The sequence below is a fragment of the Mesobacillus boroniphilus JCM 21738 genome, from assembly GCF_000517385.1.
Lineage (GTDB): Bacteria > Bacillota > Bacilli > Bacillales > Cytobacillaceae > Mesobacillus > Mesobacillus boroniphilus.
Window position 1 is genome coordinate 1 of record NZ_BAUW01000011.1, and the last position, 57,671, is coordinate 57,671.

General features: G+C 41.1%; 56 protein-coding genes and 12 pseudogenes. 41 read left to right on the top strand and 27 right to left on the bottom strand.

The features are described 5' to 3' along the window. Positions 1–226 precede the first annotated feature (226 nt). Entirely contained in the window at positions 227–1,057 is an 831-nt protein-coding gene (locus JCM21738_RS05340; RefSeq protein ID WP_023614135.1) for an SDR family oxidoreductase, read from the bottom strand. Between the two features lie 134 nt (positions 1,058–1,191). On the opposite strand from JCM21738_RS05340, the gene JCM21738_RS05345 reads away from it, so the two are divergent. The 4 genes and pseudogenes from JCM21738_RS05345 to JCM21738_RS05360 all read left to right on the top strand — a co-directional run bounded on the left by JCM21738_RS05345 (position 1,192) and on the right by JCM21738_RS05360 (position 4,683). Continuing rightward, positions 1,192–1,467, top strand: coding sequence for a replicative helicase loader/inhibitor (locus tag JCM21738_RS05345; RefSeq protein ID WP_035209011.1), 276 nt, complete (start codon positions 1,192–1,194; stop codon positions 1,465–1,467). 327 nt (positions 1,468–1,794) lie between these two features. Then, positions 1,795–2,826: pseudogene (gene desA / locus JCM21738_RS26615) on the top strand (Delta(5) desaturase DesA). A gap of 121 nt (positions 2,827–2,947) precedes the next feature. After that, complete coding sequence (locus tag JCM21738_RS05355; RefSeq protein WP_023614138.1) at positions 2,948–4,087, top strand: sensor histidine kinase; 1,140 nt, start codon at positions 2,948–2,950, stop codon at positions 4,085–4,087. Then, entirely contained in the window at positions 4,084–4,683 is a 600-nt protein-coding gene (locus JCM21738_RS05360) for a response regulator transcription factor (protein WP_023614139.1), read from the top strand. The genes JCM21738_RS05355 and JCM21738_RS05360 overlap by 4 nt, the downstream gene beginning before the upstream one ends. Positions 4,684–4,711: 28 nt before the next feature. Here the strand turns inward: JCM21738_RS05360 and JCM21738_RS05365 are convergent, their stop codons facing one another. Then, entirely contained in the window at positions 4,712–5,086 is a 375-nt protein-coding gene (locus JCM21738_RS05365) for a nucleotide excision repair endonuclease (RefSeq protein WP_023614140.1), read from the bottom strand. Between the two features lie 210 nt (positions 5,087–5,296). On the opposite strand from JCM21738_RS05365, the gene JCM21738_RS05370 reads away from it, so the two are divergent. Next, the gene (locus JCM21738_RS05370; RefSeq protein ID WP_369385648.1) at positions 5,297–6,322 is read left to right on the top strand and encodes a DEAD/DEAH box helicase; all 1,026 of its coding nucleotides are present in this window, start codon (positions 5,297–5,299) and stop codon (positions 6,320–6,322) included. A 29-nt stretch (positions 6,323–6,351) separates the two neighbouring features. Further along, complete coding sequence (locus tag JCM21738_RS27120) at positions 6,352–6,861, top strand: hypothetical protein (protein WP_369385649.1); 510 nt, start codon at positions 6,352–6,354, stop codon at positions 6,859–6,861. An 89-nt stretch (positions 6,862–6,950) separates the two neighbouring features. On the opposite strand, the gene JCM21738_RS05375 is transcribed toward JCM21738_RS27120, so the two are convergent. Beyond that, positions 6,951–7,070, bottom strand: a complete 120-nt coding sequence (locus tag JCM21738_RS05375) for a DUF4023 domain-containing protein (protein ID WP_023614142.1) — start codon at positions 7,068–7,070, stop codon at positions 6,951–6,953. A gap of 127 nt (positions 7,071–7,197) precedes the next feature. On the opposite strand from JCM21738_RS05375, the gene JCM21738_RS05380 reads away from it, so the two are divergent. Further along, complete coding sequence (locus JCM21738_RS05380; RefSeq protein WP_023614143.1) at positions 7,198–7,761, top strand: GNAT family N-acetyltransferase; 564 nt, start codon at positions 7,198–7,200, stop codon at positions 7,759–7,761. Positions 7,762–7,767: 6 nt separating this feature from the next. Here JCM21738_RS05380 and JCM21738_RS05385 read toward each other — a convergent pair whose 3' ends face one another. Further along, entirely contained in the window at positions 7,768–8,307 is a 540-nt protein-coding gene (locus tag JCM21738_RS05385) for a histidine phosphatase family protein (RefSeq protein ID WP_023614144.1), read from the bottom strand. A gap of 123 nt (positions 8,308–8,430) precedes the next feature. Between JCM21738_RS05385 and JCM21738_RS24715 the strand changes: the two genes are divergently transcribed. The 3 genes and pseudogenes from JCM21738_RS24715 to JCM21738_RS05400 all read left to right on the top strand — a co-directional run bounded on the left by JCM21738_RS24715 (position 8,431) and on the right by JCM21738_RS05400 (position 11,637). After that, positions 8,431–8,595: a hypothetical protein gene (locus tag JCM21738_RS24715; RefSeq protein WP_035209017.1), complete on the top strand. Its 165-nt coding sequence runs from the start codon at positions 8,431–8,433 to the stop codon at positions 8,593–8,595. Between the two features lie 154 nt (positions 8,596–8,749). After that, the gene (locus JCM21738_RS05395) at positions 8,750–9,763 is read left to right on the top strand and encodes a LacI family DNA-binding transcriptional regulator (protein ID WP_023614146.1); all 1,014 of its coding nucleotides are present in this window, start codon (positions 8,750–8,752) and stop codon (positions 9,761–9,763) included. 192 nt (positions 9,764–9,955) lie between these two features. After that, positions 9,956–11,637: pseudogene (locus JCM21738_RS05400) on the top strand (glycoside hydrolase family 13 protein). A 69-nt stretch (positions 11,638–11,706) separates the two neighbouring features. On the opposite strand, the gene JCM21738_RS05405 reads toward JCM21738_RS05400, so the two are convergent. Continuing rightward, positions 11,707–11,925: a hypothetical protein gene (locus JCM21738_RS05405; RefSeq protein ID WP_023614148.1), complete on the bottom strand. Its 219-nt coding sequence runs from the start codon at positions 11,923–11,925 to the stop codon at positions 11,707–11,709. 179 nt (positions 11,926–12,104) lie between these two features. On the opposite strand from JCM21738_RS05405, the gene JCM21738_RS05410 reads away from it, so the two are divergent. Continuing rightward, positions 12,105–12,560, top strand: coding sequence for an SDR family NAD(P)-dependent oxidoreductase (locus tag JCM21738_RS05410; protein ID WP_023614149.1), 456 nt, complete (start codon positions 12,105–12,107; stop codon positions 12,558–12,560). Positions 12,561–12,710: 150 nt separating this feature from the next. Here the strand turns inward: JCM21738_RS05410 and JCM21738_RS05415 are convergent, their stop codons facing one another. Then, positions 12,711–13,061: a DUF2062 domain-containing protein gene (locus JCM21738_RS05415; protein WP_052019567.1), complete on the bottom strand. Its 351-nt coding sequence runs from the start codon at positions 13,059–13,061 to the stop codon at positions 12,711–12,713. Positions 13,062–13,319: 258 nt separating this feature from the next. Between JCM21738_RS05415 and pssA the strand changes: the two genes are divergently transcribed. Next, the gene (pssA, locus tag JCM21738_RS05420; RefSeq protein WP_023614151.1) at positions 13,320–14,015 is read left to right on the top strand and encodes a CDP-diacylglycerol--serine O-phosphatidyltransferase; all 696 of its coding nucleotides are present in this window, start codon (positions 13,320–13,322) and stop codon (positions 14,013–14,015) included. A 269-nt stretch (positions 14,016–14,284) separates the two neighbouring features. Here pssA and JCM21738_RS05425 read toward each other — a convergent pair whose 3' ends face one another. After that, positions 14,285–14,479, bottom strand: coding sequence for a CsbD family protein (locus JCM21738_RS05425; protein ID WP_023614152.1), 195 nt, complete (start codon positions 14,477–14,479; stop codon positions 14,285–14,287). Between the two features lie 94 nt (positions 14,480–14,573). Here JCM21738_RS05425 and JCM21738_RS26620 point away from each other — a divergent pair, with 94 nt between their 5' ends. Together JCM21738_RS26620 and JCM21738_RS23035 are read left to right on the top strand one after the other, a co-directional pair. Beyond that, complete coding sequence (locus JCM21738_RS26620) at positions 14,574–14,810, top strand: DNA polymerase beta superfamily protein (protein ID WP_052019568.1); 237 nt, start codon at positions 14,574–14,576, stop codon at positions 14,808–14,810. Beyond that, positions 14,792–15,361: a DNA polymerase beta superfamily protein gene (locus JCM21738_RS23035; RefSeq protein ID WP_256360176.1), complete on the top strand. Its 570-nt coding sequence runs from the start codon at positions 14,792–14,794 to the stop codon at positions 15,359–15,361. Before JCM21738_RS26620 ends, JCM21738_RS23035 begins: the two co-directional genes overlap by 19 nt. 78 nt (positions 15,362–15,439) lie before the next feature. Here JCM21738_RS23035 and JCM21738_RS23040 read toward each other — a convergent pair. After that, positions 15,440–15,692, bottom strand: a pseudogene (locus JCM21738_RS23040) (PduL/EutD family phosphate acyltransferase); the annotation flags it as partial. Between the two features lie 527 nt (positions 15,693–16,219). Here JCM21738_RS23040 and JCM21738_RS05440 point away from each other — a divergent pair. Continuing rightward, positions 16,220–17,227 (top strand): DUF3231 family protein, encoded by a 1,008-nt coding sequence (locus tag JCM21738_RS05440; RefSeq protein ID WP_023614155.1) that lies wholly within the window; start codon positions 16,220–16,222, stop codon positions 17,225–17,227. An 87-nt stretch (positions 17,228–17,314) separates the two neighbouring features. On the opposite strand, the gene JCM21738_RS05445 is transcribed toward JCM21738_RS05440, so the two are convergent. The 3 genes from JCM21738_RS05445 to JCM21738_RS25380 form a co-directional block, all read right to left on the bottom strand. Next, positions 17,315–17,680 (bottom strand): hypothetical protein, encoded by a 366-nt coding sequence (locus tag JCM21738_RS05445; protein WP_023614156.1) that lies wholly within the window; start codon positions 17,678–17,680, stop codon positions 17,315–17,317. A gap of 54 nt (positions 17,681–17,734) precedes the next feature. Further along, entirely contained in the window at positions 17,735–18,079 is a 345-nt protein-coding gene (locus JCM21738_RS25375; protein ID WP_023614157.1) for an AbrB family transcriptional regulator, read from the bottom strand. Positions 18,080–18,149: 70 nt separating this feature from the next. After that, positions 18,150–18,560, bottom strand: coding sequence for an AbrB family transcriptional regulator (locus JCM21738_RS25380; RefSeq protein ID WP_243462899.1), 411 nt, complete (start codon positions 18,558–18,560; stop codon positions 18,150–18,152). 152 nt (positions 18,561–18,712) lie between these two features. Here JCM21738_RS25380 and JCM21738_RS05455 point away from each other — a divergent pair, with 152 nt between their 5' ends. Continuing rightward, entirely contained in the window at positions 18,713–19,333 is a 621-nt protein-coding gene (locus JCM21738_RS05455) for a pyridoxamine 5'-phosphate oxidase family protein (protein WP_023614159.1), read from the top strand. Between the two features lie 173 nt (positions 19,334–19,506). Here JCM21738_RS05455 and JCM21738_RS05460 read toward each other — a convergent pair whose 3' ends face one another. Then, on the bottom strand, positions 19,507–20,403 hold the full coding sequence (locus JCM21738_RS05460) for a glycerophosphodiester phosphodiesterase (RefSeq protein ID WP_023614160.1): 897 nt from the start codon (positions 20,401–20,403) through the stop codon (positions 19,507–19,509). Positions 20,404–20,795: 392 nt separating this feature from the next. Continuing rightward, positions 20,796–21,770, bottom strand: a complete 975-nt coding sequence (locus JCM21738_RS05465) for a MerR family transcriptional regulator (protein ID WP_052019572.1) — start codon at positions 21,768–21,770, stop codon at positions 20,796–20,798. A 332-nt stretch (positions 21,771–22,102) separates the two neighbouring features. Between JCM21738_RS05465 and aspA the strand changes: the two are divergent. After that, positions 22,103–23,526 (top strand): annotated as a pseudogene (gene aspA, locus JCM21738_RS05470) (aspartate ammonia-lyase). 173 nt (positions 23,527–23,699) lie between these two features. Further along, the gene (locus tag JCM21738_RS05475; RefSeq protein ID WP_023614163.1) at positions 23,700–24,539 is read left to right on the top strand and encodes a formate/nitrite transporter family protein; all 840 of its coding nucleotides are present in this window, start codon (positions 23,700–23,702) and stop codon (positions 24,537–24,539) included. Positions 24,540–24,583: 44 nt separating this feature from the next. Here JCM21738_RS05475 and JCM21738_RS27125 read toward each other — a convergent pair whose 3' ends face one another. Next, positions 24,584–24,850, bottom strand: a complete 267-nt coding sequence (locus JCM21738_RS27125) for an HAD family hydrolase (RefSeq protein WP_369385650.1) — start codon at positions 24,848–24,850, stop codon at positions 24,584–24,586. A gap of 11 nt (positions 24,851–24,861) precedes the next feature. After that, positions 24,862–25,370 (bottom strand): annotated as a pseudogene (locus JCM21738_RS27130) (HAD-IIB family hydrolase). A 162-nt stretch (positions 25,371–25,532) separates the two neighbouring features. Between JCM21738_RS27130 and JCM21738_RS23790 the strand changes: the two are divergent. From JCM21738_RS23790 to JCM21738_RS22250, 13 genes and pseudogenes are all read left to right on the top strand, one after another. After that, positions 25,533–25,679: a lmo0937 family membrane protein gene (locus JCM21738_RS23790; RefSeq protein WP_023614165.1), complete on the top strand. Its 147-nt coding sequence runs from the start codon at positions 25,533–25,535 to the stop codon at positions 25,677–25,679. A 365-nt stretch (positions 25,680–26,044) separates the two neighbouring features. Further along, a pseudogene (locus JCM21738_RS05485) lies at positions 26,045–26,673 on the top strand (NUDIX hydrolase). Between the two features lie 286 nt (positions 26,674–26,959). Further along, positions 26,960–27,784, top strand: coding sequence for a D-aminopeptidase DppA (gene dppA / locus JCM21738_RS05490; RefSeq protein ID WP_023614167.1), 825 nt, complete (start codon positions 26,960–26,962; stop codon positions 27,782–27,784). 55 nt (positions 27,785–27,839) lie between these two features. Then, positions 27,840–28,770 (top strand): annotated as a pseudogene (locus JCM21738_RS05495) (ABC transporter permease). Further along, positions 28,770–29,723 carry an ABC transporter permease gene (locus tag JCM21738_RS05500; RefSeq protein ID WP_023614169.1) on the top strand — a complete coding sequence of 318 codons (954 nt, stop codon included), beginning with the start codon at positions 28,770–28,772 and terminating at the stop codon, positions 29,721–29,723. Before JCM21738_RS05495 ends, JCM21738_RS05500 begins: the two are co-directional and overlap by 1 nt. A gap of 5 nt (positions 29,724–29,728) precedes the next feature. Continuing rightward, positions 29,729–30,723, top strand: a pseudogene (locus JCM21738_RS05505) (ABC transporter ATP-binding protein). A gap of 60 nt (positions 30,724–30,783) precedes the next feature. Further along, positions 30,784–32,408 (top strand): annotated as a pseudogene (locus JCM21738_RS05510) (peptide ABC transporter substrate-binding protein). Between the two features lie 375 nt (positions 32,409–32,783). Continuing rightward, on the top strand, positions 32,784–33,704 hold the full coding sequence (locus tag JCM21738_RS05515; RefSeq protein WP_023614172.1) for a S66 peptidase family protein: 921 nt from the start codon (positions 32,784–32,786) through the stop codon (positions 33,702–33,704). A gap of 19 nt (positions 33,705–33,723) precedes the next feature. Beyond that, positions 33,724–34,830: a mandelate racemase/muconate lactonizing enzyme family protein gene (locus JCM21738_RS05520; RefSeq protein WP_023614173.1), complete on the top strand. Its 1,107-nt coding sequence runs from the start codon at positions 33,724–33,726 to the stop codon at positions 34,828–34,830. Next, a complete protein-coding gene (locus tag JCM21738_RS05525) occupies positions 34,817–35,746 on the top strand; it encodes a C40 family peptidase (protein WP_023614174.1) in 930 nt (309 codons plus the stop codon). The genes JCM21738_RS05520 and JCM21738_RS05525 overlap by 14 nt, the downstream gene beginning before the upstream one ends. A 2-nt stretch (positions 35,747–35,748) precedes the next feature. Further along, positions 35,749–36,758 (top strand): annotated as a pseudogene (locus JCM21738_RS05530) (ABC transporter ATP-binding protein). 14 nt (positions 36,759–36,772) lie between these two features. Next, a complete protein-coding gene (locus tag JCM21738_RS05535) occupies positions 36,773–37,576 on the top strand; it encodes a serine hydrolase (RefSeq protein ID WP_023614176.1) in 804 nt (267 codons plus the stop codon). 170 nt (positions 37,577–37,746) lie between these two features. Further along, positions 37,747–39,789 (top strand): sensor domain-containing diguanylate cyclase, encoded by a 2,043-nt coding sequence (locus JCM21738_RS22250; RefSeq protein WP_023614177.1) that lies wholly within the window; start codon positions 37,747–37,749, stop codon positions 39,787–39,789. A 49-nt stretch (positions 39,790–39,838) separates the two neighbouring features. Here the strand turns inward: JCM21738_RS22250 and JCM21738_RS22255 are convergent, their stop codons facing one another. Genes JCM21738_RS22255 through JCM21738_RS22265 form a run of 3 tightly spaced genes read right to left on the bottom strand, consistent with a single transcriptional unit; the run spans position 39,839 to position 41,065 of the window. Continuing rightward, a complete protein-coding gene (locus JCM21738_RS22255; RefSeq protein ID WP_148296061.1) occupies positions 39,839–40,120 on the bottom strand; it encodes a hypothetical protein in 282 nt (93 codons plus the stop codon). 50 nt (positions 40,121–40,170) lie between these two features. After that, entirely contained in the window at positions 40,171–40,476 is a 306-nt protein-coding gene (locus JCM21738_RS22260) for a hypothetical protein (RefSeq protein ID WP_052019574.1), read from the bottom strand. 19 nt (positions 40,477–40,495) lie between these two features. Continuing rightward, positions 40,496–41,065 (bottom strand): MFS transporter, encoded by a 570-nt coding sequence (locus JCM21738_RS22265; protein WP_023614179.1) that lies wholly within the window; start codon positions 41,063–41,065, stop codon positions 40,496–40,498. Positions 41,066–41,301: 236 nt separating this feature from the next. On the opposite strand from JCM21738_RS22265, the gene JCM21738_RS05550 reads away from it, so the two are divergent. The 3 genes from JCM21738_RS05550 to JCM21738_RS05560 all read left to right on the top strand — a co-directional run bounded on the left by JCM21738_RS05550 (position 41,302) and on the right by JCM21738_RS05560 (position 43,729). Further along, positions 41,302–42,174 carry a carbon-nitrogen hydrolase family protein gene (locus JCM21738_RS05550; protein WP_023614180.1) on the top strand — a complete coding sequence of 291 codons (873 nt, stop codon included), beginning with the start codon at positions 41,302–41,304 and terminating at the stop codon, positions 42,172–42,174. A gap of 20 nt (positions 42,175–42,194) precedes the next feature. Further along, on the top strand, positions 42,195–42,866 hold the full coding sequence (locus JCM21738_RS05555) for a hypothetical protein (RefSeq protein ID WP_023614181.1): 672 nt from the start codon (positions 42,195–42,197) through the stop codon (positions 42,864–42,866). Positions 42,867–43,012: 146 nt separating this feature from the next. Continuing rightward, positions 43,013–43,729, top strand: a complete 717-nt coding sequence (locus JCM21738_RS05560) for a 3-ketoacyl-ACP reductase (RefSeq protein WP_023614182.1) — start codon at positions 43,013–43,015, stop codon at positions 43,727–43,729. A 242-nt stretch (positions 43,730–43,971) separates the two neighbouring features. On the opposite strand, the gene JCM21738_RS05565 is transcribed toward JCM21738_RS05560, so the two are convergent. Further along, positions 43,972–44,295, bottom strand: a complete 324-nt coding sequence (locus JCM21738_RS05565) for a hypothetical protein (protein ID WP_148296063.1) — start codon at positions 44,293–44,295, stop codon at positions 43,972–43,974. Positions 44,296–44,604: 309 nt separating this feature from the next. On the opposite strand from JCM21738_RS05565, the gene JCM21738_RS22270 reads away from it, so the two are divergent. The 3 genes from JCM21738_RS22270 to JCM21738_RS05575 all read left to right on the top strand — a co-directional run bounded on the left by JCM21738_RS22270 (position 44,605) and on the right by JCM21738_RS05575 (position 48,780). After that, complete coding sequence (locus tag JCM21738_RS22270) at positions 44,605–46,038, top strand: hypothetical protein (protein WP_052019575.1); 1,434 nt, start codon at positions 44,605–44,607, stop codon at positions 46,036–46,038. Further along, positions 45,999–48,089, top strand: a complete 2,091-nt coding sequence (locus tag JCM21738_RS22275; RefSeq protein ID WP_052019576.1) for an SCO7613 C-terminal domain-containing membrane protein — start codon at positions 45,999–46,001, stop codon at positions 48,087–48,089. Before JCM21738_RS22270 ends, JCM21738_RS22275 begins: the two co-directional genes overlap by 40 nt. Before the next feature lie 142 nt (positions 48,090–48,231). After that, a complete protein-coding gene (locus JCM21738_RS05575; protein WP_023614185.1) occupies positions 48,232–48,780 on the top strand; it encodes an HD domain-containing protein in 549 nt (182 codons plus the stop codon). 61 nt (positions 48,781–48,841) lie between these two features. Here the strand turns inward: JCM21738_RS05575 and JCM21738_RS05580 are convergent, their stop codons facing one another. After that, a complete protein-coding gene (locus JCM21738_RS05580; protein ID WP_023614186.1) occupies positions 48,842–49,345 on the bottom strand; it encodes a YhcN/YlaJ family sporulation lipoprotein in 504 nt (167 codons plus the stop codon). A 217-nt stretch (positions 49,346–49,562) separates the two neighbouring features. Between JCM21738_RS05580 and JCM21738_RS25385 the strand changes: the two genes are divergently transcribed. Together JCM21738_RS25385 and JCM21738_RS23050 are read left to right on the top strand one after the other, a co-directional pair. Beyond that, on the top strand, positions 49,563–49,838 hold the full coding sequence (locus tag JCM21738_RS25385) for a hypothetical protein (protein ID WP_243462900.1): 276 nt from the start codon (positions 49,563–49,565) through the stop codon (positions 49,836–49,838). Continuing rightward, on the top strand, positions 49,775–50,290 hold the full coding sequence (locus JCM21738_RS23050; protein ID WP_243462906.1) for a lipase family alpha/beta hydrolase: 516 nt from the start codon (positions 49,775–49,777) through the stop codon (positions 50,288–50,290). Before JCM21738_RS25385 ends, JCM21738_RS23050 begins: the two co-directional genes overlap by 64 nt. 43 nt (positions 50,291–50,333) lie before the next feature. Here the strand turns inward: JCM21738_RS23050 and JCM21738_RS05590 are convergent, their stop codons facing one another. Then, a complete protein-coding gene (locus tag JCM21738_RS05590; RefSeq protein WP_369385652.1) occupies positions 50,334–51,455 on the bottom strand; it encodes an AI-2E family transporter in 1,122 nt (373 codons plus the stop codon). A gap of 177 nt (positions 51,456–51,632) precedes the next feature. On the opposite strand from JCM21738_RS05590, the gene JCM21738_RS24720 reads away from it, so the two are divergent. Further along, positions 51,633–51,779 carry a hypothetical protein gene (locus JCM21738_RS24720; protein ID WP_023614189.1) on the top strand — a complete coding sequence of 49 codons (147 nt, stop codon included), beginning with the start codon at positions 51,633–51,635 and terminating at the stop codon, positions 51,777–51,779. Positions 51,780–52,149: 370 nt separating this feature from the next. Beyond that, on the top strand, positions 52,150–52,572 hold the full coding sequence (locus JCM21738_RS05600; RefSeq protein ID WP_023614191.1) for a hypothetical protein: 423 nt from the start codon (positions 52,150–52,152) through the stop codon (positions 52,570–52,572). Positions 52,573–52,600: 28 nt separating this feature from the next. Here JCM21738_RS05600 and JCM21738_RS25390 read toward each other — a convergent pair whose 3' ends face one another. From JCM21738_RS25390 to JCM21738_RS05625, 6 genes and pseudogenes are all read right to left on the bottom strand, one after another. Continuing rightward, the gene (locus tag JCM21738_RS25390) at positions 52,601–53,182 is read right to left on the bottom strand and encodes a PhnE/PtxC family ABC transporter permease (protein ID WP_243462901.1); all 582 of its coding nucleotides are present in this window, start codon (positions 53,180–53,182) and stop codon (positions 52,601–52,603) included. Between the two features lie 250 nt (positions 53,183–53,432). After that, on the bottom strand, positions 53,433–53,876 hold the full coding sequence (locus JCM21738_RS25395) for a PhnE/PtxC family ABC transporter permease (RefSeq protein ID WP_243462902.1): 444 nt from the start codon (positions 53,874–53,876) through the stop codon (positions 53,433–53,435). Further along, a complete protein-coding gene (locus JCM21738_RS25400) occupies positions 53,873–54,232 on the bottom strand; it encodes a hypothetical protein (protein WP_243462903.1) in 360 nt (119 codons plus the stop codon). Before JCM21738_RS25400 ends, JCM21738_RS25395 begins: the two co-directional genes overlap by 4 nt. A gap of 1 nt (position 54,233) precedes the next feature. Continuing rightward, a pseudogene (locus JCM21738_RS27135) lies at positions 54,234–54,979 on the bottom strand (phosphonate ABC transporter ATP-binding protein). 9 nt (positions 54,980–54,988) lie between these two features. Then, a pseudogene (locus JCM21738_RS27140) lies at positions 54,989–55,860 on the bottom strand (putative selenate ABC transporter substrate-binding protein). Positions 55,861–56,062: 202 nt separating this feature from the next. Next, positions 56,063–57,616, bottom strand: coding sequence for an ABC-F family ATP-binding cassette domain-containing protein (locus JCM21738_RS05625; RefSeq protein ID WP_023614196.1), 1,554 nt, complete (start codon positions 57,614–57,616; stop codon positions 56,063–56,065). Between the last annotated feature and the right edge of the window lie 55 nt (positions 57,617–57,671).

The following is a 57,671-nucleotide window of genomic DNA, read 5'->3' on the forward strand; positions in this document are numbered from 1 at the left end:
AATTAGGGAGGAATCGTACCCTTATGCAGGGTGACCGGTCCCTATAAGGGTACAATTAGAGTGGAATCGTACCCTTATGCAGGGTGACCGGTCCCTATAAGGGTACAATTAGGGAAGAATCGTACCCTTATGCGCCGTTTTTAGTCCTCATAAGATGCTTATAAAATCTAAGCACGCCTTATTAAGAGTTCAAGCATTAAAAATATGATTAAAGTCGCTGGGCGCATTATAACTTTAATTTTTTCAATACGATTCTTTCGATTGTTTTCCAAGGGAGATAGTTCTTTAATTGAAGCATGGTCTTGACTCCTTGTCCGATAGGGTACCTCAGGTTTGGTGTGCTTTCATTTAAAGCAATTGTTGCTGCAAGCCTGGCAACATCGAGTGGATCTCCATAAGAATCTTGCCCGGCTGTTAATGTTTTCATTATCGAATCCTTCAGCAATTCATATGGTGAATCATTTGGCAGTGATACATTTTCGATGCTTTGCCAGATGTTTGTTTTGTAAGAACCCGGTTCGATAAGGATTACATCAATTCCAAAGGGTTTTAGCTCGAGCCTTAAACTTTCGCTGTATCCTTCAAGAGCATGTTTTGATGCAACGTAGGCAGACAACCCGGGGAATCCAAATCTGCCGCTGATGCTGCTCATATTGATGATTTTACCCGATCTCTGCCTGCGCATGACGGGAAGGACAGCCTGCGTGACAGCAATAACACCAAAGAAGTTCGTTTCAAATTGACTTCGATATTCATCCACTGTAAGTTCCTCAGAAAATCCACCCTGAGCATATCCCGCATTGTTGACGAGCACATTTACAGAAACAAGGGATTGCACAAACACTTTAAATTTCTCGATTGATTCTTGCATAGTAACATCCAATGGAAAAACAATTATCTTATCTGCCACATTTTCAGCGGCTGCTAGTTTTAGCAAGTGTCCTTTTTTATTGAGGTTTCTCATTGTTGCGATCACCTGAAAACCTGATTTTGCCAACTCGATGGCGATCAATTCACCAAATCCGCCTGAGGAGCCTGTTACAATGGCTGTTTTCAAATATTTCACCTTCTTAACTGTCTTTTTTACTATATTACAGTTAAAAAATTATTTTGAATATGAACTTATGTATCTTTCTAGCATTCATGGAAAAAATCTAATACTGTGGATTTTCCATGAAAAGGAGCATGCTTATGACGAAGTTAGAAGCGCTCAAAGTCCTCAATCTCATTGAAAAAGTTTATCCGCTTATAACATTGAAGAGTGAAACGATTCTTATGTGGATGGCCAAATGTGAGTCAATGGATTACAGCAAGGTGTTAAATAACCTGGCCGTTCATATAAGGAGTAATCCCTTTCCTCCCGCAGTAAAGGAGATCTTAGGGAAATCTTCTAATGATGGCATACATTTTGAGTGGTTAGAGGAATATTCAATTAGACCAGAAAAGACAAAAGATTTTTGCAAATAGCAAATTTTTAGTGAGAAAACTAATAATTGCGTTTGATATTCGATAAGTCGGGTAATTTTTCAGATGAAAATTAAGATTCATTAGTTAAAGGAGGTAATGGGCATTTAGAAAAGTTTCCACCAGTTAACGTTGTATAAAAAATTATCAACAAATATTATTACCTGGTCTTAATGAGTAAAACATTGATAAATCAGGGTTTTAGGGAAGGGTTTTATCGAAACATGACATTTGTCATGTGTCATACATGACACCTGCTACTGCACAGAATCATTTCCCTTATTTATAATTTGGTTAACTAACAAATCCGAAAGGGGAATTTATATCAAGATGGCAAATCACAACGCAAAAGAACTTAGAAAACAGGTCGCCCCTTATGAAAGCTCTAACATTAAAGATAGTATTATTCAAATAATCAATACGGTCATTCCATTTTTAGTTTTATGGTTTCTGGCCTACCAAAGCCTTGAGATTTCCTATTTATTAACTATTGGAATTGCTGTCCTTGCAGCTGGTTTCATGATCAGGATCTTCATTATCTTCCATGACTGTACGCACCATTCATTCTTTAGAAATCGTACAGCAAACAAAGTGGTTGGTACACTCACAGGAGTTTTGACATTGTTCCCTTATAGCCAATGGGGACATGAACATTCTGTTCATCATGCAACGAGCAGCAACTTGGACAAGCGAGGGACAGGGGACATCTGGGTCCTGACAGTCGATGAATATATGGCTGCCCCAATGTGGACGAAACTCGCGTACAGACTGTATCGTAACCCTTTTGTGATGTTTGTACTAGGCCGATTTATATCGTTTTGATCACGAACCGTTTTAATCGTAAAGGTGCAAGGATGAAGGAGCGCCTGAACACTTATTTAACGAATGTGTTGATTTTCGGAATTTCTGGTCTTATGATTTGGGCAATTGGCTGGAAGGCATTCTTAATGGTTGAAGGTCCAATATTCTTCATTGCTGGAATGTTTGGCATTTGGCTATTCTATGTACAGCATACATTCGAAGATTCATATTTCGAAGCTGATAAAGATTGGGAATACGTGAGAGCTGCGGTAGAAGGAAGCTCTTATTATCAACTGCCTAAGGTACTCCAGTGGATAACAGGCAACATTGGATATCACCATGTACACCATCTAAGCCCGAGTTCCCAATTATAAACTTGAAGATGTCCACAAGAATACGAAGCCTTTACAGAATGTCCCGACAATAACACTTTCTACAAGTTTAACATCGCTGAAATTCCGTTTATGGGATGAACGGAAAAAGCAGTTTATCAGCTTCAAGGAAATGAAGGCATATGAGCGAAACAGTAAATTGACGACTCAGACAAAGCCTGAACTATAAAATCAACTCCCCTTATTCCAGGATCGGATCACTCCAGGGATAAGGGGAGTAATTTTTTGTGAGCTGACAAATTTTCTTATGTTAAAATAAAATCAGTTAGATAAAAAGCAGAGGTTCTGATATGATTAAAAAATTTCTCAATTCACTTAGAAGTACGGGGATATCACCATACATTTGGACGATTCTTGGTATATTGCCTTTTTACTTCATATGGCAGCAACCAACAACAATCGGCAAAGTGGTCGGCATCATTCTGACTCTATTGTTCTTTCTCGTCTACTGGGTGGCCTTTGTTTCGAAAGGCTGGACGGTTTATCTTTGGACTGGTATTTTAATAGGAATTTCCATAGCGTCAACAAGTTTGTTCAGTTACATATATTTCGCTTTTTTTATCGCGTATTTTATCGGGAATATTAAAGACCGGATTCCATTCCTTGTACTATATTTCATCCATCTGGTAGGAACATCAATCGTGATTAACTTAGAAATTGTCCTTAAGGAGGACTTTTTCATCAGACAGCTGCCAATCATTGTGATTGTATGGATCGGTGTCATACTACTACCGTTTAGTATCCATAACAGAAATGAAAGAGGAGAGTTGGAAGAGAAACTGGAGGATGCGAACAAACGGATTTCAGATTTGGTAAAAATTGAAGAGCGACAGAGGATTGCCCGTGATTTACATGATACCCTCGGTCAAAAATTGTCCCTGATAGGACTCAAAAGTGACTTAGCACGGAAGTTAATCAATAAAGATCCAGAACTGGCAAAAGAAGAATTGAAGGATGTCCAGCAGACGGCGAGGACCGCACTAAATGAAGTGAGAAAAATGGTTGCCGAAATGAGGGGGATCCGGGTCCGCGACGAATTGGTACATGTCAGCCAAATGTTAAATGCTGCTGAGATCAAGTTTATCTGGGATGAAGAGGAATTCAATCTCAACAATGTATCCTTGCTGTCAGAAAATATTCTGAGCATGTGTTTAAAAGAAGCAGTTACGAACATAGTAAAGCATAGTGAAGCATCAACCTGCAGCATCTCCATAAAGCAAACAGAGAAGGAATTGGTTGCAGAAGTAAGCGATAATGGGGTCGGAAATATAACAGATGAGGACCTATATAAGGGCAGTGGACTTCATGGCATGAGAGAACGTCTCGATTTCGTGAATGGCACCCTTGATATATTTTCTCGGGACGGTACGACTCTGTTAATAAGGATACCTAAAGTATTAAAACAAACTGGCAGGGAGGACCTGGTATGATTCGGATTGTCATCGCGGAGGACCAGCGCATGCTGCTGGGAGCATTAGGCTCCCTGTTGAATCTTGAGAATGATATGAAAGTCGTGGGAAAGGCGAGCAATGGAGAGGAAGCTGTCGCGCTTGCGAAAGAGCTTAAGCCGGATATCTGCGTAATGGATATTGAAATGCCTGGAAAAACTGGCCTGGAAGCGGCTGAAGAATTGAAGGGGCTGGGATGCAAAATTATAATTCTAACGACATTTGCACGTTCTGGATATTTTCAGCGAGCGCTGAAAGCTGGTGTGAGTGGGTATTTGCTGAAGGATAGCCCGTCTGAGGAGCTTGCAAGTTCGATTCGCAGTGTAATGGGTGGAAGACGTGTTTACGCACCCGAACTCATGGACGATGTATACAGTGAAGAAAATCCGTTGACTGATCGGGAAATGGAAGTGCTTGAGCTTGTAGCCGATGGGAAAAATACGAAGGAAATCGCGGGTCAACTCAGTATCACGACAGGCACAGTACGAAATTATATTTCAACAATCCTGGATAAGCTACAAGTTACCAACAGGATTGAAGCAATCACTCAGTCAAAGGAAAAAGGATGGTTTAAATAGTAAAAAGAGCCTGAAAATCAGGCTCTATTTATTTATAAAATACCTTATCAATATTGTACTTTGCTTTAAGTACGTTGATTGCATAGGTTTCATAGATTTCTCTGTCTATAGGATCGACCACGGTAATGACAGCAATCTTATTGACTTCATGACGATGGTTTTTAATAGGGGAAACATTATCCTCGAAATGTTTTTTTACGCGAGGTCTAAGCTTACGCGCTTTCCCCACAAACATCAATTCATCGTCTGCGTCGAAGAACATGATGATCCCGCCTTTATCCCTTGGAATCCTGTGGTAATCGGTAAAACCATATTCACTGCTGATGACCGCTTCAACCTTTTCACCTAATTGCTTGCTTCGTGTAATGACTACATCTGGTGCAGGCAGTTCAATCTTAATCACTAATAATCACTTCCTATTCTTCAATTAGTAAATCGTACCACAGCCAAATATGAAAATCCACATATTATTATTTTACCCAAACAGAAAGTGCCTGACCCCAAAATGGATAAGCTTCAATCAATATAAAACTTGATATTTTCTTGCCCAAAAAGCAATAATGAGAAGGATGGCTGGTATAATTCAGCCTATTAAAGAAAGCAGGGATTGAATTTGAATCAATTTAGATCTTTAGGTATTTCAGAACAGCTTGCAGACACACTAAACCAACAGGGAATTTCCGAGCCTACACCAATTCAGGCGAAGGCAATACCGTTCTTGCTCAATGGCAAGGATGTCATTGCGCAGTCACAGACGGGTACAGGGAAAACCTTTGCTTTCGTTCTGCCAATCCTGGAGAAAATCGATATCGAGAAATCATATATTCAGGCACTGATCGTTACACCTACAAGAGAGCTTGCGTTGCAGATTACCCATGAAGTTAAAAAACTGCTTGAGGGAAAAGATGGAATAAATGTTCTTGCTGTCTACGGGGGACAGGATGTCGAATCACAACTGAAAAAGCTAAAGAAAAACATCCATATCGTCATCGGTACCCCTGGAAGATTGCTTGACCATATCCGCAGGGAAACAGTCGATTTTTCCAAAGCAGCTTTTCTTGTACTTGATGAAGCAGATCAAATGCTTCATATCGGGTTCTTGAACGAGGTCGAAGAAATAATCAAGCAGACCCCCAAAACAAGGCAAACATTACTCTTTTCCGCGACAATGCCGAACGAAATCAAAAGGTTGGCTAAACAACATATGTACAAGCCTGAATACATCCAGGTTGAGAAAACCCAGGCTCCGCTCGAAAACATCAAACAAATTGCCATTAGCACAACCGACAGGGCAAAACAAAATGATTTAATAGAATCACTTAGCTTGTATCAGCCGTTTTTAGGTGTGATTTTCTGCAGGACGAAAAGAAGGGTCAGCAAGCTGAATGACGCTTTGAAAGCAAACCATATCAATTGTGATGAGCTGCATGGAGACCTCTCTCAGGCAAAAAGGGAACAGGTCATGAAAAAGTTCCGTGAAGCAAAAATTCAATACCTGATTGCTACCGATATTGCGGCAAGGGGGCTAGATGTTGAAGGAGTCACACATGTTCTCAATTATGACATCCCTCTGGATACAGAAAGCTACATCCACCGAATCGGCCGCACGGGCAGGGCAGGAAGTGAAGGCTCGCGATAACGTTTTATTCGCCAAAAGATAGACCGTTGTTGGACCAGATTGAAACGGAGCTCAATATTAGAATCGAAAAGAAAAATATGGGGAACACAAAAAAAGGTGTAACCCGAACAGATGAAAATAATGCCGGTAATAAAAGCAAGCGGAGATCAGGTGATTACAAGGGAAAGAATTCCAGATCCAGAAGACGAAATGATAAAAAGCCTGAGAGGGATCACCGGGGTGAAAAAATAAGTAAAGAGCCAGTTTCCCGGAGACGAACAGAAGATAGACGTGAAGCTCGGTACGGCGGGCCGGTCCTTAGGGATAGGGAACAGCCATCATCAAGGCATGAACGAAGAAGCTTTCCTGAAGGACAGCAATTAAGTTCACCTCGTACGGGTGGAAGAAATACGGAAAATCCTTCAACCCGTCTTGGTGATGAACGAAGAAGTCGAGAAAAACCTAAACATCAGGAACTGGGAAGAGAGAGAAGGAACTCCAGCTCACCTGGAAGCCGAACAACAAAAAGTAGCGGTTCAAGAAACCGAAGGAGCAGGTAGTATACACTAAAATAGACCACGGATATGCGGTCTATTTTAGTGTTCAAGCAACGCTTGTCGTGGCTGACCAAGGCGCTTCCGCTTTTATGTTAATGTTGTTTATTTGGAAGCTTGTCGCTTGGATTTTCTTTTCCCTGCCTCTTTTTATTTTGTTCGTCTTTCCTCTGTTTATCATGAAGCTTCTGAACAAATTCGTGGGTATTCTCCATTACAGTACCTCCTGTTATAAATGACTCGTCGTTACTTTTTCCATTACCGATTCAATTCATTCATGTAATTTAAACACCGTTATAGTAAAATAATGATTATATTCAAGAATGTCTGGAGTGATTAAAATTGCGAATTGAAGATATTTATGAAAATCTGCCGCAGCTAGAAACAGAGCGCCTGATTTTAAGGAAAATCAGGCGGGAGGATATTGATGATATACATATTTATGCTTCCAACCCGGAGGTATCAAAATATGTCTTCTGGGAAGCGCATGAAACAAGGGCGGCCACTGAGGAATATGTGAAAAGGATTCTTTCTCTATATAAAGAAAGGAAAATTGCTCCGTGGGGCATCCACTATAAAGAGGACAACAAACTTATTGGCACCGTTGACTTTGTTTCCTGGCAGCCACAACATAAAACTGCAGAAATCGGTTACGCTCTCTCCATGGAATACTGGGGGAGAGGAATTGCAACGGAAGCAGCCAAAGAGTTGATAAGATACGGAATGAATGAAATGGAATTAGTAAGGATTCAGGCAAAAGCCCTTGTTACAAACAAAGGTTCAGAACGTGTTATGGAAAAAGCTGGAATGAAATTCGAAGGCATCTTAAGAAAATTTATTTATTTCAAAGGTGTCCATCATGACGTAAAGATGTATTCAATTATAAAAGAGGACGCTTCACTTTGAGCGCCTTTAGATATCTTTTTCGAAAATATAAACTTTGGCATTTTCAGGCCTATTAAATTTGGGGCCTGAAAATCCTCTTTTTAGTAACTCCTTCCTCATGAACATCATGATTCCACCGTGGCCGACAATCAAAATATCCTCACCCTGAACTAGTGCTTCATCCAACACTCTGTTTATACGCGAGATGACTTCTTTTTTACTTTCCTTTTGTGATTTATGTCCCAAAAACCAGGCAAGTCTGATTAAAGTGACATGAAGCCAGAGAGGCAGGCGCATTTCGGTATGCATGACTGGGTATAGTGACATCTCCCGCAAGTCCTCAAAGAGAATAATATTTCCTTCAAAAGCCCTGGATGCAGTAATTTTCGCTCTCTCTAAATCACTTGAGTAACATTTAGTCCACTTTTGTCCCTGATGATCGATATCAACTTCCTCGATTCTTGATTCATTATACTCCTGTTGCCAAATAAGAAGCTCTTGGGAGGTGACAAGCTTTTTTGGATAGCCCAATGAGACTTTAAAATGACGTAACAATCCGATTTTCATTTTTAATCACCCTAATCAATGTAGTATTGTTATTAATTCACCAGATGTCTCCCGAATACCTTCAAGAATTATCCGGGATAGTTCAAGCGAAAATAGGAACTTTAAAAGTAGGAGGTGTATAGATTGCCAAGAGGAAAAGAACTTGAACAGCTGCCAATGGCTAATACTATGCCTGGTGCGGGGAAAGAACGCAGTAAGTTTGATCGTGATGTATTAACCGGGATTAACACCGATGTGAGAGATGTGAGACCCATTCCAGCAAAAGTGAAACAAGAAAATCAGAAGTAATAACTAAAGTTAACTTGAAGGTTTGAGCCTTCAAGTTTTTCTTTAAGTAGAGTCTAAAATTCAACTTTTAATCGAAACAAGGTTGATATTATGCTTAAACCATTATATTATTAAGTCGGAAACGTAAACGTTTACGTAAAGGGTTTGATAGTTAATGAGTTATACCATAAAAGACGTAGCAAAACATGCAAATGTCTCGATTGCTACTGTATCAAGGGTCCTCAATGGTCAGGGCGGTTATTCAAAAGCAACAGAAGATAAAGTCCATCTTGCGATAAAAGAGCTAGGCTACCAGCCAAACGCATTTGCCCGAGGTTTAATCAGTAATAAATCCAATACAATAGGAATCCTTTTCCCAGAAGTTTCGAGCCAATTTTCTTCCAAAATCCTTCGAGGTGTTGAAGAAGCAGCCCATCGTCTCGATTCGAGCGTGATTGTCTGCAATACGGCATCACATGGACAGAGAACGATGAAGTACTTACAGCTTTTAACCGAAAAAAGGATTGACGGTATCCTGTTTGTTAGTGAAATGATAACTGAAGAGTATTATAAAAAGATTGAGTCAATGCAGGTACCGGTTGTTCTTATCTCGACTGAATCCTATCAGTATCCATTGCCTTACGTAAAAGTTGATGATAAACATGCGGCCTTCACCGCGACTGATTATTTGGTAAAAATGGGGCATAGTAAAATCGGAATGATCAGTGGAAATAAAGATGACATAATAGCTGGCCAGCCGCGAATAGACGGCTTTAAGCAAGCGTTAGCTCAAAGAGGACTAGCCATTAAAGATGAAAATATAATCCACTCAAATGGATTTTCATTTAATGATGGTTTTACTGGTTTGCGGAGACTCCTTGAACAATCCCCGGATTTGACTGCATTATTTGCCGCCAGCGATGCATTGGCCCTAGGAGCGATATCTGCTGCTTATAAGCTTGGCATTAAAATACCCGAGAACCTTTCAATAATCGGCTATGATAATTTACCTATTGCAGAGATGGCGATTCCGCCGCTTACAACAGTTGCTCAGCCATTGGAAGAAATGGGTATTGTTGCAGCAGAAATGCTATTTACGATGATGAACCAAGGTAGAAGAGTTGAAAGCAGGATTATGTCTCACTCTGTTATTGAACGGGAAAGCGTGAAAAAAGTTAATCTTACATGATGCGTAAACGTTTACTAAGACAGTCATAACATTGATTTTTTCTTCGCAGACTCATTCTGATACCCATATTTATCTTGGAATAGGAGCTCTTTTAGGGAGATTTTTGAATGAGGAATGAATTAACTTTCATGATAGCAACAAATTTTAAATAAGAGAGCCTTTTACTAAAGAAATTAGTTTGGAGTGGTTTTTTTGAAAAAGCATTGGTGGAAAGAATCAGTCATTTATCAAATATATCCGAGAAGCTTCATGGATTCCAATGGCGACGGGATTGGTGATATTCCTGGGATCATCTCAAAGCTTGACTATTTAAAAGACCTGGGAGTAGATGTCATTTGGCTCTCACCAGTTTACAAGTCTCCAAATGATGATAATGGTTATGATATAAGTGATTATCGTGAAATCATGGATGATTTTGGAACGATGGCAGACTGGGAGCTTCTATTAAAAGAAATGCATGACAGAGGTTTGAAGCTGATCATGGACCTTGTCGTTAACCATAGTCTGATGAACACCAGTGGTTTGTTGAATCTAGAAAATCGAAAGATAATCCATATCGTGACTATTACATTTGGAGACCTGGAAAGGATGGAAAAGAACCGAATAACTGGCAGTCAACATTCAGTGGTTCAGCCTGGCAGTTCGATGAAAATACCGGGGAGTACTATCTGCATATTTTCAGTAAAAAACAACCGGATTTGAATTGGGAAAACTCTAAACTTCGCCAGGAAGTGTATGACATGATGAAATTCTGGCTGGATAAAGGCATAGATGGGTTCAGGATGGATGTTATCAACTTCATTTCGAAAGTAGATGGCCTTCCTGATGCTCCAAACCCTGAAGGGAAAAAATATGTTTCTGGAAGCAGATATTTCATGAATGGTCCTAAAATTCATGATTACCTGCAGGAAATGCATAGAGAAGCACTTGCTCAATATGATGTAATGACAGTGGGTGAAATGCCGGGTGCCAATGTTGAAGAGGCTAAGCTTTACACAGATGATTCCAGAAACGAATTGAATATGGTATTCCAATTCGAGCATGTGGACCTGGATTCAGGTCCTGGAGGAAAATGGGATCTTAAACCTCTTAAGCTAACCGATTTAAAAAACAACTTCACTAAATGGCAAAAGGGTCTCGAAGATATTGGGTGGAACAGCCTTTACCTTAATAATCATGACCAGCCAAGGATGGTATCACGATTCGGTGACGATAAGGAATACCGGGTGGAGTCGGCCAAAATGCTTGGAACTTTCCTTCATATGCTGAAAGGAACTCCTTATATTTATCAAGGGGAAGAAATCGGGATGACAAATGTACGATTTGATTCCATCGAAGAGTACAAGGATATTGAAACCCTTAATATGTACAACGAGAAAGTGAACCAAAATGGAGAAGATCCTGCGAAGGTGATGGAGTCGATCTATGTAAAAGGACGCGACAATGCCCGGACTCCTTTCCAATGGGATAATAGCGAACATGGAGGATTTACGACCGGTAGCCCATGGCTTCAGGTAAATCCAAACTATACGGCAATTAATGCAAAGCAAGCTGTGGAAGATGAAAGTTCCATTTACCACTATTACCGAAAGCTAATCAATCTTCGTAAAGAGCAACCGGTCATTGTCCATGGCAGCTATGACATTCTCGTTCCTGAGGATGAGAGTTTATATGTTTATACAAGAACACTGGATTCGCAAAAATTACTTGTCTTATTGAATTTTACAAATGAGAATCAGATCTTTGATGTTCCGGCTGACCTGCAAGGCAAGAAAAATACAATATTAATTTCAAATTATGAAGTAAACACAGAATACGGATCTTCCATTTCATTGAAGCCGTATGAAGCAATTGTATACCTGATCCAGGATTAATCTTTTAAAAGGCTGCTATTTTGCAGCCTTTTTTATGGATTAGGAAATTAAGGAAATTATAAAATGTTTTCAATGTAGATAACTATAATGGGTTTTCTTAATCCAGCTCCAGCGCCTAGCCCCTCGAGTCGCATGTCTAGTTTCGCCTCCTAGAAACTCCGAAACTTCAACTCCGCCGGCAGAAGCAAAAAGCGCTTCTTTGTCGGAGTCTCCAGTTTCTGCGTTTCTGAACAGTCGGCTATACATTTCGATTTCAGTCCGCCCAATGAAGTCAAAGAACGACTTCACTGGTCGGCCCTCCAGCGCTTGTCGGGGCTGAACGAGGCGCTTGCGCTTTTTGTTCTTTTTTATCAAAATGTATAAAACTTAGACTAAAGTCGTAGAAAATATCAAGCTTCTCTATGAGGTATGGTTTTCTTCAAAATCTTAAGATAAAAACAAGAAGAAAACTAAGGAGGAAGTTGAACATGATAAAAAATAAAGTAGTAATGATTACAGGTGTAACCCAGGGATTAGGAAAAGCACTGATGCTTAGGTTCGCAAAGGGTGGCGCGAAGCTGGCTGTTTGCGCTCGAAGGGAAAAAGAACTTGAAGTAGTAAAAAAAGAAGCGGAATCTTATGGGGCAGTGGTGCTGGCAATAACAGCTGATGTATCGGTGCCGCGCGAAGCTGAAAAGTTTGTTGCCCAGACACTTGAAACATTCGGACAAATTGATGTCCTGATCAATAACGCCTCAATCCTGGGGCCCAGTCCAATGCCACTACTGATGGATTATCCTGAGGAAGATTTCGCTGAAGTCATCAAGGTGAACAGCATCAGCCCTTTCATGATAACAAGAAGGGTACTACCTGCGATGCTTATACAAGGTGAAGGATCAGTTATAAATGTAACTTCAGAAGCTGGCCATTCTAGGAAAAAATAAGGAACGGAACCACCCATTGTGTTTTCCGTTCCTTATTTTTTATTTCCCATTTTTTTACTATAGTAAGAAAGCTTATTCGGTATTTTCTCATGATTGTATAAATGAGATAGTATACAACCATCCCGAAAAGAATGATATTAATGATCATTCCTATGAAAAAACGGCACCTAAATGGATTACGGCATCTAATCCATGAGAGGGCAAACCCGCTGCCGAGGGAAAGATACCATAAGGTAAAAGGGTTTCACCGACTATAACATTCAAATAAAATAAGAACGGGAAAAGCCAAATGAGTGCTACACCGCTAATGAAACCGGCTATCGGATTCCCTTTGAAGAGTTTGGCCCCCACGGTCGAAAGTATAGGCCCCATGCCGAATGATGGGATGAAGTGGATTAAAAAACCAAGGGTAAACCCTAAAGATACATTATGTGCGTTCTCTTTTATTCTAAATAATTTTATAAGAAGGAATTTTAGTCTACGCAAGTTCTTATTGATCATAATTCACCAGCCCCAAATTAGTATACAATTTGATGAATCATTTTAATACCCTCTTTGTCAAATTACTTCCATGCAGATATATTCTTTGAATTTCAGAAAAGAATTTTCTCGTTAACCTCTACTCATAATGAGAAAAAATGATATAGTTAAACTATATTTTCGGCGATTCTATAATAAAATAAACATGATTATTAGGTGACTGGGGTAAAAATAGGCATAAGCAGAATTGAGAAAAAGTTCGGAGAGTGATGACAACTGATGCGGTTTACAAAAATGATTCCCAATATGTTCACGCTTGGGAATCTGTATTGCGGTTTTCTATCAATTGGATTTGCGGCTAACGGCCAATTCAACAATGCAGCGATATTAATTTTAATAGGCATGATGTTGGACAGCATGGACGGAAGGCTGGCGAGGATGCTTAAAGCGGACAGCCAGCTCGGTAAGGAGCTTGATTCACTGGCAGATATTGTCACATTTGGTGTAGCGCCATCGTTCCTGGTTTATTATACATACTTTTATCAATTCGGATTATTGGGCTTGATGGTAGCGGGACTATTCCCGTTATTCGGAGCTTATCGCCTGGCGAGGTTCAATATCAGTACTGATAAATCTTCGCTTAATTACTTTATTGGGGTGCCTATCACCGCCGCTGGCGGAATTATGGCCATCCTCACGTTATTTGGTAATTTGATTCCAAATATCGTTACTACAGTTGTCTTTACGGCACTGAGTTTCTTAATGGTAAGCAGAATCAGGATTCCAAGCTTCAAGGAAGTTCCGCTCCCTAAGTATGGAACAATCGTGACAATTTTCCTCGGATCATTGTTGTTCGTCATTTGGAAAGGGACATACAGCCAATTTCCTTACTTGATTTATATCGCAACTCCGCTCTATGTAGCGTATTTGGCCTATCGATTTGTAAAGGGAAAAAATAAGAATAATATTGATTAGTATAAGAAAAGCGTAAGCGTCTTGGGCAGCTCCGACAAGCGTTGGAGGTCCTGACAGTGAAGTCGTTCTTTGACTTCATTGGCAGGACCGAAACGACTCGAGCTGCTCCAAGCTAACGCTTCTCGCAAGATACTCCCGGAAGCAATTTCAGGATGAAAACTGGCTAGACGCTGGAGCTAGACACTAATCTTAGTGGGAAAACTGTATACTTTCTTACAAAGTTAAAAAGCCTTTGCTATTTCAGCAAAGGCTTTTCACATTAATGTTTATTAATTTCTGGACGAGTTGTTAAATGCACGTGATACGTCTTCTTTTATATCACCAGCTGTTTCTTTCAGTTTTCCTTTTCCCTTATCTAGGCGGCCTTCAGCTTCCATAGATTCATTGTCGGTCAGTTTGCCGAATTGCTTCTTGGCTTCACCCTTCACCTGGTCAAATGCGCCTTTTGATTGCTTGTCATTCATAATTTTGGCCTCCTTTATTTAGGTATATTCCTTTATACCCTTTAAGATTGATGGCAAACTATTAAGTGTATATGATGAAAGGGGGGAATCTGAAATGAAGGATCATATCATGACTGTATTGAGTCAAATTGAAAAAGAATATGAGGTAAAAATACTTTATGCATGTGACGCCGGGAGCAGAGCGCTGGGATTTGCTTCAGGAGACAGTGATTATGATATCCGCTTCATTTATATTCATAAAAAAGATTGGTATTTATCAATAGATCAGCATAGGGATGTTATCGAAATACCAAAAAAGATCCGCTATCCATTATTGTTGATCCCAAATTAGATGTCGTCGGATGGGAACTTACCAAAACACTCAGGCTATTCCGCAAATCTAATCCTTCCTTGCTCGAATGGCTTAATTCCAAACATGTATATTTCCTTAACACTTGCCTGGTCGAAAAATTAAAGTTGATGCAGGATTCAGTCATTTCGCAAGTACCATACATAAACCATCACCTAAACCTGGCAAAAAGAAATTTCAATGAGCTTAAAAAGAAGAAGGAGTGGAGGGGGAAGGTATATCTATATATTCTCAGGTCAATCCTGTCAGCTAAATGGTTACAAATACATAGGCAAATACCACCAGTCGATTTCACGGAACTTTTAAGCATATTAGAAAACGCACTTGTAAAAAGGGAAGTGAAGGACTTACTTTGGAAGAAACAAAGCGGGGAACAATATTTAACTGAGAAAAACATGATTCTTAATGACTTCATAGAACAAGAAATTGAACTGCTTGCCAGTTATGCTAAATTTGCAAGTCAAAAACTTGACGACCCTACAAAAGAACTTAACGAATTATTTCAAGTAACACTTAAGGAAGTCTGGGAGTAATCCGCTTTTTGTTTGTAAGTGTTCTCTGTAATTCAAATGAATTTGGCCGGACTGCTTATGATGCAGTTCCGGCCATTTTTATTTCATTATTTCAACCTGGTCACCAGTTCGCAGGCCAGCCGCGTTAGCTTCATCAGTATCAATGTGCATATCAAGAGCGTAGGAATCTTTCACCCTTATAAGTACTTGATTGAGTAAACTTCCTTAACGGACCAAGAATCCTGACTGCGGAAAATTCCCCTTTTTGACCAATGACTCTTACTGTTTCATTCGCAGCAAATTACCCTGGCTGTGAAAGCTTTTTACCATTGGGCTTTTCCTTTCCGATTCCTTTTTGGAACCCGGTTACCAGATAAACGGGGAGAGCTGCCAAAGGGAACCCTTCCGTATGTAAATAAACGATAAGAACACTAATTAAGGCTGCAACAATCCACCCAATTAACTTGAAAGAATAACCCGCGGTCGCGATAAATAAGAGAATAGTCCAGCTTAATTCATTACTTCCATAAAAATAAACAGCAGTCTCAACCAGGATCAATAATGCAGCAGAGAAAATCAGTTGATTAAAAAAACGCTTACATGAAATCTTAATAAATTTGCTGTCAGTGATATTCTAACAGCTGCAATGATTAATAAAAAAATCGCGCTCAGCTTGCTCACTCCTACATTTGGATCATACTTCTATTTTACTATCTTTTTGTAAAATAGATAGGATGTTTTTATTATGCTTGTTGATTACAGCTCCTGTCCGCTTTTAACAGAATAATTCTCCATTCATCTTTAACTCAGGCAAATTTTGAAATAATTATCGGCAAGTAAGGAAAGATAAAGTTATCATTAGTGCATTGGGGTGTAAAAATGGAGGACAAGACAAAAATCCGCCTGACTGCGGCCGAAATGTCCAGTTTGTGGTCGCAATATATAAATGATACAGTCTCTGTTTGTGTTTTGAGTTATTTCCTGAACAACTTAGACGACAAAAAGGTAAAGGAAATCGTGGAGTTTGCTCTCGGCGCATCACAAAAAAACATTTCACTTTTAAAAGAGATTTTTGATCGTGAAGATTTTCCCTACCCAATTGGTTTCACAAAGAAAGATGTGAATATCCATTCTCCACGGCTTTTTTCCGATACATTCGTAATGATGTATCTAAGGCATATGTCCATTCTTGGAATGGCAGCAAATACTGCGGCAATCGGTCTTGGAACGCGGCCTGATGTGATTAACTTTCATAAAAGTGTATTGAAATCTGCGATTGGACTGCAGGATTTGACAAGGGAGGCAATGCTGGAACAAGGAACATACATAAGGCCACCATTTATTTCAGTCCCAGATAAGGTTGACTTTGTTGAAAAACAAAAATTTTTATCTGGGATTAAAAGCAGGAGACGGGCACTTACCTCAGTAGAAATGACACATTTGTTCATGAATATACAAACCAACCAAATAGGAAAGGCACTGATCATGGGATTCATCCAGGTGGCTCAGGATAAAGAGGTCAAGGGGTATTTGCAGAGAGGGAAAAAAATCGCTCAAAAACATGTCGATTTGTTCTGTGATATTCTTAAGAATAATGACATTCCGGCCCCCATGTTTTGGGATTCAGCAGTAACAGATAGTACTACACAAGTATTTTCAGATAAATTGATCTTATTCCATGTCTCAGCAATGATCGCAGCAGGGATCGGGAATTATGGTGTCGCTATCGCAGCAAGCCCACGCAAGGATATTGGGCTGAAATATGCTTCGCTGATTCCTGAAATTGCGTTGTATGCTGAAGATGGAGCCAATATCATGATCAAAAACTCATGGTTGGAGGAACCTCCAATGGCTGACGATCGAGACCAGCTGTCCGGGATGACATAAAGAACTGAAAATAGGGTGTCCCATATAAATTTGGGACACCCTTATATTTAGTATTTTATTCGACTAATAGTGAGGAGCACTCGCTGCTTATTTTGCATTTTGCAGATCTGGAAACTTAACTGGTGTATCTACTGATAATTGATCACGGTATGACCGGTACGCTAACACAGTGTGATTATGGGAATGGACATCAAGCTGCAAAATCTTTGAATTATTTGTCTCAAGATAGTATCTCATTTTGCCTTGGACGAGTTCAAAAAATGAGATGGTAACACCTAAGTATTCTTTCTTTACAACTTTCACATCAGGATGATTCCTTACGAAGTCAGCTATTTGCTGAACAGATGCTGACGATGATCCTGTGATGGAATAAAGGGTTTCTTTCGCGTGACCAAATGCCTGATTTAAAGTTGTTTTTGCTTTATTAAGCAAATTATTAAACGATATGTTCAAGTTCATTCCTCCATCTAAGCATTTTTTAGATGTTAGTTAATATACCCGGGAATATCAAAGAGAATCCACTTTGCTGTTTATTTTTCGTTTGAAATACCACCTTAAAATCGGAGGAACTGCAAAATATATGAAGAATAGCCTGAATAGCTGAAATCCTGAAACAATTGACAAATCAGCCTTTACCTCATGAGCAATTATCCCCATCTGATCCATTCCACCTGGCGCCAAACTAAGAAAACTTGTAACTATATTGATGTCTAAAGCGTCTGATAAAAAGAAGCTTAACGCCAAAGATCCGAGTACAAGCAAGAAGCCACTCAACAAAGCGAGAATGATGGTGGATACTTTCTTCTTTAATTTCTCAGGTTTTAATAACATACCAATATAGCCGCCTATCATCACTTGTGAAGCATCCATGACTGAAGGTGGCAGAGTTGGACCAAGGTAACCGTTGTGACATCAATCCCTTTCATTTCTTCGGCAAAATGATCATTTGTGACAATCCGCCTGGAATGCTGCCAGTCAATACTGTAGGATAATCAACTCCTGACAGCTTAGAAATAACTTTAGACATCAAGGCAGCAGATGCTACCAGGATCATCGTTAAGATCAGCATTGCTGGAAGGTTTTCTATAATATTCTCTACAGAGGATCGTGTAAATGAGAGCCCGATTGAATAACCAATAAGTATTAACGCTGTATCTCTTAAGGCTCTCGGCCAACTTAGTGTTAAGCCTTTGAAGCGATCAGCAATCAGGATTGCCGACATCGGTCCGAGCAGCCATGGAACCGGAATTGATAAAAATGAAAACACCAAACCACCAGACAAGGCTACCAAAAATGCAAATATAAATGAACTTGTACTTACGGTTAATTTCAAAGCTGCACCTTCTATAATATTTTTCGCCATCCAAATAGTGGCAATACCATCCTAGCATATTATTTTTACTAGTTGGAAGTGATATCAGCCTTACACTGGTTTATTCGTCTTTAGATATAAATTAAGGAAAACTAACATTGGGAGATGATTTAATGAATCATGTAATTAATAGTTTTGAAGAATTAAGGACATTGTACGGGGAGCCTAGTGAGCTGGCCAAAAGGAAGGTTATATCTTTCGTAGACGAACACTGCCGTAACTACATAGACCAATCACCATTTCTTGTTTTATCCACCTCTGACGAAAACGGGTACACAGACGCCTCTCCGAGGGGAGATGCACCTGGTTTTGTGCTCGTTCTGGACAAAAACCGGATTGTGATTCCAGACCGTCCCGGTAACAAGAGAATGGACTCATTGAAAAACATCTTGTCCAATCCTAGAGTAGGCTTGTTATTCATTATACCTGGGATGGCTGAAACGTTGAGAGTGAATGGGAAGGCCAGTTTGACAATGGAGCCGGAGCTACTAGAAAGAATGAAAGCCGGCGGCAAGAATCCTCTGCTTGGAATCGTAGTAGAAGTAGAGGAATGCTATATACAATGCGGAAAAGCATTAAAGCGGTCCGGTTTATGGAATCCTGAAAGCTGGGCAGATTCATCCACATTGCCATCCGGTGCAGAAATATTGGCAGCACACTCCAAGCTTCCTGGATCCTCAGAAGCTGATATAAAGAAGCGGTTGGAAGAAGGATATAAAAATAGACTTTATTGAGAAGATACCAATAATTAAGCCCTTATGAGTGAAGTTCGCAACATATAGGGGTGCATTTAGTCACTAAATAGGCCCTTATGAGAGAAGTTCACCCCCTATAAGGGTGCATGTATAACAAGTCTCATTATTAAGCGAACAAAGCTGCCAAAAGGCAGCTTATGTCTTGATAAGATTTACGGTTCTTTTGATGTTCTGCTTTGTATGACTTCGTCCAATCGGTCGGGGTAGTTGGTAAACATTCCTGTCGCTCCCCAATCCAGAAGCATGTCCATATCTTCCTTTTCATTGACAGTATAAGGGAAAACCATTAATCCAGAATCTGTGACCTTTTTAATGTATCCAGGACTAACTGCCGTATAATGCAATCCAACCCCAACTGCATATTCTTTGATTTTGCTTACTTCAGTATCGGTGATGACCGCTGGAGCGTAGTAGGACAACAGCTGAACCAATGGAATCGACTCATCTAATTGGTGGACTTTCTTTAAACTTTCTACACTGAATGATTGAACAACAACATTTCCAAATGTATGATGGGCACCGGTGAGATTGTATTCATTCAGTATACTTATTAGTTTTTCTTCCATTCCAGGATAGACTTCAGGCGATTTTGTTTCAATGAAAAACTTCGAGTCTGGACTGAACCTATCAAGCACCTCGCGCAGGGTAGGGATCTGAAGCCCCGAATACTCGGTACTCATTTTTTTAGGGAAAGCCTCATTAAACCACGAACCTGCATCAATTTTCTTTATTTCCTTGAGAGTAAGATTTTTGACCAGACCCTTTTTCTCCGTGGTCCTGTCAATTGTTTCGTCATGGAGTGCAATTAATTCTCCATCCTTCGTCATTTGAAGGTCGACTTCAATGTAATCGCCATTCATGACATTACCTAGTTCATAGGCCTGCAATGTATGTTCGGGGGCATGGCCTGAGGCACCACGATGAGAGATGTTTATTGCCTTTATTTGCCCGTAATCTGAGGAGATCTTCGCTATAGCAAAATCTGATGATGCTCCTGATAAGTAAATGACCAATGATGTGATTGCCATCCAGCGAATATATCTCACCATCTCCAATTTCCCTCCCAAAAGTATTTCCTGCATTGTTAATGGAGATCTGTAAAACCGGGTGGCTCTTAAGTGTAAATATTATTTACATCTTTTCGAGTTATATGTCATTAAAAAAGAAAACTACTTCCAAACCTTCCACCAATTTCGTTTTGATTGTTTCGAAGCTGCCGTCTCCCTGAAGCTATCGACCATATTTTTAAATATTTCGTCCCGCTGCCTGATCTCCCGTCGTAACTCTTCTCGTTCACTTTGTAGGGTGCGGACAAAATAGTCGCGCTCCTGATTAATGACCTCGTTTAAATTAGATAGCTCCTGATTTGTTGTCTCACGACTATTTGAAACATAATCCGCAAGTATTTTAAACTCTTCGGAAACTGTCTCGGTTGTCTCATTTAGCGTTTCGCCAAAAGTGATAATTCCTTATTTGTACCGGATGACAGCTTACTGACTGTACTTTCTAGTTTTACAATTTTTTCATTCGTGCCTTTTGAGGTTTTAGTCATACTAGATGTCAAAGATGCAATTCGTTCGGAAGTACCCTTCGAGACATTGGAAAGACTGCCAGATAGTGCATTTATTTTTTCAGAAGTACCTTTTGAAATCTTCGCAACACTCTCGGTGAGCTTCGTTATTTTATCAGTCGTACTCTGAGAAGCTTTAGTTACAGAATCTGAAAGCTTGCTGAACATTTCTGTCGTACCTTTAGAAACTTTTGCGAGGTTCTTACTGATTTCGGAAGTGCCTTTCGAAACATTCGTAAGCTCTGAAGATATGGTTCCGAGACGTTCGGAACTTTCTTCCGAGCTTTTGGCAACTGTTTCAGAAAGCACCAATATTTGTTCATTGGTTTTTTCTCCTGTTTTATAAATAGAATCTGAAAGAGTTTTTACTGTTGTAAAAGTCCCCTTGGAGATTTCTTTTTTTACTTCCTCCAGAACTTCCTTCCGAATGCCGTTCCTGATCTCTGCTTTTACTTCTTCAAGCAAGTTCTCCTTATATTGTTCCATTTCCAACATAAAAGTATCAAAATCATTTGAGCTGTCTGCCGGTGAGGCGGCTGGCAAAGTTGTCTTTACTGCTAGGGTGTTTTCATTTGAAGATTGAACGGAATTCGCATCAGAACTCATATGCCTTTGTAAAAGATCACGAATCATTTCTTTGCTTAGATTTTTATCACGCATTTGTTTTATCTTCATCAATTGGTCTATTTCAATATCCGTATAAAATCTTGCACCTTGTTTCGTTCTTGGGACAATCAGCAACCCTGCAAGGTCTTTTTCCCATTGTCTAATGGTGCCAGACGGAACATTAATTTTTTTGGACACCTCTTTGATTGTATATGCCTTCATGAATTGAGTGTCAGTCATCCTGCACATTCCTTTCTGTTTTGGTTTATGATAAATTCGATGTCCTATTACAATTCAGCAAGAACATTCCTGTTTTCCTGCATGGTGACAAAAGCTATCAAAAGTAGTGGTATTTCAGCATAACAACCTGAAAACATACAGTGTTCGCAAACATTCATTCAGGAAATTATCATTAATCGTGATGATTTCTTCATTTTGATTTACAATAGTCATGTAGGCCAATATTTAGGCTAAGGGGGATAAAAGCAACAAAAAAATGTCGGAAAATGATTTCCCACAATACATATTTTAGGAACAATACGAACATTTAACGGTTTTTGGAGGGGTAGAAAATGTCTGAGGTTAAAGTCCGAATTGAGAAGGATTTTCTGGGTACGAAGGAAGTATTAGCGGATGCGTACTATGGCATTCAAACTTTAAGGGCGGTGGAAAACTTCCCGATTACTGGATACAGAATCCACAGTGAACTCATAAAGGCAATGGCTATGGTGAAAAAAGCAGCGGCACTCGCCAATATGGAAACAGGAAGGCTTTACGGCGGCCTGGGGGAGGTCATTGTAAAAGCTGCTGATGAAATCATCCAGGGACAATGGCATGAACAGTTTATCGTGGATCCCATTCAGGGAGGCGCAGGAACTTCCATCAACATGAACACGAATGAAGTAATTGCTAACCGAGCGCTGGAATTGCTTGGTGAGCAGAAAGGGGATTATTTCACACTAAGCCCCAACTCTCATGTAAACATGGCACAATCGACAAATGATGCATTTCCTACTGCGATGCACATTTCTGTGCTTTCACTTTTGGACAAGCTATTGGATACTATGCAGGTCATGCGCGATGTTTTTTCACAGAAAGCAAGGGAATTTGATGCAGTCATTAAAATGGGCAGGACACACTTGCAGGACGCTGTGCCAATCCGTCTCGGCCAGGAATTTGAAGCATATACAAGGGTAATCGAGCGGGATATTGACAGAATCAAGCATACGCGCGGCCACCTGTTTGAAGTGAACATGGGAGCGACCGCTGTAGGGACCGGCTTAATGCCAATCCAAAATATATCAAAAATGTTGTCCTCCACCTTTCTGAAATCAGCGGATATCCATTAAGGAATGCTGATCATTTAGTGGATGCGACACAAAATACCGATGCTTATACAACTGTGTCTGCTGCCTTGAAGGTATGCATGATGAATATGTCGAAAATAGCCAACGACCTACGATTGATGGCGTCAGGTCCTCGAGTGGGCTTCAACGAGATTTTCCTTCCTTCAAGACAGCCAGGCTCATCCATCATGCCTGGCAAGGTGAACCCGGTCATGCCTGAGGTCATCAACCAGGTTGCCTTCCAGGTTATTGGAAACGACCATACGATCTGTCTTGCTTCCGAAGCTGGGCAGCTTGAGTTGAATGTCATGGAACCAGTGCTTATTTTCAACTTGATCCAATCGATCAGCATCATGAACAATGGTTTTAAGGTATTTACTGACCATTGTCTCGTAGGGATTGAAGCGAACAAAGAGAAGCTCGAAAAAGATGTGGAAAGAAGTGTAGGAATTATCACCGCTGTCAATCCTCACCTTGGATATGAAGCGGTATCAAGAATTGCAAGGGAAGCAATCCTGACAGGAAAATCTGTAAGGGAACTTTGCCTTGCTTATGATGTGCTTACAGAAGAAGAGCTAGATTTGATCCTGAACCCATATGAAATGACCAACCCTGGTATAGCAGGGGAAGAATTGCTGAATAAAGACTGATTGTAAAAGCCGTTGTCCCAGGACAACGGCTTTTTTCATGATAATAAGTTTTAGTCTAAATTATGAAAAAAACATTTAAAACTGTTTTTTTGCTGGACAAAGGGGAATTAAGCTCTTAAAGAAAGGGTAATTGCCAACAACAAATCTGCATCTTAAGACAGGAGGAGTAAAAATTGGCATTTCGTAAACCCCAGGAAATTGCTCAAGTGACCATTGATTCTGGAACATATAAGGCTGCTATGCCCGTAAAGAACATGCTGGCACTGGGATTCCTGGGCGGTGCTTTTATTGCAATTGGATATTTGTTGGATATCAGGGTAATCGCAAATCTGCCGCACGAGTGGGGTACTTTTGGAACATTCCTGGGTGCCGCGGTATTTCCTCTTGGCCTGATTCTGATCCTTCTTGCTGGAGGAGAGCTGCTGACGGGGAATATGACTGCCATTTCAATGGCCAGTCTTGCGAAGAAAATAACAGTAAAGAAGCTATTGAAAAATTGGTTCTGGATTACTCTTAGTAACTTTGTAGGTGCGCTTTTTGTAGCCTATTTTTTTGGACATATTGTCGGCTTGACCGAAACAGGTCCTTATCTTGATAAAACAGTCGCTGTAGCAGGCGCAAAACTTGATGCTGGTTTTTGGGCGGCTTTTTTCTCAGGTATCGGGTGTAACTGGCTCGTTGGTTTAGCGGTATGGCTCTCATATGGGGCATCCGACATGTCTGGAAAGATTTTGGCCATCTGGTTCCCGATCATGGGATTTGTCGCAATCGGTTTCCAGCACGTAGTTGCAAATATGTTCGTCATCCCGGCAGCTATTTTTGCCGGATATTACACCTGGGGTGGTTACTTTGCCAACTTTGTACCCGTTTATTTAGGGAATGCAGTTGGAGGTGGAGTCTTCGTAGCTTTGATTTATTGGATGAGTTATAAAGACAGCCTCAAAAAGCCTGCTGCACAGCCTGAGGATCAATTTTCAAAGGCAAGCGCAAAAAAACGGGCAGCTGGTAAATAAAAATGGAACCTCTGGTGCAGAGGTTCCATTTTTATGCCACGGTATTATTTCAATAATCCAAGAGATTTCAAACCATTGAAAATCCCGGAATTTGTGACAGCTGTTGTCTTATGCTTAGCATATTGAAACAGGTCAGGATGCGCATTGCCCATCGCGAATCCTTCACCTGCGCTTTTCAGCATTTCCCGATCATTCATTCCGTCTCCAAAGGCAATCGACTCTTCACGTTTAATCCCCAGTTTTTTCAGAAGAAATTCGACACCAATTCCTTTATTAACATGATCACGAATGACGTCGTAGCAATGCTGCATACCCTCGACGTTCACCTGAGAAAAATGGATTCCGTTCTTGGATTCGTATGGTGAATCACCATTTTTCCAGCAGTGATGACTGTCATGCCAAGAATTTTTTCAATCGTATCCTCAGTAAAAACAGCATTCTGGCGTAAATGGAACTGCTTAAGAAAGGCTTGTACCGATTCAGATTCCAAACTGGTCAAGTAATTTTTTTCATGCGTATAACAAACAACTTCATGGCTATTAGCTGCTGCAACATCCAATATGTATTGTACATCTTCAGGTTGCATTGGTTCGGCAAAAATCGTTTCGCCTTCATAAATGCCAGTGCGCCGTTGTATCCAATAAAAGAAGTAATCTGAAGTTCCTCTGCAAGATCTGATATCTCATGGAGCGGTCGTCCTGTAGCCAACACCACCTCAATATTTTGTCTCTTCATTTCATTGATGGCTGTCTTCGTTGAGTCTTCAATCGTATCATCAGGTCTTAAAATCGTTCCGTCTATGTCCAGAAATAAAATCTTGTAGTGTCCCATGGCAATTTCTCCTGACTTCAAAAGGTTAGTATAAGTGTTACACAATGACCATGAAGTTATCAAATATTTAAACAGTTAGAAAGGTGAGGGGCACTTTGTTTAATAGAATTAACAAAAGGGTAAACTTTAACCAAGAAAACAACAGGAAAGGAGATGTTGCTAATGTTATGGACAATAGCAGGAATATTGTTAGTGCTATGGCTGCTCGGACTGATATTTGAAATTGCCGGAGGAATCATTCATATTCTTCTCGTAATCGGAATTATCTTGATTGCATATAAAGCGATCAAAGGACGGACATCTGGTTGATATGAGAATTAAGGGCAGCGGCAAATCGTCGCTGCCTTTTACTTTGCATACATACGGTTGGATTGTTTTTTAGTGAATCGGCTTATTGGTGACCTTCTTTTCTAGTATCAGAATATTGAGGGCACAACCTGGTATATTAGCGCCCTGATTTTCAAATAACAGGAATTTTAGGTCACCAATCGTGTTTATTGTTGCCTTGTTGTCAGAAACTAGGAGCTTATGTACCCAAATCCAGCTTGGTGGTCATTCAACAATGAATGTCATTCAAACCTTGAAAATTAATAAGGGCCATTTCCTTTATTTTTTTTGGTTTTTCATAATACAATGAAACTACATACTTTTAAAGGGAGAGTGGAAGTCCAATAATGAATATAAACCAGATAGCAAATACTTTATTGGGGCGGACACCCTCAATTTTGGGTCATGAGAAATTCATCAAATTCGCAGTGTTGCTGCCGTTAGTTGAAGTTAATGGTGATGTCCATATTTTATTCGAGGTACGTTCCCTTAAGATGAGAAGACAGCCTGGTGAGGTTTGCTTTCCAGGAGGAAGATAGAAAAGGGAGAAGACCCTCAAAAAGCAGCGGTCAGGGAAACTTCGGAAGAACTTGGCATACCTGAAAGAGAGATCATTGATGTTTTTCCTTTGGATTACATGGTTTCTGCATTCGGCACAATTATCTACCCTTTTGCGGGTAAAATAAGTAATTTAAAAAACATCATTCCTAACGAAGCAGAAGTAGGGGAAGTATTTACTGTTCCTCTGTCTTTCTTTAAAAAGAACCAACCTGACAGTTATAAAATTAATTTTCAAGTGGAACCAGAAGATGGTTTTCCATTCGATCTGATCATCGGCGGCGAGAATTACAATTGGCAAACAAGAAAAATGAATGAATATTTCTATAGTACGAACGGCAAGGTGATTTGGGGACTTACAGCCAAGGTCCTGACTCATTTTGTTGAATTGATGGAACAGCATAATCTCAGAGAATAGAAGCGCTAGTCATGCGCTTTTTTTTGCCCGAAAACCATTATCTTGGAAAAACTGTTTTTGAAACTGCCCCGGGTACACGAAAGGATATGGAAATTCATTTCCTCCGCACCTTTTAAATAAATCAGGTCAAAAATATTATTCGCTGAATAGTATTATTGGCACTAAGAAACTAGTGACAAATCTCCTATTTCCTTGCAATAACAGAAATTAATAGGAAAAAAGGTTGCGGCTGGTAGTTTTATTATTTATAATTTTAAGATAATTATTTATAGAAAGTTGGTAAAAAATGAAACTGTACATATCAGTGGACATGGAAGGGATTACTGGTCTGGTCGACCATACCCATGTGGACTCTTCAAAGCACAATTACGACCGAGGCCGAAAAATCATGACACAGGAAGCGAACTATGTAATTACGAAAGCATTTGAGACTGGCTGCCAGGAAGTCATCGTTAATGATAGCCACTCCAAGATGAACAACCTTTTAATAGAGGATCTCCATCCGGAAACACAGTTGATTACCGGGGATGTAAAGCCATTTTCCATGGTCCAGGGTTTGGATGATAGCTTTCGTGGAGCCGCTTTTGTTGGTTACCATGCAAGGGCCTCAATGAGCGGAGTAATGTCGCATTCTATGATTTTCGGTGTTCGACATATGTGGATAAATGATGTTCAAATTGGCGAGCTTGGATTCAACGCTTATGTAGCTGGTCATTATGGCGTACCCGTCATTATGGTGGCAGGAGACGATGGAGCTGCCCGTGAAGCAGAGGCATTGATTCCTAACATTACAACCGCTGTAGTTAAACAGTCCATTTCAAGGTCTGCGGCAAAGTCTCTAACACCAATAAAAGCGGGTGAACTGCTTGCTGAGAAAACTGAGTTGGCTATTAAAAACAAGGATAAAGTGAAACCGCTTACTCCTCCTAAAAACCCAGTGTTAAGAATTGAATTTGCCAATTATGGACAAGCAGAGTGGGCAAACTTGATGCCGGGTACAGAAATCGAAGAAGGGACCACGATCGTAAGGTATCAGGCTAAGGACATTCTTGAAGCCTATCAAGCTATGCTTGTGATGACAGAACTGGCAATGAGAACGACATTTTCATAGAATGTTTCCTATCACCTTGAGAACTGACATAAAGACATGATAAGGATGTGAGTTAATGCTCCATTACATACTTAAACGACTGGGCTCGATGGCGGTTACCCTACTGGTCATCATCACGCTAACCTTCTTCTTGATGCACTCAATTCCTGGTTCTCCTTTTAACGAGGAGCGGGCGACGAGCGAAGCAGTCCAAAAGAACCTTGAAAGTTTCTATCATTTGGATGAGCCATTATACGTTCAATACTTTATATACTTAAAATCTGTCGCGACATTCGATTTTGGTCCTTCTATCAAAAAGTCCTCACAGACTGTAAACGAAATGCTTGGAAGGGGATTCCCTGTTTCATTTGAACTGGGGATGATTACGCTGATCGTCGCGATTTTTTCTGGCATTCTTCTGGGAATCATTGCGGCACTTCGCCATAATGGCTTGATTGATTATCTTGCGATGACAGTAGCGGTAGTCGGTATTTCGGTTCCAAACTTTGTCATGGCAACCTTGCTGATCCAGCAGTTAGCTGTAACCTGGGAGATCCTTCCGGTTGCTACCTGGACAAGTCCGAAGCATATGATTCTGCCGACTCTGGCACTTGCTACCGGCCTATGGCAATCATCGCACGTTTGAGAGATCCAGCATGCTAGAGGTCTTAACGCAAGACTACATACGGACAGCAAAGGCAAAAGGGCTGTCACCTGTGAAAATCGTCTTCAAACATGCTTTAAAGAATGCATTACTGCCAGTTGTCACGATTCTTGGCTCATTGGCAGCTAGTATACTTACAGGAACTTTCGTAATCGAAAAGATCTTTGCGATTCCAGGCATGGGCAAGTACTTTGTCGAAAGCATCAACCAACGTGACTATCCTGTCATAATGGGAACAACGATTTTTTACAGTACAGTATTGATCATGATGCTTTTCCTTGTAGACCTCGCTTACGGCATTCTTGACCCAAGGATCAAGCTTCATAAAAAGGAGGGAAAATGATGGCTCTGCGTAAACATCAGGAACCACCAGAAGTACCGTCAATTCCTGACGACTGGTTCGCTCCTATAGAAAAAAGTGACTCGGAAGCAGAAGCTGTTGTCAGGCCTAGCCTGTCGTATTGGCAGGATGCATGGAGACGCCTCCTGAAAAACAAGCTTGCAATGATGGGGTTATTCTTCTTATCTGTTTTGACATTCATGGCGATTTTCGGGCCTGTCATTTCGCCTCATACTGTTGACCATCAGGATTTGGTCAATCAAAATCTTCCTCCGTCAAGTGAGCATTGGTTTGGAACCGATGAGCTCGGGCGGGATGTATTTACCCGGACTTGGTATGGGGCACGTATATCATTATTCGTCGGCATTGCTGCAGCATTGATTGATTTTCTTATCGGAGTCATTTATGGCGGGATTGCAGGCTATAAAGGCGGCAGGACAGACCACTTCATGATGAGAATCATAGAAGTTCTTTACGGGCTTCCATATTTGCTTGTAGTTATTTTAATCAGTGTAGTAATGGGACCAAGCCTTGCTACGATCATTTTCGCACTGACGATTACAGGCTGGATAGGAATGGCGCGGATTGTCCGCGGACAAGTCCTGCAGATCAAGAACTACGAATACGTGTTAGCATCTAAAACATTCGGAACGAAAACTGCAAGAATCATCCGCAAAAATCTGCTGCCAAATACGATGGGACCAATCATTGTGCAAATAACACTTTCCGTTCCATCTGCTATCTTTGCTGAAGCATTCCTTAGCTTCCTTGGTTTGGGAATCCAGGCACCGCTTGCAAGCTGGGGATCTATGGCAAGTGATGCTTTGCCGGTTATTTTATCAGGTGACTGGTGGAGGCTGTTTTTTCCGGCATTCTTCATTTCAATGACAATGTTTTCGTTTAACGTTTTAGGTGATGGGCTTCAGGATGCACTTGACCCGAAGCTAAGGAGGTAGGCAACATGGAAAAAGTACTTGAAGTAAAAGACCTTCATGTTTCATTCAAGACATACGGCGGTGAAGTTAAAGCTGTCCGTGGAGTCACTTTTGATTTACATAAAGGGGAAACTTTAGCGATTGTAGGGGAGTCAGGTTGCGGGAAGAGCGTAACTTCACAAAGTATCATGAGATTGATTCCGGAACCACCCGGCAGGTTTGATGGTGGCTCCATCGTTTTTAAAGGGAAAGATCTTACGAAGCTTAAGGATTCGGAGATGCGAAAAATTCGCGGTTCTGATATATCGATGATTTTCCAGGATCCGATGACTGCATTGAATCCGACTTTGACAATCGGGGATCAGCTGACTGAAGGAATTCTCCAGCACATGAACCTGTCAAAGGAGCAGGCAAAGAAAGTGGCGGTACAAATGCTTGACCTGGTGGGAATACCGAGCCCACAAGTCCGCCTGAAACAATACACTCATCAATTCAGCGGTGGTATGAGGCAAAGGATTGTTATCGCCATGGCGCTAGTTTGCCAGCCGGAGGTTTTGATTGCGGACGAGCCAACAACAGCGCTTGACGTGACAATCCAGGCGCAAATTTTAGAATTGTTCCGTGATATCCAGAAAAAACAGGCGTCTCGATTATCCTGATTACACATGACCTAGGAGTTGTGGCACAGGTCGCAGATCGAATCGCCGTCATGTATGCTGGCAAAATAGTCGAAACCGGGACAAGGAGAGAAATTTTTTACAATCCACAGCACCCATATACGAAAGGGTTGTTAAATTCTGTTCCACGTTTGGATGTTGATGGTGCTGAGCTGATACCGATCGCCGGGACTCCGCCTGATTTATTCTCTCCGCCAGTTGGATGTCCGTTTACAGCCCGATGCCCATATGCGATGGAGGTTTGTGACAAAGTCTACCCTACAGCAACAAAGCTTTCCGAAAGCCATGGTGTGGACTGCTGGTTTCAGGATGAGCGAGCAAAAAAATTACTCGCCAGCAGATAGTGTTCAATCAGGCAATTGCCTTTTTGATATAATTTTAAGTCAACATAAGGGGGAAACAGAGTGAAAAAGTTATTAACCATGCTCATGGCAGCAATGCTTGTGTTCACGATGGCTGCATGTACCGCCAACGATAATGCAGGTAAAGAAAAAGAAGGAAACGAAAGTGGGGAAAAAGGGGAGGAAAAGGTCCTTTACCTAAACAATGGCCAGGAACCAACTTCCTTTGACCCGCCAATCGGTTTTGATTCTGCATCTTGGAACGCTTTGAACAATCTGATGGAAGGTCTTACACGCCTGGGGAAAGACCATCAGCCAGAAGCGGCAACTGCAGAAAAGTGGGTTGTATCTGAAGATGGTAAGACATACACATTCCACATTCGTGAAGATGCAAAATGGTCCAATGGTGACGATGTAACAGCAAAAGATTTCGAATTCGCCTGGAAGCTCTATTGGATCCTTCAACTGGTTCAGCTGCAGCTTTCCTTGGTTATTTCATTGAAGGCGGAGAGGAATTCAACAGTGGAGAGGGTTCTGCTGACAATGTAAAAGTAAAAGCAGTAGATGAAAAGATGTTTGAAGTTACTTTAACAAGCCCGCAGGCATATTTCTTAAGTGTCATTGCCAACCCGGCATTCTTCCCGATCAATGAAAAAGTTGCGAAGGAAAACCCTGAATGGTTCTCCGAAGCTGACTCATTCGTAGGCAACGGACCATTTAACCTCGCAAGCTGGGAGCATGACACAAAATTCGTCATGGAAAAGAACGACCAGTACTGGGATGCAGAAAACGTAAACCTTGACCGTGTTGAGTGGGCAATCGTTGACGACACAAACACTGAGTATCAAATGTATCAGGCTGGGGATTTGGATGTTTCAGATGTTCCAGCAGAGTTAAGTGATAAGTTGTTTGAAGAAGGAAAGGTACAGGTTGAAGATCAGGCAGGAGATTATTTCTACCGCTTCAATGTTACAAAAGAACCGTTCCAGAATGTAAATATCCGTAAAGCCTTTGCACTTGCTGTTGACCAGCAAAAGATTGTTGACTTTGTTACAAAGAACAAAGAAAAAGCTGCATATGGATTTGTTTCTCCTGGATTCCAGGATCCATCAGGCAAGGACTTCCGTGAAGTAAATGGAGATTTCAATAAAACTGATGTAGAAGAAGCTAAAGCATTGTTGGAAAAAGGAATGGAAGAAGAGGGTTATACCGAGCTTCCTGAAGTTACTCTGACATACAGCACAAGCGATGTACACAAAAAGATTGCAGAAGCTTTACAGCAAATGTTCAAAGAAAACCTTGGTGTTGAAGTCAAGCTTGCGAACATGGAATGGAACGTATTCGCGGAAGAACAGAAAGCACTAAAGCACCAGCTATCCCGCAGTTCATTCCTTGCTGACTATGCTGATCCAATCAACTTCCTGGAAAACTTCCAGACTGGCCACTCCATGAACCGTACTGGCTGGGGCAATCCGAAGTATGATGAGCTAATTAAACAAGCAAAGAATGAATCTGACGAAGCAAAGCGTTTTGACTTAATGTATCAGGCAGAGAAGATTTTGTTTGAAGAAGCACCAATCTTCACTGTTCACTTCTACAACCAAGTTTATCTTCAAAATGAAGCTGTATCTGATGTTGTCCGCCATCCGGTAGGATACCTTGAATTAAAGTGGGCAGATAAGAAGTAATGTTTCTAAGAAAGAGGTGTTCATCTTGGAACACCTCTTTCTTACTAGTACATACCATTTTAAAATATCCTTAATACATATGAATCTTCTTTTTGCGGCAAAGCTGGCCTGTTGCTATTACCCAAAATGATCCGTCAGGTGCATTTAGGGCAAAGCAAGGCATTTGCACTTACCCAAAATGATCTGTGAACTGCATTTAGGGCAAAGCAAGGCATCTGCTATTACCCAAAATGATCCGTGAACTGCATTTGGGGCATAGCAAGGCATCTGATGTTCGGGCAGAGCAGGTATCTAACTATATCACATGAGCTCTTAAAGTAGTCAGTAAAATTATTATGTCTACTTGAAAACTATAATAAAAGGGAGTCGATTGAAATGACAATGAAGCCCAATCGTCTGAAAAAAGGAGATACCGTGGCGGTCATAGCGCCAGCGAGTCCGCCTAATAAAGAAAATTTGAAACGCGGCTTAAAATTTGTTGAGGATTTAGGGCTCAATTATAAATTAGGAAAATCACTTTATACTGAATATGGCTACCTTGCCGGGAATGATGAAGAGAGACTGGCAGACTTACATGAGATGTTCCTTGATGATGATGTCAAAGGAATCATTTGTGCTGGCGGCGGTTATGGCACAGCGCGAATTGCGTCAGCAATAGACTATGATGTTATTAAAAATAATCCTAAAATCTTTTGGGGCTACAGCGACATTACCTTCTTGCACACTGCAATCAGGCAGCAGACAGGATTGGTAACTTTCCATGGTCCAATGCTTGCTTCGGATATTGGAAAAGAAGGGGCTAATCAAATTTCCAAGGATACGTTCCAGCAATTGTTTACACCAGCAGAGCTAAATTATTCTACTGAACTCTCGCAAATTGAAGAACTGGTCCCAGGATCCGCAGAAGGATCATTAGTTGGCGGAAACCTCTCGCTTCTTTCAAGCTCTATGGGCACACCATTTGAAATTGATACAGAAGGCAATATTCTGCTAATTGAAGACATTAATGAAGAGCCACGGGCTGTAGACAGGATGCTGAACCAGCTGTATATGGCTGGCAAGCTGCAGGAATCAGCGGGGATCATTGTCGGAGACTTTAATAACTGCGTACCAGAAAGAGAACTATCTTTAACTCTTGAAGAGGTTATCGACCATTACATTAAACTTGCCGGTAAACCGGCTCTCAAAGGATTCAAAATCGGGCATTGCTCCCCTCACATTGGTGTGCCACTCGGGGCGGCTGCATCCATGAATACCAAAGAGAAAACGTTATTTGTTGAGAGCGGGATCAAATAGAACCAAAGGAGATATGTTTATGATTATTGAAAAAATCGAGACATTCCGTAATGCTGTCCCTTTGAAAAAGCCATTTAAAACCGCACTCCGTACAGTTACTGTAGCTGAAGCCATTTTTGTTAAAATAACCTGTGATAATGGGATTACCGGCTGGGGAGAGGCACCGCCTACATTGGTCATAACAGGGGACAGTCTCGTAAGTATCGAGGGTGCAATCAATGACGTCATCAAGCCGTTTTTATTAAAAAAGAATCTATTGAACTTTGAAGCCATTTTCCAGGGGTTAAAAACCATCCTTGTTAACAATACCAGCGCAAAAGCAGCCGTTGATATGGCATTGTACGACTGTATCTCGCAAAATTGCTGCCTTCCGCTCTATCAATTCCTTGGAGGCTACAGAAACGAGATTGAAACCGATTTTACTGTAAGTGTGAACAGCCCTGAAGAAATGGGTGAGGATGCTTTTGGTTATGTCAGCAATGGGTTCAATGTACTTAAGGTTAAGGTAGGAATCGGTGAGAGCGAAACCGATATTGCCAGGATCCAGGAAATCCGCAAAAGAATAGGCAATGATATTAAAATTCGGCTCGATGCGAACCAGGGATGGAAACCGAAGGATGCAGTCAGGGCGATCCGAAAAATGGAGGACCTTGGACTTGATATCGAGCTGGTTGAACAGCCAGTTAAAGCGGAAGATCTGGATGGTTTGAAGCAGGTTACTGATTCAGTAGATACTTTAATAATGGCTGACGAGAGTGTTTTTTCACCCAAACAGGCATTTGAGGTGATTAGAAGAAGAAGTGCAGACCTTATTAATATTAAATTAATGAAGTCTGGCGGAATTTATCAAGCTCAAATGATTAACCAAATGGCTGAAACCGTAGGGATAGAATGCATGGTTGGAAGTATGATTGAAACACGGCTGGGGATTACCGCTGCTGCCCACTTCGCAGCAAGCAAGAAAAACATCACACGTTATGATTTCGACGCGCCATTAATGCTGGCAAATGAAGCGATCTCAGGCGGAATAAAGTATAATGGTAGAAAAATCACACTTCCGGACCAACCAGGTCTTGGAATAGAAAATGTCCTTTCAGAAGGAGGAATTTCAGATGGAAAGCAATAATATTTGGCTCGTCAATGTCCCTGTGGCAACTTTGTGGACTTCACATGATTCAGCGAGGGAAATCGACAGGGACGCAATTTCCGGTAACCTGAATTTAGATAAATGGCTTGAAAAGCTTACTTATGAGCCACGACTCCAATTGTGCGATGATAATCTGGTTCAATCACAGGTTTTATTTGGTCAGGAAGTCTTGGTCATTGCTGAAGTGAATGATTGGGCACATGTTATTGTCCCAGACCAGCCATCCGGAAAAGATCGTCGTGGATATCCAGGATGGATCCCAAAAGATCAACTGATTCAACAATCAGATTGGTATATCAAGCAGGGACCTGCAGCAGTCATTACCGCTAAAAAAGCCCTTCTATATTCCGAAAAAAACGAAAAGCTGATGGAATTGAGCTACCAGACCACATTGCCAATCGTGGAGGATATAGTCGATCGAATCCGCGTTAAAACACCAACTGGTATTGGCATCTTAAGAGATGAGGATGTAACTGTTATTCCATCTCATAATGAAATTCCTAAGAAGAATGGGGCGGCAATCGTCGCTGCTGGCGAACAATTCCTCGGATTGCCATATCTTTGGGGCGGAATGAGCAGCTATGGCTATGACTGCTCGGGTTTCAGTTATAATATGTGCCTGGCGAACGGCTATATCATTCCGAGGGACGCCCATGAACAGGCTGCTGCGGGTAAAGAAGTACCAGTGTCCGACATCCTGCCAGGCGACTTGCTCTTCTTCGCTTATGAGGAAGGAAAAGGCAGCATCCATCATGTCGGTATTTATTATGGTGACGGCAAGCTTCTGCATTCACCGAATACTGGCAAGAATATTGAGATCATTTCTTTAAAAGGGACAATTTACGAAAAAGAACTCTGTGCAGCGAGACGCTACTGGATTGATACGGAGGAATAAATATGGAAAATGAAGTTTTATTAAGTGTAAGAGATTTAAAGAAGCATTTTACTATGGGTAAAAATGAAATCCTTAAAGCAGTAGATGGCATTTCATTCGATATATATAAAGGCGAGACCTTTGGCCTTGTTGGGGAATCTGGATGCGGAAAATCAACGGCCGGCAGAACAATGATTGGACTTTATGACCGGACAGATGGAGAAGTTGTTTTTAACGGCAAAGACGTGCATTCGCTTTCGGAAAAAGAAAAATTTCAGTTCCATAAGCAGATGCAGATGATTTTCCAGGATCCATATGCCTCATTAAACCCACGTTCTACGGTAAAGGAAATTATATCTGAACCTATGGAAGTACATGGGCTGTTTCCAAACAAAAAAGAACGCTCTGAACGAATTTATCAGCTCTTGGAAGATGTAGGGTTGAATCGTGACCATGCGAACCGTTATCCACACGAGTTCAGTGGCGGGCAGCGTCAGAGAATAGGAATTGCAAGGGCACTTGCGCTTGATCCGGATTTTATTATAGCGGATGAACCGATTTCAGCTCTTGATGTATCAGTCCAGGCACAGGTCGTAAACCTGCTGAAGCGTCTTCAGGAAGAAAAGGGATTGACTTATCTATTCATTGCTCACGACCTTTCCATGGTTAAGCAAATCAGCGACCGGATTGGAGTTATGTATCTTGGGCATATCGTAGAGCTCACGGCTAGTAACCAGCTTTACAATAAACCGCTGCATCCATATACTCAGGCCTTGCTGTCTGCCATCCTATACCGGATCCGGATGTGGAGGATAAGCGGGAGCGTATCATCCTGCAGGGAGAACTGCCAAGTCCAATGGATCCGCCGAGCGGCTGTGTCTTCAGAACCAGATGCCAGCACGCTATGGACATCTGTGCCCAGAAGAAACCTGTCTGGCAGGAGATCGACAAAGACCATTATGTTGCCTGTCATTTATATGATGAACATGTAGAAGGAAAAGATAAAAAAGAAATGCTTGTCAATATCAGATAAGGAACAGAATAGCCATGAAAATAGAAGAATTAAGAGATAGACTATCGAATGAACTCGCTGGGTGTAAGGGCCGGGCGAGTTTGTTTTTGGAGATTGAAGGAGAAATAATAGAAGTAAACAGCCAACAGGTTTACCAGTCTGCAAGTTTGATAAAACTGCCGATATTAATCGAGGCTTTGAGACAGATTGAAGCAGGTAAGCTGCAAAAAGACAGACTCGTGACTATTAAAGAAAGTGACAAGATCGGAGACACGGGAGTTCTCCAGGCTATGAAAGTCAAGCAGCTGCCAGTCGAGGATTTGTTGTCACTTATGATCATTGTGTCGGATAATTCGGCTACTAATCTATTGATTGATTTAATAGGGATAAATTCAGTCAATTCTACTATATCCAGAATCGGAATGAAGAACTCGATATTGCAGCGTAAAATGTTGGATTTCGCTGCCATCCAATCCGGACACGATAACTTTACGTCCGCAGCAGACATCGCATTGTGCCTGAAAGAAGCTGTTGCTGGAGGGGCTTTAAATACACACTCGAAAAACACATTCTTTTCGTTCCTCTTGCAACAACAATTTAAAGAAAAACTGCCATTTTATATGGATGATGCTCTATTAAAAATCGTAAATAAGACAGGAGAACTTCCCGGAGTCGAGCACGATTGCGGTATTATAACATACGGTAAGAAGCAGGCATTTATTGTTGTGTTGATTGATGGACTTTCGGAAACCGAATCAGGAAAAACGACCATCCGACAGATTGGGAAGCACATAAACCGCTTTATAACAGGTATTTCGACAGAATCTAACCATATGTGATAGCTTTCGATATTGAAGTGATATCAAATGCTAGCAATCTAATATCATGAGTTTAATAAAAATTTCTTAGAGGTTTAGCAGGTAATAATTCCAATTCTTTTATTGAATAACAAAATCAACAGAATTAGAATAATTATTGTATCTATATTGATTTTGTAAGGAGAAATAAGATGACGGTAAAGGAAAGCAGAGAGGCGATTTCCGCAGATGCAGCATCTGCCAACAATTTATCACCCTATTTTGTTTGCATACATAAAAATTCAATCATCATTTCTATAGATGAAGGCGGTACTCAGTTGCTCGGGTACAAATACCCAGGTGAAAAAATAGGGAACTCAATATTTTCCTTTTTATCAAGCACCAACCAAGAAACAATCACAACCAGAATTGCTGCCATCGAACAAGGATCGATTTTGCAAGGTAGTATAATGAGTTTCGTAATTAATGGTATTCCAATGGATTTCCATGTTAGTTCTGAAAACACCATATATAATGGAGAATCGGCAATCAAGACTTGCCTACGCTTTATAACGCCCATGACCATTGATAACAATTACTTGGAAGAGAACGGCTCACTTATTCTTAGCTCAAATAAAGGAATTGTCATCACCACTCCAGATGGAATGATTCAGGCCGTTAGTGATTCTTTTACTCGATTGACAGGCTATCTTAAGGAAAATGTCATTGGCAGAAATCCGCGAATATGGAAATCGCATAGCTACACGCCGATTTTTTACAAGAGGATGTGGGATTCTATTTTAACCAGGGGATGCTGGGAAGGCGAGTTATGGAACAAGCGTAAAGATGGCAGCCATTATTTAATGAAGGTAAATATCTTTTCAATTTTGAACAAAGACAGCGATCTGGTGAATTACCTTGCTGTCTATACTGACCTTACAGAAGTGGAAATGCTGTCCCAGCAGCTCAAAGAACGCGAGGAACAGTTCAGGACGCTCGTTGAACTATCTCCGAATGCGATCATTCCCTCGCAATTTGATAAGATTGCCTATGCCAATCCACACACTGAGGCCTTATTTGGAGCAAATTTGAAAGAGGTAATTGGTAAACCTGTGAGTTCTTTTTTCAGCGAGCATCCGAATATAGCTTCTAAAATTGATTTTAATCAAAAGTCTGTAATTAGTTTTGAAGAGCAGTTGAAAAAGGGAGATTCATATATAGATATTGAAGTATCTTCTTCTTTGATTACGTATCAAGGAGAAAAAGCTGTTTTAACTGTTATAAAGGAAATTACAAAGCGTAAAAGCATGGAAAGAGCTTTGCGTGAAAGTGAAGAGCAGTATCGCTTTATCGCTGAAAATTCATCAGATATGACTGGAAGGCTTTCAAGTGAAGGAATTATTATTTATATATCTCCTTCAAGCAAGGGAATTCTGGGGTACAGAAACGATGAATTGTTTGGAACAAATATTTACGAGAAAATTCATCCCGAAGATCGCCAAAGCTTGCTTGGGCAATATGGAAATCCTAAGGAATTAAGCGGCATAGTAACATCGAGCTACAGGATGCTGCATAAAAACGGCGGATATATATGGGCTGAAACTACAGTCAGACCGGTGAAGGACAAATCAGGTAAGGCTTCAGGAATGATGTTCGCCACAAGGGATGTAAGTGCTAGGAGAACCATTGAAAATCAGTTAAGAGAAAGTAATTCACTCCTGAGAAAGCTTTCCTCTCTTGATGGATTGACCGAAATCTATAACCGGCGGGCCTTTGACGAATTCCTTAAGACAGAATGGGCTTTCGCTTGCAAGCATCAAACGCCAGTATCCTTGCTTCTTCTGGATATCGACTACTTTAAAAAATATAATGACACATATGGGCATATCCAGGGTGATGAATGTTTGAAATCAGTTGCCCGCGAGCTTGAACGATTTTTCCATGAAAAAGGTTATTTCGCTGCAAGATATGGGGGCGAAGAATTCGCTGTTGTCCTGCCAAATACGGATGCGCAAAAAGCATCACAGTTAGCTGAGGGTTTCCAGTCAACCATCCTGGAGATGAAGATTGAACATGCAAACTCCAAGGTAAGTGAAATCGTTACAATCAGTATTGGTGTATCATGTGTCAAGCCTTCGGATCCAGAAGAAATGAAGCAGATACTCGAATTTGCGGACCGGGCGCTTTACAAAGCTAAGCAAAACGGCCGAAATCGAATTGAAGTATGTGAAAGTGCGCAAAATAAACAGTTCTAAGCTAATTAACAGGCACCATCGTCTGCAGAACGATGGTGCCTTTGCTTTTTTACAGAGCTTTTTGCGCTAATTTTACTTTCTCTTGGTCAACGCTATATTTTAGAGACCACATTAAGAACAAGCTTCCGAAAGCAATATACATGATCCCGCCGAACATCCCCACCAATCTTGGGTTGAACCATTCCAGTGCTAGTCCTGTAAAGAACATCGAGAACCCGATGAAAGTATTGGACAGCATACTCGTGATACCGAAATACATTCCGTGCCATTTTGAAGGAATAGTATCCATTGCCACCGTGTCGAGAAGTGTGTTGCCGACTCCGCTGAACACTGCGGTCATGCCAAATAGTGCAGCGGCCAGCCAAAAGGATTTTGTCTGGCTTATCTCGTCAAGAAAAATCCTTCGCCAATAATACATATAAAAGAAAATAATAGAAATCTATTTTGGATCATCCTTGTTAATAATGGGCTGATAATCAACCCCAGGCCCAGAACGCTGTAAAAGACGCCCACTCCCAGATCAGCTTTTTCAAACGTCTCGACGGCATACACGCTTATTAACACATTTTCAATTCCATTAATCAGCGGGATAATAAGCTCGAACATCATTAATAACAACAGGAAAGAGGAAGCCGCAATAATGGGCAGCAGTTCAGTATACTTTTCATGATTTGGTTTAATGATCAAGTCATTTTCTTTCTTAGCCTCAAGGGAAGGCAGTGTCGATAAAATCCAGCCAGCGGCAAGGAAGGATAAAATATTTAGCAGAAATGCTGCTTTCGCTCCCAGAAAAATATGAGACAATCCCGCCGCTTAATGCTCCAATTACTAATACAAATCCAATTAATACTTGTTCCCAGCCATTTATATCTTTTAGTGATTTCGAGGAAACCATGGCAGGGATGCTTGATTTTCTAATGGGTGAATAAATGGCTTCTCCGGAGGCCAACAGGAAGGAGGCAGCATAGACAATCCACATATCATCAGGATTATCGACCGCTAGAAAAGACAACGCTATGACCGCTCTGGCTAAGTCGGTAACGATCATGATTTTTTTTCTTCCGTATTTTACTCCGAGGCTGCTGCTCAAAGGGCTGAAGAATAAAAATGGAATCATCCTGAGAGCCATTGTGATCCCGACAGAGAAGCCTGAACCAGTCATTTGCAGAATGAGTGCCAGCAGCGCCACCTGGCTGAACCGGTCACCAATGCCATTAATTATTCCAGCGAAGAAAAGTTTCCGGTAGGATTTCTCCAGACTAAATGTTTTAAACATAGTGTCCTCCATCAATCTAATTATATATATATCTAATTAGATTATAGTCTAATCGATTAGTGAAAGGAAATGTTTCTTTTTCGCTGGCTGGGGTTGCGTCTATCATATGGTAAATTTCTTGCCTAATTTTAATGAAAAATGTATTCATAAAAAGTAAAATGCTATATAATGATTTTCGTATTTCCGAAGTTTTGATTTCAAGATGCTATTTCTTTATGATACAGGGGGAATGATGGATGAAAATGAGAGTTTCCGCAGTCCAATACCAACTTCACACGATCAGGTCGTTTGAAGAGTTCGCTCAGCAATGTGAGCATTATGTTAAAACAGCACAGGAATATGGTTCTGAGTTTATATTGTTTCCTGATTTCTTCACTACTCAATTGTTATCAATCGGCAGTGAACAGGGTACAAGGCTGACCATCAATGAACTCCCTGGTTTTACTGAACAATATTTAAACCTGTTCCAGAATTTCGCTTTGGAAACAGGGATGCATATCATCGGCGGAACACATGTCATCGCTCGAGCGGGAAAGCTCTATAATGTCGCTCATATGTTTTACCCGGATGGCAGAATCGTCGAGCAAGCGAAGCTTCATATTACACCCACTGAAGTAATTGAGTGGGATATGAGTGCAGGAGAGGATTTCAGGGTATTTGATACAGTGAAAGGACGCATCGCGATACTAACCTGCTATGATATTGAGTTTCCTGAAATCGTAAGGATGGCTAAAGCAAAAGGTGCAGATGTCATTTTCGTTCCTTCCTGTACGGATGACCGCCATGGTTTCCATCGTGTTCGCTATACGAGCCATGCAAGGGCCATTGAAAACCAGGTTTACGTCGTTTTGACAGGAACAGTAGGTGCATTGCCTACAGTTGACTTTATGCACGCTAACTTTGGCCAGGCGGCAGTGATAACGCCTAATGATATCCCTTTCCCGCCAAAAGGGCTTCAGGTCGAAGGGGAACTTAATGATGATATGGTGGTTACTGCTGACCTGGATTTGGAACTATTGTACGAAGTTCGTGAGCGGGGTTCGGTCACTACATGGCGTGACCGCCGCACAGATCTCTATCCAGACTGGGAACAAGCAGAAAAAATCTAGAACGATAAGGAGCATTCTTCATGGAATATATCCGCGTGAACAGTATTGATGATCCACTTTTTGCAAAGCTCCATAATTTAATGAAGGAAGTTTTTCCTCCGGAGGAAGTATTGGAGTTTGATTTATGGAAAGTACCACTCGAAGATCCGAGCATCAGGGTTTTTGTTGCTGTACATGAGAATGAAGTGGCCGGAGTAACCGAATACCGCTATTATCCTGACTGGAATATTGCGATGACTGATTTTACCATTGTTGGTAGACCTGGATTAAGTCTTGGGAGATTCCTTGCATTTAAAAGAATGGAAGACCTACAGAAACTTGCTGGTGAACAAGGGGTAGAATTGTTTGGAATGTTCGCAGAAATTTATGATCCGTACCGGAAGACAGATCATGATTTTGGCGGTGTAAAAACGATGGACCCGTTTGTAAGGCGCGAAGTATTATCTCACCTTGGGTATAAACGTCTGGATTTGAAATACGTCCATCCATCATGGGAAAATGACGGAGTAGCAGTAGAGGGACTTGATTTATGCTTCATGCCAGCAGATGAGCATACTCATGAACTACCAGCAGCGTTAATTACAGAGTTCCTTACCACGTATTATTCCGTTCTCGAAAAGAAGCCAGAGGAGTGGAATAAGATGGTGAATCAGCTGAATAATAAAAAAAACGTGGCATTGTTGCCATTATAAAGTGCAGACCAGCAGTGATCCTTTACTGCTGGTTTTTTCTTTCGCAAAATCATTTGCAATTTTTAAAAATAGGTCACAAGATTTGTTTCCGCCGATAAGATTTTCTATAATTAACCCTTGACTACATAATTGGAAGGAGCCATCATATGGAATCTTTAAAAGGGAAAACAGCGCTAATCACGGGTGCTGGCAGAGGTATCGGCCGGGCAGCTGCTATAGCTTTGGCGAAAGAAGGCGTAAATATTGGCATGATTGGGCTGACACTTGCCAATCTGGAGAAGGTTACAAGTGAACTTGAGGAGTATGGGGTGAATGTTTCAGGAGCTGTCGCTGATGTATCTGACATTGAATCTGTACAGCACGCTGTTGAGCATGTAACAGAAGAAATCGGCCCTATAGATATACTGATTAATAATGCAGGAATCGCAAAATTCGGCGGCTTTCTCGAACTGGAGCCGCAGGAGTGGGAAAAAATCATCCAGGTTAATTTGATGGGCACATATAATGTGACTCGTGCGGTCCTGCCAGGGATGATTGAACGGAAGACAGGTGACATAATTAATGTTGCGTCAACTGCAGGGCAAAAGGGAGCGCCGGTAACAAGCGCATACAGCGCATCAAAATTCGGAGTGCTTGGGTTGACAGAATCATTAATGCTTGAAGTCCGAAAGCATAACATCCGTGTCAGTGCGCTTACACCAAGCACTGTAGCTACTGATCTGGCCATTGAGTCAAACTTAACAGATGGCAATCCGGAAAAAGTCATGCAGCCAGAAGATTTGGCTGAGTTAATGGTAGCTCAGTTAAAATTGAACCGCCGCGTTTTCATCAAGACAGCTGGAATGTGGTCAACAAATCCATAATCATTCAGAGGGTAGAACCAACTAAGGTTTTATCCTCTTTTTTTTATAAAACTAAACAAAAACTGAAGTGTCTTCCTGACAAAGACACTCACAATCAGTGATAGTACCTGGTACTAATTAGTTGGAAGAATACCGCTAAAATATGCTGTTCCAGCCACCGGAACGGCTATTATTATATTAAAAAACGACACTACTATTTTAGTATAACTTCAGAAAAACAATAAAAAACGGCCTAAGCCGTTTTAAAAAGCATATTGGAATATCCCATAATAAAGGGGCAGTACAAATATCAATCCACTCAGTTTAGCTGCAAGCGGCATCGGTTCTTCCTCTTCTTCGAGGCCAAAGTCCCCAGCAAAACGTTCTGTGAAGAATATGGTGAAAATCACATCCCAAAGGAGGCCGAAAACGAAGACAATTTTCCATACTAGAGGAGTAAGCATTTCTGTTTCTGTCACATATCCAAATAAACCAAGCCAAGTGATGATTGAAAAGACAAAATCCAGCCTGGTGACATTGTTTTTATATTTCCCTTTAATCAAAAACCAAATTGCCGTCGTCCCCATAAACCCTAAATACATTAACCAAAAAATCAGTCATTTTCTTACCTCGTAATCATTTAATTATTTTTTACCAGAGAGGCTTACGCGTCTTGATTCTAAACCAACAAAAAATGGAAAAGAGACTTATTGTCCAAGACAAACAACCTTTAAACACACTTATCCTATTATAATGGTGCATGCGTAATGTTGGAATAGAAAATTGTCGAAAAATCACTTTTGGTTTTTTGAAAATGAATGTTGAATTATTTTTTAAAAGGTGTAAAATTACACTAAACGATTCAAAGTGGATTAAAGAGGAATTGAGGGATATAAATGGAAAATGCTCCTAAAGAGGAAAGGCGCAGGATTTTTCGTAATGAGCTCTATAACTTAAAAGAATTAGGTTATGTTTCACCAGAGGATTACAAAAGTGTATCAGAAGCCCATAATGAATATTTCCTTGATTTGCTGGCAGAGGATCAGCAGGAGAAAGAGGTGGCAATTAGGAACAAGGAGAATACTCCTGTAGCATTTGAACTTGAGAGCAAAAAAGTTCAGCCATCAGTCAACATTGCGGCTAAGGAGAATCAAATACAACAGCCTAAAACACACCCAGCAAAAGTCAAACCAAGGAAATCAGCAGAAGAGATTCGAGAACGGAATATCTCCTGGTCTTTGAATATTGGGGTGATTATGCTATTGATTGGCGGTTTGTTCGTAGCAACCAGCAACTGGGAAAGTATGACACCGTGGATGAAGGCTGGGTCAATCGCGCTTGTTTCCGCTTTGTTTTACGGAATCGCCTATATTAGCTACAAAATCATAAAAATCGATAAGACAGCCTTTGCGTTTGTCGTTCTTGGCAGCCTTTTCCTGCCCATCTTCACCTTATCACTAGGCTGGTTTGAATTGCTGGGCCCATACTTATCGTTCTATGGTGAAGGCCGATTTATCCTAGGGACCATTACCAGCTGTGTTTTGATCCCGATTTATGCGCTTCTGGCCAAAAGGCTATCTTCCAGGTTATTTGTGTGGTTTACCTTCATTACGACATCCATTGCAGCAGCATACCTGTTGAGCGCGATTGGAATGCAAACAGACGGATTTTACCTTGGGTTAATTATCTTCAATACATTGCTGATTGCAGCATACCACCAGCTTAAAAAGAGAGCTCAGCTGCCGTTATTCACAAAGGAACTCGCGCTTTATTCACAGGCAAACTTAGTCCTGTCTACCTTATTAATGCTTTTCTTTTATGAAACTCATGTTTTCAATGGCTTCAATTTGATTTTGACAGCTATTGTCTATCTTTCGATGATTTTCATTAATGGCCATAAAGAGTATCATTTTGTCTTCAGTGCCATGTTCATTTATGGTGCATATCAAATTCTTGAAAATTGGCGATACACAGAGGCAAGCGTAATTGGTTATGCCCTTCTTGGTTTCGTGTTTCTGTTTGTTCCAAAGTTCATTGATGATAAATACGCCTTGAAAAGAGTTTTTCAAATTACTAGCGGGGTTGTATCAGGTCTTGCTTTTTTATTCATCACAGCTGAGGGGATTATGATTCATACAGAAAATCCTTCTTTTATTCTTATGACAGCATACCTGATCATTTCAGCTAACTTCATTTACCTTGCAAACGCCACTGAAAATGTCATTTTTAAATATTTAAGCCCGGTTTTTCTTGCAGTAGCTATGTTTGAGGCCGTCTTGCAGATTGGGAAATGGATCGAGTTCGAAAATCTTGTTTTGCCATTTTTTTGATTGGTTTCATTCTCTTTATTCTTGCAGGCTGGCTGATCAAGATAAATTATCTTCAAGCCATTAAGACCAGCTCGCGGGATGTCGGAATGGTGATCATGCTTTTCGTAATTCTTGTTACTTTTTCCGTGTTCGATTGGTGGGAGCTGGCACTGATGTTCTCCCTGACCAGCTATGCTTTCTATGTCATGATGAAAATTGAAAGCAGGCCGATATTGCCATTGATTGCTCAATGGGCCGCACCCATCTCACTCGGTTTATCTGCTGCTGCAATCGGGGAAGAAATACGGTTACAGTCCAGCTTGTATAGAGATCTTATTGGAATGCCCGGAAATTTCGCGTTTGCGGGAGTCCTTTTATTGGGTGCAAGTTTTGTTCTTGGCAAAACTAAGGAAGTCAACTCGTCTCAAAATGCATTTTTCAGTTCGCATGGTTTCTATGCAGCAAGCCTGTTTTACACATTCACGTCTCCGATAACGAATTTATATGGAGAATCAATCATTTGGTTTGGCGGAATCTTGATGTCTCTATTGCTTTATAGAGTGACAAAAGAGTCAATGGTCGCATTTTTATCCGGTGCAGTCAGCCTTGTCTGGTACTTGATATCAATAGATTCAATTAATGAAGAGTTATTTGATTTTAGTGCAACGATAGAGTCTCTGCTCATTCCTGGAGGCGGATGGTTATTGCTGGGGACAGCCGCTTTACTTTTTCAAAAGCAGAGAGGGCTCGCAGTCGCTTATTCATGGATAGCTCATGTCTACCTCGCTCCGGTAATGGCCATTGAATTAATCCTTTATGGCGAGGAGGCGATTTTAAGCTATGTGATTGCGACTGGTGTCTATGCTGCGAGTATTTTCTTTGTAAAAAAGGAATGGAAAGTGAAATCGCTATTATACGCTGCATTCACAATGTTATTCTTAGCGATCAAGACAGGTATCAGTTATTTTACCGAAACAGATTCTGGCCACTATGCCTTCCTGATGACAAGTATATTGTTGATTGTATTCTGGATATTGTCATCCACAAATTACAAACAAAGAACTTTATATTACCTTATACCTATTTCGCTGTTAGGGGTAGCAAGCTTCCTGGCAGCATATCCATACAGCTGGCTTCTGTTCGGGATAACAATTGGTTATGCAGCAGCGATATTGGTTTTGCTCCATAGAGTGAAATGGGATCTGGTTGCAATAATCCCTTTATTGATGATCTTTTACGGTACCATCCAAATCATGTTCCTGGCACAGCTCCATATGTATTGGGATATGGCTATTCTTTCAGGATCTGGAATTTTGCTTATTTTTTCAGGGAGAAGGATTTATACGGATCTCTGGGAAAAAGGAGGAGGTTTTGGACTGCAAAGCCTGGATGCTTATTCATTAGTTGGAATCTTGTTCATTGTTTCCGTGGCACTAATGGATGGTGAAACCTTCTGGGCTCTCATCGTGCATGGACTCCTTATATCTGCAGGGTTATGGCTGCAGAGGAACAGGGTTCATGGTAGAGGAGTAAGTGTCATTCTCTTTATCGCAGGTGCGTACCTGCTGGTTCCTTATTATGCAGCCGTAGAGCAGCTTACAATCCCTGCCTTATTGGAAAGGGAAGTATACGTACTTCCGTTCGTGGCTCTTGCGATTTTTATCCGGTTTATTTTCAAAGAGAGAAGCAATCAAATCACCAGTTATATCCAATGGGCAGTATTGATTATGGTCTCGCTTTTGCTCATTCAAGATGGACTGGAAAGCAATACGGTTTATGATGCCTTGATTCTTGGCTCGCTGTCGCTTATTTCAATGCTGGCCGGTATGTGGCTGAGAGTAAAAGCTTATTTCTTTGTAGGGACGGGAGTTTTACTTCTTAATGTGCTCCTGCAGACCCGTCCATTCTGGGGAAATCTCCCTTGGTGGGGCTACCTCTTGATTGCCGGTTCAATCCTGATCAGTGTTGCCAGCTTCAATGAGTGGAATAAACAAAAAGGAACTAGAGGGGAGAAAACTCTTCTTGCAAAGTTAAAAGAGAGCTTACTCATGAAAATGAAAAATTGGAATTAATAGAAGCTGGCAAAGGGAAGATTATTATCCTTTGCCAGCTTTGTTTTATGTGAAAGTTAGGATGCAAAAAAGTGCATTTCTGGATGATTTCTGTTACCATTCATAAAAATGAGGGTATCTCATCAGCTAAGGAGGTTATGAAATGAGGGATGTAACTCTTTTGGACATATTTGAACACCATATCGCCCAGAAGTACTTAAAGCGATCGGGTATGGCCCATGCCATTGCTGTTGCTTACCATGCATTCCATCTTGCCAGGAAGCACAATGTAGACGTTGACATTGCAGCGAAAGCCGGATTCCTGCATGATATCGGCCATTTTACCTGGTATAGGAACGGCCAATGGGACTACGAGCTTTACCGGAAAAATGATATCCACCCAATTAAGGGAGCGGAAAGAGCGCATAAACTCTTGATCCGATTGGGTGAGAACCCCGTGCAGGCGAAAGCCACTTCACTTGCAATCCTTTTCCATACAGACTCCTTTTTGCCTTCAAACGATATTGTCCGTACTCCGCTACAGCAGGTAGTGAAATGGGCAGATGAAAAAGACGAAGAAGAAGGCGGGAACCACCATTACCGGAAAATAGAATATGAGCGTGCAAAGCAAAGCATAATCAGGCTCGATAAAATGATTGATGAAGTGCTTATAAATGATGAGGGCAGCGGAGGAACACAATTGCCATCTTAAATGCAACAAGGGCATCGGGTCTTCCCGTTGCCCTTATTCAATCTCCGGAGCTGGCTGGATCTTAACGATTTTCAGGAAAAATTCTTTCTATAGTAGCATTAAAATCTTCAGTAAGCCCTACGATCGGTCTCCTGGTCTGAAGCTGCTCCTTATAGTCTGTCATACTGACAACAAAGTCCGCGTTGGATGATACATAAACATCATCAATTGAATCATCGTTGATTTTAACCTGTTGAGATATTTTATTCTCTAAATCACCCGGAATGCCCTTTGTATCACCGTTTTCGAGAACTACGGCCACATAAGCTCTTTGCTGCACGGTGATGATGGTAGCGCTTTGAACTTCATTAAGCATTTCTACTTGTTCCTCCGCGTCTTCATCCACATGCATCCTATATGTTTGATTATATGAATTGGAAGTGTATTCGTCGTTGATATTCTGAATTTGTGCACCATCATTATTTATCTGATAAGTTTCTGCTCCCTCATCCGTATATGTATTGCAGCCAGTGAACAAAAGGACGGTCATAATCAGAATAAACGCCTGTACGCTAATTCGTTTCATTGGCAAATCCTCCTAATTTTAAAATCGCAAATAGAATGTCCAAATCATCGGAGTTTTATTCTAAATGTCTCCCAACTTATCAAAAGTTAGAAAAGATAATTTTTTGATTGGTCATTGGGTACTGGAAAATAAGGCGTTGTGGATATTTGAAAAGATGGAGGAATTTTATGAAAGCGCCGCCATAAGATTAATAGATAAAAAGTTTAGGAGGTTTTTAATGAACAAGATCAGGGGTTTGATGAGTATCGCTATAACAATTGTCTTTTTTCTTTCCGTCTTTTCACCAGCCGAAGCGGCTAGAAAAGTGCCTGTAGCTTCTGAGAAGGATCCAGTCGTTTTTGTACACGGTTTTACAGGTTCGTCTTCCAGCTTTGATAATATGAAACAATGGCTTGTTAGCAGGGATGGCCGTCCAACTACCTGTTTGCTATCCAATATTCAAATACTACAGGAAGCAGTGCAGACAATGCATATGAACTGCAATCATTCGTGAAAAACGTCCTGCGCCAGACGAAAGCGTCAAAAGTAGATATAGTCGCACATAGTATGGGTGGGCTGAGTACTCGATACTATGTAAAATACCTGGACGGTGCCCAAAAAGTAGATGATGTAGTCACATTAGGTTCCCCTCATCACGGAACGAACTCTTCATACTTTGGATTGTGGACAGAAGGAGCTAGAGAAATGGTTCCCGGAAGTGCATTCCTGAACGACTTAAACAGTGTTGACGAAACACCAAATGGCAGTGACCCTTCAGCGGCCATCCTATACACGTCAATATACAGCAGTGCGGATACAGTCATAAATCCCTATACGAGTTCAATTATTAATGGAGCAGAGAATATTGAAATTAGTGATGTGAGCCATAGCGGTCTGTTGACAGATTCAATAGTCAGACCTTTGATTAAAACCGGGTTGGAGGATGGAGGGCGAAATACAAATTAGATATACAAAAGGCCAGCTGCGAAGCTGGCCTTTTGTAATTTGATTATGAATCTGTGTTGATCAGGTTCCTCTTTTCTCTGAGTTTATAAAACTTCCACACATCCTTTATGACAATCTTCACTACAGAATAAAGGGGGATGGCGATCAGGATCCCTACGAAGCCATACAAGGAGCCTGCCGCGATTAACAGAAGGATGACGGTGATTGGATGGATGCTGAGCTTTTTGCCCATTACCTGAGGAGTAACAAGATTCCCTTCAAGCTGCTGCACGATTATTAGGACGATAAGTACCTTTAACATCATCATAGGATTGCTTGTGAGGGCAACGAATAATGCTGGAATAACACCTATAAGTGGACCCAGGAATGGAACGACTGTTAAAAACATCGTGAAAATCGCAAGGATCAGGGCGTATTCAAGTCCGATGATCTTATACCCAATATACATCAGTATCCCGTCAACAAGCGCGATGATAAATTGGCCAGTTACATAGGTGAATAGCGTTTTATCAATATCTTTTAAGATTTTATTCCCTTCCTGCACATGTTCTTCAGGAAGTAGTTTCAAAATATAAGGCCTTAATTTTTCATCATCCTTCAATAAGAAGAAAGCAATAAATGGTACTACCACGAGAACAGTTGCGACACTTGTAATCACGGAAAAAACCGTCATGAGATTTTCTCCCAAACTTTGTAAGATATTGCTCATATAGTTCAGTGCCCTCTGCTTGATTTCATCCGCATTAATAAATCCCAGCTGGTTATCATTGATGACTTTTTTCGACTCTTCCGTTATTTCATCTACTTTTTGAGGAAAGTTTTCCTTTATTTCGCTGACTTGTTCTCCTAATTGGGAACCTGCAAAGTAAACAAATCCTGAAAATAATCCAGCTACTAGAACAAAGACAAGCAAAATACTCACTATTTTTGGCATGTATTGATCAAACCATTGAACTGGTTTCCTTAAAATATAATAGACAAGACCTGAAATCAAGATAGGAAAGAAAATCGCGATAATAAAATTTTGCAGCGGCCAAACAAAGTAGTCTATCTTCCCAAAGAGGAAGATGATAAGTAGCAGCAGAATGGTTCCGGTTGCGTATTTAAAAAAAAGGTCGTTGAATCCACATAGCGTAACCCCCTGAATATTTATGTATCTTCTTATTACTTACCTTAAATCATTATCCACTAAACAAACTGGTTGTCATATAGTGTCCAGTTTCCTCATATAATTATAAAAATTGGTAGTTTCATATAAGTTTTAACGGGTAAATATTCTGGTCAACATAAATAGAATCGCAGCATTAGCCACTGGTCATCTTCTGTGTAAAGGGGTCTCTGTATGGTTGCAGTCGAAGAACATCTGTTATTTATCAAAGAACTTGGCCGTTTATTCGATGAGTACGCGCAATGCGAGGATAAGGAACTGAAAAATGAGATTTATAAAGATATTCAGCTATTAGGTAAAGCAATCAATATCAGTAACTAGGTTCAAATAGAATCCGGCAAGCCCTTAATCAGCGGCTTGCCGTTTTATTTTTTTAATAGGAAATTAAGGAAATTATAAAATATTTTCAATGTGGATAACTATCCAGGTTTTCTTAATCCAGCTCCAGCGCCTAGCCCCTCGAGTCGCTTCGGTCCGCCCAATGAAGTCAAAGAACGACTTCACTGGTCGGCCCTCCAGCGCTTGTTGGGGCTGAACGAGGCGCTTGCGCTTTTTGTTCTTAAGAAGTATATATATTTTGAGTGTGAGAAAGAGGCGGTAACAAAAAAAGTACCAACTGGAGTTATATTTAGGAAAGCCAGCCGTTGTTCTATCATATATATTGAACAAGCATATGAAAGGGGAGGGTTATATGAGAATTGACCTTTCAAGGGAACAATATCTGACACTAGTGAAATTATTGCAGCTTGGAAACTGGCCTCTAGGACTGACTGAAGCAAATCAGGAACTGGTGAGTAAAGCGGAGGATCTTGAACAATATATTTTCTCGTTATCAAGGGACTTTGAAGCTGGTGAGGGAATTTACTATGACGAGGAAGAGGAATATTACTATCTTTCTGAAGACCTCAGGGATACGGTGGAAGTGATTATTGATGAGTACGAGGAAAATGTCTTTTGGGATCAGCTTACCCATAAGCTCGCTACGATTGAATTAAAACGTGAAGTCACTATCGAAGCTTCAATTGAGCAAAAAATCAATCGGCTTTTCCAACTAAAAGCACGTTACGAAAAATACTTCCTGGAAAACGGCCTGGACAAAATTGATATTCTATAAGGGAAAATCCGGCCTAACATGGCCGGATTTATTTTATGAAGATTCTCGCTTTTTCAGAAGTGTAATCGGCTGCGAATACCAGGATAATATAGAAAAATAGCAAGAGCGTAATATCTGTGTAATGGAAGAAGCTCATGCTCAGCTTGAATTGCTGGCCCAGTCCTCCTGCACCAACAAAACCAACGACAATTGTCGTTCGCATGATGACCTCCCAACGGTAAAGAATATACGTCAGGAATCGGGGAAGAGCAGCCGGCAGTACTCCATACAAAAAGAGCTGAAAACGCCCTGCCCCGGATGAAGAAAGATTCCGAACCGGCCTAGAGTCTATATCTTCGATTACCTCTGCAAAAAGCTTTCCAAGAATCCCGAAATTATGAAGAGCAAGTGCGATTGCCCCCGGCAATATTCCAGGTTTAAAAATAAAGATTATGATCATTGCCCAAACAAGCTCCGGGACTGCCCGAGAAAAGATATAGCCCCCGCGAACAACACCAAATGAAAACCAACCATGCCATTTTTTAACCAGCGTGAGGGACCCGTCCGCAACATTCCTTGCTGCGGGCACAACCGTCAGGAGTGCGGCAATTGTCGAAAAGCCAGTAGCCATCACACTCATGACCAATGTTTCAATCGTAAGGTCCAGTGCATTTCTCCAGTTTTCAGCATTAAGATAGGCTGGACTTTCTTCATCGATACCTAAAAGCCCCTTAAAAAACTTGCTAGCGTAAAAAGATTCTTTTCTGAAAACAGTAAGGACAAGCTTGCACTTTCAACAATAAATATCGATACCCAGGATCCAACCACAAGGAGCAATAGAGCATAAACAGAAGCAGTTACAAAGCTGATCTTATGTTTCCTCATTGTACCAGCCTCTTTCTTAGTTGATTGCTCCAGAGATCGATCATGATGACTAGGGTGATTAAAAAGAACACAAAAGTCCAGACTTCATCATAATGAAGATCATCAAGGCTCAACTGTATTTGATATCCCAGTCCGCCGATGCCGACAAAGCTCATAATAGCAGATGAACGAACCGCGCACTCGAATCGGTACATCGCATAACTGGTAATGCTTGCCCTTACCATCGGCAAGTAACCATACCATAAAGCCTGCAGTTTGGAGGCGCCTGCTGCTTCCAAAGCTTTAATCGGTTCCCTCGGTATGTCCTCCAGCATATCTGCAAAAATTTTCCCGAGGATGCCGCCGTATGGTATAGCCAGGGCAAAAATCGCGGCAAAAGGAGAGAGACCAATCGACGCAACGAATAACCAGGCCCAAACGAGTTCATGAATGGCCCTCATGAAGCCAAGCTGTCCTCTAAAAAAGGCCGTATATACCTTTTGATCTTACCTTCTGATACCACAATTCCTGCTGCTAGAATGCCATAGAAAAAGGCAATGATAATCGCCAGACTCATGCCGGCAGCAGCATAAGAAAGAGTAGTCCAGCTTGATTCCAAGGCGAGAAGAAGGATGTCACCCGATAAATCAGGAGTGAAAAATGCTGCAGCAATTTGTTTTGCAGTTTTGAATCCTCCGCTGTGAATTAAGTTACTATTCCATTCAACAGAGAAGAGGCTTAACATGAATGCCAGCAATAGGATCAGTGTAAGGATCTTACGTTTATGGAGCTCAAAGCTTAACCATCTTTTATCCATATCAAGAGATCTCCTGTAGTCTGTAAAGGCTCCTGATATGGTCATCAGTTACGGAGGAAGCGGGGAGATCAAAGAAGAGTTCGCCATCTTTAAGGGCTATCAATCTGTCAAAATATTTCCTTGCATATTCGACTGAATGAAGGCTGGCGATCAGTGTCTGCTTTTCCTCTGATGCGATTTTAACCAATAGATCGAGGACATCTTCCGCACGCGCTGGATCTAGCGAGGCAACCGGTTCATCGGCCAGGACGATTTCAGGATTTTGGACAAGAAGCCTTGCAAGCGCTACCCGTTGTTGTTCTCCACCGGAGAGGGAAGAAGTTTTTTCATACAATTTATCTGTCAATCCCACCCGACTCAGTACCTGGATTGCATATTCCTTATCCTGAGGTACCAGCATGGATAGAAGTGATTTAAAAATTCCCCATTCGGACAGCCTGCCAGCTAGAACATTATGGATGACCGGAAGCTCACCAACAAGGTCAAACTGTTGGCGAATGATACCGATTTTTTTGCTCTCTTCTTATGGTCCATTAGTCTAGAGAGAGGGTGGCCGTCTATCAGGATTTCACCCTGATTTGGTGGAAGAATGGCTGCCAGCAAGTTCAGCAAGGTAGTTTTTCCTGCTCCGCTTGGACCAATCAGGGCAACTAATTCTCCTTTTTTAACAGTAAAAGAGAGGGAAGATAAGGCTATCTTCCGCTCATAAATTTTTGATATTTGCTTAATGCATATTGCTTCTTGCATGAAATCCACCTACTTGATGATCTTAAGTTGCTTTGCGACCTTTTCTATTGCTTCGTAATTTTCATTTTTCGTTTCTATGAATTTATCAGTCTGCAATAATTCCATGATTTCGTTATCCTCAGAATTCATGGAAAGGATAGCTTCTTTGAGTTTAGCTTTCGTATCTGCATCCATCTTGTTTAATGTCCAGTTGTAGTCATAGTACTCAGGAGTTGTATAAAATACTTTTACCTTTGATTCATCTACTTTGCCTTCTTTTACAGCTGCTTCCCATACAGAAATATTCAACGCACCTGTCTGGTACGCACCTGATTCAACGAGCTTATAAGTCTTATCATGTGAACCGGAGTAATTCGGCTTTCCATCAAGGTCCTGGTCCGGTCTATACCTGCTTCCATCATGAAGGAGCGCGGCATTAAGTGACCGGAAGTAGAGCTCTCACTCCCAAAAGTAAAGGATTTCCCTTTTAATTCTTCCAGGCTATCAATCTTCACATCATTGTTGGCAATGAATACGGATTTAAACTTTTCATCGATCGGTCTCTGTGCAAATGCTTCAGCTTCAGGAACTAAGTTTCTTGCTTGTACACCAGTGAGGCCGCCAAACCAGGCAAGCTGGATTTCGCCACGTTCAAACGCAGTGACAAGCGCGGAATAATCAACAGAAGGGACATACTCAACATTCAATCCTGTTTTCTCTTCTAAGTCCTTCGCAAAATCCTCCATGCTCCGGTTCAAATCTGCTGCATTCTGGTCAGGAATTGCACCGATTTTAATCGTTTCTGTTTTTGTGTCTTTTTTTCCTGAGTCTGTACCATTGTCAGAACAAGCTGCAAGGGCAAGAATCATCAATAAGCTTAATAATGCAATCAATTTTTTCATTTGTAATCACCTTTATAAATAAATTTTATGTATCCTATAAAATTTATCAATAACACGTGGATAACTCAATACATTTCTGTAAAATTAAATATGACTATTATTGGAAGGGAGGTTATCCGGTCCCAAGTAGAGTGTTAATAAGACTTTTTTTATCACTTAAAAGAAAACCTGACGGGAAAATTCCGTCAGGTTCCTAATGCTTTTAATTCGATTTTCCAGCCCATTCTTCAACATTCCAGACTTTTGTTACCCAGTCTTCGTAGAAATCCGGTTCGTGGCTGACAAGGACAATCGTCCCTTTATAAGCCTTCAATGCTCGCTTTAATTCTGCTTTCGCAGAAATGTCAAGGTGGTTGGTAGGCTCGTCAAACAACAGCCAGTTGCTCTCATGCATCTGCAATTTTGTCAGGCGGACTTTCGCCTGCTCACCGCCGCTAAGCTGGTTCAGCGGACGGGATATATGTTCATTCTTCAGGCCGCCACGTGCCAATGCAGCACGGACCTGATGCTGATCCATGCCCGGGAATTCGCTCCAGACATCTTCAATCGGAGTGATGCTTCCTGCTTTTACTTCCTGTTCAAAGTACGAAGGGAAGAGAAAGTCGCCGCGTTCGATCTTGCCGCTCAACGCAGGGATTTTTCCAAGCATCGTTTTTAACAACGTCGATTTACCGACACCATTCATTCCGACAATCGCTATCTTCTCGCCGCGCTCGATCGTAACCGACATTTTAGGGAGAAGTGGGTGAGTATATCCAATTTCAAAGTCAGTGCCTTCAAATACATATCGGCTGCTTGCGCGTGATTCCTTAAACTCAAAAGTAGGTTTCACGGCTGTTTCAGGTCTGTCAATTCGTTCCATACGGTCAAGCTGCTTCTGTCGGCTTTTCGCACGGCCCGTTGTCGAATAGCGTGCCTTATTTTTAGCAATGAAATCTTCTTGTTTCTTGATGAATTCCTGTTGTTTTTCATATGCGTTGATATGCTGATTCTTGTTAATCTCAGCCAATTCCAGGAATTTTTCATAGGTAGCAGTATAGCGTGTGAGCTTTGAAAATTCCAGCTGGAAAATGACGTTTGAAACCGGGTTCATGAATTCAGTGTCATGTGAAATCAGGATAAAAGCATAAGGGTAATCCTTCAGGTATCTTGTAAGCCACTGGATATGCTCGACATCAAGGTAGTTGGTCGGCTCATCAAGCAGGAGAACCTTTGGTTTTTCAAGCAATAGCTTTGCAAGCAGTACTTTTGTACGCTGACCGCCGCTCAACGCAGAAACATCGCGGTCTATACCGATTGCGTCTAAACCAAGACCCCGCGCCGCTTCTTCGACCTCCATATCAAGGGAGTAGAAACCGCCTGCATCTAAGGCATCCTGGATTTCGGCCATTTGTTCAAGTAGCTTTTCGAGCTCCTCGGGAGTTGCATCCGCCATTTTTGCTGTCACTTCATTTAGTTCTTCTTCTTTCTTAAAGAGTGGAAGAAAGGCATCGCGCAATACATCGCGGATTGTTTTTCCGGGTGTCAAAACTGTATGCTGGTCAAGATATCCATACTCAACACCTGATGTCCATTCAACTTTACCGGAATCGTGTATCAACTGCCCAGTAATGATATTCATCAATGTCGACTTTCCGACACCATTCGCTCCTACAAGACCAACGTGGTCTTCCGCCAGCAAACGAAAGGAAACATCTTTAAAGAGGGTACGGTCCCCAAATGTGTGGCTTAAATTTTCTACATTTAATAAACTCATGATAAAATCCTCGCTTTAATCTATTCTAAGAGAACAAATATTTTCAATCACATTT

Coding starts and splice junctions, on each gene's coding strand:
- JCM21738_RS05345 (WP_035209011.1), top strand. CDS start 1,192: ATGACGAAGTTAGAAGCGCTCAAAGTCCTCAATCTCATTGAAAAAGTT.
- JCM21738_RS05355 (WP_023614138.1), top strand. CDS start 2,948: ATGATTAAAAAATTTCTCAATTCACTTAGAAGTACGGGGATATCACCA.
- JCM21738_RS05360 (WP_023614139.1), top strand. CDS start 4,084: ATGATTCGGATTGTCATCGCGGAGGACCAGCGCATGCTGCTGGGAGCA.
- JCM21738_RS05375 (WP_023614142.1), bottom strand. CDS start 7,070: ATGGAGAATACCCACGAATTTGTTCAGAAGCTTCATGATAAACAGAGG.
- JCM21738_RS05385 (WP_023614144.1), bottom strand. CDS start 8,307: ATGAAAATCGGATTGTTACGTCATTTTAAAGTCTCATTGGGCTATCCA.
- JCM21738_RS05395 (WP_023614146.1), top strand. CDS start 8,750: ATGAGTTATACCATAAAAGACGTAGCAAAACATGCAAATGTCTCGATT.
- JCM21738_RS05410 (WP_023614149.1), top strand. CDS start 12,105: ATGATAAAAAATAAAGTAGTAATGATTACAGGTGTAACCCAGGGATTA.
- JCM21738_RS05415 (WP_052019567.1), bottom strand. CDS start 13,061: ATGATCAATAAGAACTTGCGTAGACTAAAATTCCTTCTTATAAAATTA.
- pssA (WP_023614151.1), top strand. CDS start 13,320: ATGCGGTTTACAAAAATGATTCCCAATATGTTCACGCTTGGGAATCTG.
- JCM21738_RS05425 (WP_023614152.1), bottom strand. CDS start 14,479: ATGAATGACAAGCAATCAAAAGGCGCATTTGACCAGGTGAAGGGTGAA.
- JCM21738_RS26620 (WP_052019568.1), top strand. CDS start 14,574: ATGAAGGATCATATCATGACTGTATTGAGTCAAATTGAAAAAGAATAT.
- JCM21738_RS05440 (WP_023614155.1), top strand. CDS start 16,220: ATGGAGGACAAGACAAAAATCCGCCTGACTGCGGCCGAAATGTCCAGT.
- JCM21738_RS25375 (WP_023614157.1), bottom strand. CDS start 18,079: ATGATAGGCGGCTATATTGGTATGTTATTAAAACCTGAGAAATTAAAG.
- JCM21738_RS05455 (WP_023614159.1), top strand. CDS start 18,713: ATGAATCATGTAATTAATAGTTTTGAAGAATTAAGGACATTGTACGGG.
- JCM21738_RS05460 (WP_023614160.1), bottom strand. CDS start 20,403: ATGGTGAGATATATTCGCTGGATGGCAATCACATCATTGGTCATTTAC.
- JCM21738_RS05465 (WP_052019572.1), bottom strand. CDS start 21,770: ATGACTGACACTCAATTCATGAAGGCATATACAATCAAAGAGGTGTCC.
- JCM21738_RS27125 (WP_369385650.1), bottom strand. CDS start 24,850: ATGCAGCATTGCTACGACGTCATTCGTGATCATGTTAATAAAGGAATT.
- JCM21738_RS23790 (WP_023614165.1), top strand. CDS start 25,533: ATGTTATGGACAATAGCAGGAATATTGTTAGTGCTATGGCTGCTCGGA.
- dppA (WP_023614167.1), top strand. CDS start 26,960: ATGAAACTGTACATATCAGTGGACATGGAAGGGATTACTGGTCTGGTC.
- JCM21738_RS05500 (WP_023614169.1), top strand. CDS start 28,770: ATGGCTCTGCGTAAACATCAGGAACCACCAGAAGTACCGTCAATTCCT.
- JCM21738_RS05515 (WP_023614172.1), top strand. CDS start 32,784: ATGACAATGAAGCCCAATCGTCTGAAAAAAGGAGATACCGTGGCGGTC.
- JCM21738_RS05520 (WP_023614173.1), top strand. CDS start 33,724: ATGATTATTGAAAAAATCGAGACATTCCGTAATGCTGTCCCTTTGAAA.
- JCM21738_RS05525 (WP_023614174.1), top strand. CDS start 34,817: ATGGAAAGCAATAATATTTGGCTCGTCAATGTCCCTGTGGCAACTTTG.
- JCM21738_RS05535 (WP_023614176.1), top strand. CDS start 36,773: ATGAAAATAGAAGAATTAAGAGATAGACTATCGAATGAACTCGCTGGG.
- JCM21738_RS22250 (WP_023614177.1), top strand. CDS start 37,747: ATGACGGTAAAGGAAAGCAGAGAGGCGATTTCCGCAGATGCAGCATCT.
- JCM21738_RS22265 (WP_023614179.1), bottom strand. CDS start 41,065: ATGTTTAAAACATTTAGTCTGGAGAAATCCTACCGGAAACTTTTCTTC.
- JCM21738_RS05550 (WP_023614180.1), top strand. CDS start 41,302: ATGAAAATGAGAGTTTCCGCAGTCCAATACCAACTTCACACGATCAGG.
- JCM21738_RS05555 (WP_023614181.1), top strand. CDS start 42,195: ATGGAATATATCCGCGTGAACAGTATTGATGATCCACTTTTTGCAAAG.
- JCM21738_RS05560 (WP_023614182.1), top strand. CDS start 43,013: ATGGAATCTTTAAAAGGGAAAACAGCGCTAATCACGGGTGCTGGCAGA.
- JCM21738_RS05565 (WP_148296063.1), bottom strand. CDS start 44,295: ATGGGGACGACGGCAATTTGGTTTTTGATTAAAGGGAAATATAAAAAC.
- JCM21738_RS22270 (WP_052019575.1), top strand. CDS start 44,605: ATGGAAAATGCTCCTAAAGAGGAAAGGCGCAGGATTTTTCGTAATGAG.
- JCM21738_RS22275 (WP_052019576.1), top strand. CDS start 45,999: ATGGATCGAGTTCGAAAATCTTGTTTTGCCATTTTTTTGATTGGTTTC.
- JCM21738_RS05575 (WP_023614185.1), top strand. CDS start 48,232: ATGAGGGATGTAACTCTTTTGGACATATTTGAACACCATATCGCCCAG.
- JCM21738_RS05580 (WP_023614186.1), bottom strand. CDS start 49,345: ATGAAACGAATTAGCGTACAGGCGTTTATTCTGATTATGACCGTCCTT.
- JCM21738_RS25385 (WP_243462900.1), top strand. CDS start 49,563: ATGAACAAGATCAGGGGTTTGATGAGTATCGCTATAACAATTGTCTTT.
- JCM21738_RS24720 (WP_023614189.1), top strand. CDS start 51,633: ATGGTTGCAGTCGAAGAACATCTGTTATTTATCAAAGAACTTGGCCGT.
- JCM21738_RS05600 (WP_023614191.1), top strand. CDS start 52,150: ATGAGAATTGACCTTTCAAGGGAACAATATCTGACACTAGTGAAATTA.
- JCM21738_RS25390 (WP_243462901.1), bottom strand. CDS start 53,182: ATGGCTACTGGCTTTTCGACAATTGCCGCACTCCTGACGGTTGTGCCC.
- JCM21738_RS25395 (WP_243462902.1), bottom strand. CDS start 53,876: ATGAGGGCCATTCATGAACTCGTTTGGGCCTGGTTATTCGTTGCGTCG.
- JCM21738_RS25400 (WP_243462903.1), bottom strand. CDS start 54,232: ATGGATAAAAGATGGTTAAGCTTTGAGCTCCATAAACGTAAGATCCTT.
- JCM21738_RS05625 (WP_023614196.1), bottom strand. CDS start 57,616: ATGAGTTTATTAAATGTAGAAAATTTAAGCCACACATTTGGGGACCGT.